Source organism: Aporhodopirellula aestuarii (genome assembly GCF_023701485.1).
Classification (GTDB): Bacteria; Planctomycetota; Planctomycetia; order Pirellulales; family Pirellulaceae; genus Rhodopirellula; species Rhodopirellula aestuarii.
Genome location: NZ_JAMQBK010000032.1, coordinates 1 through 57,671 on the forward strand (window position 1 = coordinate 1; position 57,671 = coordinate 57,671).

At 55.5% G+C, this 57,671-nt stretch carries 51 protein-coding genes and 1 tRNA gene (1 of these 52 running past the window's edge); 26 read left to right on the plus strand and 26 right to left on the minus strand.

Annotated elements, in window-relative coordinates; genetic code table 11:
• Positions 1-28 precede the first annotated feature (28 nt).
• The 4 genes from NB063_RS12940 to NB063_RS12955 all read right to left on the minus strand — a co-directional run bounded on the left by NB063_RS12940 (position 29) and on the right by NB063_RS12955 (position 4,377).
• Positions 29-1,108, minus strand: coding sequence for a glycosyltransferase family 4 protein (locus NB063_RS12940; protein WP_250929152.1), 1,080 nt, complete (start codon positions 1,106-1,108; stop codon positions 29-31).
• The gene (locus NB063_RS12945; protein WP_250929153.1) at positions 1,096-1,998 is read right to left on the minus strand and encodes a class I SAM-dependent methyltransferase; all 903 of its coding nucleotides are present in this window, start codon (positions 1,996-1,998) and stop codon (positions 1,096-1,098) included. Before NB063_RS12945 ends, NB063_RS12940 begins: the two co-directional genes overlap by 13 nt.
• Before the next feature lie 87 nt (positions 1,999-2,085).
• A complete protein-coding gene (locus NB063_RS12950) occupies positions 2,086-3,357 on the minus strand; it encodes an ABC transporter ATP-binding protein (RefSeq protein WP_250929154.1) in 1,272 nt (423 codons plus the stop codon).
• A gap of 147 nt (positions 3,358-3,504) precedes the next feature.
• Complete coding sequence (locus NB063_RS12955; protein ID WP_250929155.1) at positions 3,505-4,377, minus strand: ABC transporter permease; 873 nt, start codon at positions 4,375-4,377, stop codon at positions 3,505-3,507.
• Between the two features lie 677 nt (positions 4,378-5,054).
• Here NB063_RS12955 and NB063_RS12960 point away from each other — a divergent pair.
• Positions 5,055-6,710 (plus strand): hypothetical protein, encoded by a 1,656-nt coding sequence (locus tag NB063_RS12960; RefSeq protein ID WP_250929156.1) that lies wholly within the window; start codon positions 5,055-5,057, stop codon positions 6,708-6,710.
• A 534-nt stretch (positions 6,711-7,244) separates the two neighbouring features.
• A complete protein-coding gene (locus NB063_RS12965) occupies positions 7,245-9,032 on the plus strand; it encodes a hypothetical protein (RefSeq protein ID WP_250929157.1) in 1,788 nt (595 codons plus the stop codon).
• Positions 9,033-9,081: 49 nt separating this feature from the next.
• Here the strand turns inward: NB063_RS12965 and NB063_RS12970 are convergent, their stop codons facing one another.
• The 3 genes from NB063_RS12970 to NB063_RS12980 all read right to left on the minus strand — a co-directional run bounded on the left by NB063_RS12970 (position 9,082) and on the right by NB063_RS12980 (position 12,801).
• Positions 9,082-10,020, minus strand: coding sequence for an ABC transporter ATP-binding protein (locus NB063_RS12970; RefSeq protein ID WP_250929158.1), 939 nt, complete (start codon positions 10,018-10,020; stop codon positions 9,082-9,084).
• 106 nt (positions 10,021-10,126) lie between these two features.
• Positions 10,127-12,484, minus strand: a complete 2,358-nt coding sequence (locus NB063_RS12975; protein ID WP_250929159.1) for a hypothetical protein — start codon at positions 12,482-12,484, stop codon at positions 10,127-10,129.
• Positions 12,481-12,801, minus strand: coding sequence for a MazG nucleotide pyrophosphohydrolase domain-containing protein (locus tag NB063_RS12980; RefSeq protein WP_250929160.1), 321 nt, complete (start codon positions 12,799-12,801; stop codon positions 12,481-12,483). Before NB063_RS12980 ends, NB063_RS12975 begins: the two co-directional genes overlap by 4 nt.
• 268 nt (positions 12,802-13,069) lie before the next feature.
• Here NB063_RS12980 and NB063_RS12985 point away from each other — a divergent pair, with 268 nt between their 5' ends.
• The 3 genes from NB063_RS12985 to NB063_RS12995 all read left to right on the plus strand — a co-directional run bounded on the left by NB063_RS12985 (position 13,070) and on the right by NB063_RS12995 (position 16,671).
• Complete coding sequence (locus tag NB063_RS12985) at positions 13,070-14,194, plus strand: sulfotransferase family protein (protein WP_250929161.1); 1,125 nt, start codon at positions 13,070-13,072, stop codon at positions 14,192-14,194.
• Between the two features lie 106 nt (positions 14,195-14,300).
• Positions 14,301-15,629: a 3-keto-disaccharide hydrolase gene (locus tag NB063_RS12990; protein ID WP_250929162.1), complete on the plus strand. Its 1,329-nt coding sequence runs from the start codon at positions 14,301-14,303 to the stop codon at positions 15,627-15,629.
• A gap of 4 nt (positions 15,630-15,633) precedes the next feature.
• Positions 15,634-16,671, plus strand: coding sequence for a sugar phosphate isomerase/epimerase family protein (locus NB063_RS12995; protein ID WP_250929163.1), 1,038 nt, complete (start codon positions 15,634-15,636; stop codon positions 16,669-16,671).
• Here the strand turns inward: NB063_RS12995 and NB063_RS13000 are convergent.
• Complete coding sequence (locus NB063_RS13000) at positions 16,643-17,914, minus strand: hypothetical protein (RefSeq protein ID WP_250929164.1); 1,272 nt, start codon at positions 17,912-17,914, stop codon at positions 16,643-16,645. The genes NB063_RS12995 and NB063_RS13000 overlap by 29 nt on opposite strands.
• A 262-nt stretch (positions 17,915-18,176) precedes the next feature.
• On the opposite strand from NB063_RS13000, the gene NB063_RS13005 reads away from it, so the two are divergent.
• The 12 genes from NB063_RS13005 (at position 18,177) to NB063_RS13060 (ending at position 26,876) form a co-directional block, all read left to right on the plus strand.
• Positions 18,177-19,250 (plus strand): D-2-hydroxyacid dehydrogenase, encoded by a 1,074-nt coding sequence (locus tag NB063_RS13005; protein ID WP_250929165.1) that lies wholly within the window; start codon positions 18,177-18,179, stop codon positions 19,248-19,250.
• Positions 19,251-19,312: 62 nt separating this feature from the next.
• Positions 19,313-19,570 (plus strand): hypothetical protein, encoded by a 258-nt coding sequence (locus NB063_RS13010; protein ID WP_250929166.1) that lies wholly within the window; start codon positions 19,313-19,315, stop codon positions 19,568-19,570.
• A 73-nt stretch (positions 19,571-19,643) separates the two neighbouring features.
• Positions 19,644-20,009, plus strand: coding sequence for a DUF3127 domain-containing protein (locus NB063_RS13015; RefSeq protein ID WP_250929167.1), 366 nt, complete (start codon positions 19,644-19,646; stop codon positions 20,007-20,009).
• 110 nt (positions 20,010-20,119) lie between these two features.
• Entirely contained in the window at positions 20,120-20,722 is a 603-nt protein-coding gene (locus tag NB063_RS13020) for an RNA polymerase sigma factor (protein WP_250929168.1), read from the plus strand.
• Complete coding sequence (locus NB063_RS13025) at positions 20,715-21,236, plus strand: PTS sugar transporter subunit IIC (RefSeq protein ID WP_250929169.1); 522 nt, start codon at positions 20,715-20,717, stop codon at positions 21,234-21,236. Before NB063_RS13020 ends, NB063_RS13025 begins: the two co-directional genes overlap by 8 nt.
• A complete protein-coding gene (locus NB063_RS13030; RefSeq protein ID WP_250929170.1) occupies positions 21,233-22,204 on the plus strand; it encodes a hypothetical protein in 972 nt (323 codons plus the stop codon). Before NB063_RS13025 ends, NB063_RS13030 begins: the two co-directional genes overlap by 4 nt.
• On the plus strand, positions 22,195-23,424 hold the full coding sequence (locus NB063_RS13035) for a type II secretion system F family protein (RefSeq protein WP_407652622.1): 1,230 nt from the start codon (positions 22,195-22,197) through the stop codon (positions 23,422-23,424). Before NB063_RS13030 ends, NB063_RS13035 begins: the two co-directional genes overlap by 10 nt.
• Positions 23,421-24,464, plus strand: coding sequence for a type II secretion system F family protein (locus NB063_RS13040; RefSeq protein WP_250929172.1), 1,044 nt, complete (start codon positions 23,421-23,423; stop codon positions 24,462-24,464). The genes NB063_RS13035 and NB063_RS13040 overlap by 4 nt, the downstream gene beginning before the upstream one ends.
• An 8-nt stretch (positions 24,465-24,472) precedes the next feature.
• A complete protein-coding gene (locus NB063_RS13045; RefSeq protein WP_250929173.1) occupies positions 24,473-24,880 on the plus strand; it encodes a type IV pilus modification PilV family protein in 408 nt (135 codons plus the stop codon).
• Positions 24,877-25,470 carry a hypothetical protein gene (locus tag NB063_RS13050; RefSeq protein ID WP_250929174.1) on the plus strand — a complete coding sequence of 198 codons (594 nt, stop codon included), beginning with the start codon at positions 24,877-24,879 and terminating at the stop codon, positions 25,468-25,470. Before NB063_RS13045 ends, NB063_RS13050 begins: the two co-directional genes overlap by 4 nt.
• Positions 25,467-25,961, plus strand: coding sequence for a hypothetical protein (locus tag NB063_RS13055; protein WP_250929175.1), 495 nt, complete (start codon positions 25,467-25,469; stop codon positions 25,959-25,961). The genes NB063_RS13050 and NB063_RS13055 overlap by 4 nt, the downstream gene beginning before the upstream one ends.
• A gap of 9 nt (positions 25,962-25,970) precedes the next feature.
• Complete coding sequence (locus NB063_RS13060) at positions 25,971-26,876, plus strand: DUF1559 domain-containing protein (RefSeq protein WP_250929176.1); 906 nt, start codon at positions 25,971-25,973, stop codon at positions 26,874-26,876.
• Between the two features lie 64 nt (positions 26,877-26,940).
• Here the strand turns inward: NB063_RS13060 and NB063_RS13065 are convergent, their stop codons facing one another.
• The 3 genes from NB063_RS13065 to NB063_RS13075 all read right to left on the minus strand — a co-directional run bounded on the left by NB063_RS13065 (position 26,941) and on the right by NB063_RS13075 (position 31,225).
• Positions 26,941-28,221, minus strand: coding sequence for a MauE/DoxX family redox-associated membrane protein (locus tag NB063_RS13065; protein ID WP_250929177.1), 1,281 nt, complete (start codon positions 28,219-28,221; stop codon positions 26,941-26,943).
• A complete protein-coding gene (locus NB063_RS13070; protein WP_250929178.1) occupies positions 28,221-28,862 on the minus strand; it encodes a DNA-3-methyladenine glycosylase family protein in 642 nt (213 codons plus the stop codon). The genes NB063_RS13065 and NB063_RS13070 overlap by 1 nt, the downstream gene beginning before the upstream one ends.
• Before the next feature lie 143 nt (positions 28,863-29,005).
• A complete protein-coding gene (locus tag NB063_RS13075; protein WP_250929179.1) occupies positions 29,006-31,225 on the minus strand; it encodes an NADP-dependent isocitrate dehydrogenase in 2,220 nt (739 codons plus the stop codon).
• A 288-nt stretch (positions 31,226-31,513) separates the two neighbouring features.
• Between NB063_RS13075 and NB063_RS13080 the strand changes: the two genes are divergently transcribed.
• From NB063_RS13080 to NB063_RS13105, 6 genes are all read left to right on the plus strand, one after another.
• Positions 31,514-32,140: a 50S ribosomal protein L25 gene (locus NB063_RS13080; RefSeq protein WP_250929180.1), complete on the plus strand. Its 627-nt coding sequence runs from the start codon at positions 31,514-31,516 to the stop codon at positions 32,138-32,140.
• Positions 32,137-32,706: an aminoacyl-tRNA hydrolase gene (gene pth, locus NB063_RS13085; RefSeq protein ID WP_250929181.1), complete on the plus strand. Its 570-nt coding sequence runs from the start codon at positions 32,137-32,139 to the stop codon at positions 32,704-32,706. The genes NB063_RS13080 and pth overlap by 4 nt, the downstream gene beginning before the upstream one ends.
• A 113-nt stretch (positions 32,707-32,819) precedes the next feature.
• Positions 32,820-33,236, plus strand: coding sequence for a 30S ribosomal protein S6 (rpsF, locus tag NB063_RS13090; RefSeq protein ID WP_250929182.1), 417 nt, complete (start codon positions 32,820-32,822; stop codon positions 33,234-33,236).
• Positions 33,237-33,290: 54 nt separating this feature from the next.
• The gene (gene ssb / locus NB063_RS13095; RefSeq protein ID WP_250929183.1) at positions 33,291-33,782 is read left to right on the plus strand and encodes a single-stranded DNA-binding protein; all 492 of its coding nucleotides are present in this window, start codon (positions 33,291-33,293) and stop codon (positions 33,780-33,782) included.
• Positions 33,783-33,923: 141 nt separating this feature from the next.
• The gene (gene rplI, locus NB063_RS13100) at positions 33,924-34,466 is read left to right on the plus strand and encodes a 50S ribosomal protein L9 (protein WP_250929184.1); all 543 of its coding nucleotides are present in this window, start codon (positions 33,924-33,926) and stop codon (positions 34,464-34,466) included.
• A gap of 114 nt (positions 34,467-34,580) precedes the next feature.
• Positions 34,581-34,664: transfer RNA gene (locus NB063_RS13105), tRNA-Leu, on the plus strand.
• Between the two features lie 53 nt (positions 34,665-34,717).
• Here NB063_RS13105 and NB063_RS13110 read toward each other — a convergent pair.
• The 7 genes from NB063_RS13110 to NB063_RS13140 form a co-directional block, all read right to left on the minus strand.
• Positions 34,718-34,945, minus strand: a complete 228-nt coding sequence (locus NB063_RS13110; RefSeq protein ID WP_250929185.1) for a hypothetical protein — start codon at positions 34,943-34,945, stop codon at positions 34,718-34,720.
• Between the two features lie 213 nt (positions 34,946-35,158).
• Complete coding sequence (gene ribA, locus NB063_RS13115) at positions 35,159-36,394, minus strand: GTP cyclohydrolase II (RefSeq protein WP_250929186.1); 1,236 nt, start codon at positions 36,392-36,394, stop codon at positions 35,159-35,161.
• 132 nt (positions 36,395-36,526) lie between these two features.
• The gene (locus NB063_RS13120) at positions 36,527-37,975 is read right to left on the minus strand and encodes a bifunctional lysylphosphatidylglycerol flippase/synthetase MprF (protein WP_250929187.1); all 1,449 of its coding nucleotides are present in this window, start codon (positions 37,973-37,975) and stop codon (positions 36,527-36,529) included.
• 34 nt (positions 37,976-38,009) lie between these two features.
• Positions 38,010-39,419 carry an NAD(P)/FAD-dependent oxidoreductase gene (locus NB063_RS13125; protein ID WP_250929188.1) on the minus strand — a complete coding sequence of 470 codons (1,410 nt, stop codon included), beginning with the start codon at positions 39,417-39,419 and terminating at the stop codon, positions 38,010-38,012.
• Positions 39,420-39,454: 35 nt separating this feature from the next.
• Positions 39,455-39,910 (minus strand): SRPBCC family protein, encoded by a 456-nt coding sequence (locus tag NB063_RS13130; protein WP_250929189.1) that lies wholly within the window; start codon positions 39,908-39,910, stop codon positions 39,455-39,457.
• Between the two features lie 72 nt (positions 39,911-39,982).
• Positions 39,983-41,908, minus strand: coding sequence for a patatin-like phospholipase family protein (locus NB063_RS13135; protein ID WP_250929190.1), 1,926 nt, complete (start codon positions 41,906-41,908; stop codon positions 39,983-39,985).
• 79 nt (positions 41,909-41,987) lie between these two features.
• On the minus strand, positions 41,988-44,729 hold the full coding sequence (locus NB063_RS13140; RefSeq protein WP_250929191.1) for an aminotransferase class III-fold pyridoxal phosphate-dependent enzyme: 2,742 nt from the start codon (positions 44,727-44,729) through the stop codon (positions 41,988-41,990).
• A gap of 167 nt (positions 44,730-44,896) precedes the next feature.
• On the opposite strand from NB063_RS13140, the gene NB063_RS13145 reads away from it, so the two are divergent.
• Positions 44,897-45,115 carry a hypothetical protein gene (locus NB063_RS13145; protein ID WP_250929192.1) on the plus strand — a complete coding sequence of 73 codons (219 nt, stop codon included), beginning with the start codon at positions 44,897-44,899 and terminating at the stop codon, positions 45,113-45,115.
• An 840-nt stretch (positions 45,116-45,955) separates the two neighbouring features.
• Here the strand turns inward: NB063_RS13145 and NB063_RS13150 are convergent.
• The 6 genes from NB063_RS13150 to NB063_RS13175 all read right to left on the minus strand — a co-directional run bounded on the left by NB063_RS13150 (position 45,956) and on the right by NB063_RS13175 (position 53,873).
• Positions 45,956-48,295 carry an efflux RND transporter permease subunit gene (locus NB063_RS13150; protein ID WP_250929193.1) on the minus strand — a complete coding sequence of 780 codons (2,340 nt, stop codon included), beginning with the start codon at positions 48,293-48,295 and terminating at the stop codon, positions 45,956-45,958.
• A 47-nt stretch (positions 48,296-48,342) separates the two neighbouring features.
• On the minus strand, positions 48,343-49,125 hold the full coding sequence (locus NB063_RS13155; RefSeq protein WP_250929194.1) for an outer membrane lipoprotein-sorting protein: 783 nt from the start codon (positions 49,123-49,125) through the stop codon (positions 48,343-48,345).
• Between the two features lie 643 nt (positions 49,126-49,768).
• Positions 49,769-50,152, minus strand: coding sequence for a hypothetical protein (locus tag NB063_RS13160; protein ID WP_250929195.1), 384 nt, complete (start codon positions 50,150-50,152; stop codon positions 49,769-49,771).
• A gap of 284 nt (positions 50,153-50,436) precedes the next feature.
• A complete protein-coding gene (locus NB063_RS13165; protein WP_250929196.1) occupies positions 50,437-51,354 on the minus strand; it encodes a fatty acid desaturase family protein in 918 nt (305 codons plus the stop codon).
• A 13-nt stretch (positions 51,355-51,367) separates the two neighbouring features.
• Positions 51,368-52,702, minus strand: coding sequence for an NAD(P)/FAD-dependent oxidoreductase (locus tag NB063_RS13170; protein ID WP_250929197.1), 1,335 nt, complete (start codon positions 52,700-52,702; stop codon positions 51,368-51,370).
• A gap of 187 nt (positions 52,703-52,889) precedes the next feature.
• Positions 52,890-53,873: an acyl-CoA dehydrogenase family protein gene (locus NB063_RS13175; RefSeq protein WP_250929198.1), complete on the minus strand. Its 984-nt coding sequence runs from the start codon at positions 53,871-53,873 to the stop codon at positions 52,890-52,892.
• A gap of 442 nt (positions 53,874-54,315) precedes the next feature.
• Here NB063_RS13175 and NB063_RS13180 point away from each other — a divergent pair, with 442 nt between their 5' ends.
• A complete protein-coding gene (locus tag NB063_RS13180) occupies positions 54,316-54,471 on the plus strand; it encodes a hypothetical protein (protein WP_250929199.1) in 156 nt (51 codons plus the stop codon).
• An 8-nt stretch (positions 54,472-54,479) separates the two neighbouring features.
• Here NB063_RS13180 and NB063_RS13185 read toward each other — a convergent pair whose 3' ends face one another.
• Positions 54,480-56,048 carry a YhjD/YihY/BrkB family envelope integrity protein gene (locus NB063_RS13185; RefSeq protein WP_250929200.1) on the minus strand — a complete coding sequence of 523 codons (1,569 nt, stop codon included), beginning with the start codon at positions 56,046-56,048 and terminating at the stop codon, positions 54,480-54,482.
• Positions 56,041-57,024, minus strand: coding sequence for a 2-hydroxyacid dehydrogenase (locus NB063_RS13190; RefSeq protein WP_250929201.1), 984 nt, complete (start codon positions 57,022-57,024; stop codon positions 56,041-56,043). Before NB063_RS13190 ends, NB063_RS13185 begins: the two co-directional genes overlap by 8 nt.
• Before the next feature lie 225 nt (positions 57,025-57,249).
• Between NB063_RS13190 and NB063_RS13195 the strand changes: the two genes are divergently transcribed.
• A protein-coding gene (locus tag NB063_RS13195; protein ID WP_250929202.1) for a tetratricopeptide repeat protein crosses the window boundary here: on the plus strand, positions 57,250-57,671 show its 5' end (the start). The gene runs 1,390 nt beyond the window's last position; only the first 422 of its 1,812 coding nucleotides appear in the window; its start codon is at positions 57,250-57,252; its stop codon lies off the right edge, out of view.

Genomic DNA, 57,671 nt, shown 5'->3' on the forward strand with positions numbered 1-57,671 from the left:
TGTTGAAAATCAACAGGCTGTTAGGGCGTTAGAGATCTTGATAGCAGCGAAGCGTTAACTCTGCCGTTCTATCCCATGTAAGCTCACGGGCATTCTTCACAGCATTCTCTCGAATCTTCAACGACAAGTCACTTGACAATGCCTTTGAAACAGCCGTCGCAATTGATCCCGATGAGCATGGATCAAAATAGATTGCGCTGTCTCCGGCCACCTCTCGAAAGACAGGCAGGTCACTTAGCACCGGAACCGTTCCGCAGTTCTGACTCTCTACAACAGGTAAACCGAAACCTTCGGAAAGACTTGGAAACACAAAACAAGCGGCGCGAGAATAAAGATTTCTCAGCGTGGAGTCATCGACGCGTCCCAAATTCTCTACACGTGACTCAAGTTGCTTGAAACGAAGCAGATTCAACTCATCATCACTAAATGGTGACCCAACAACCTTCAAAGGAAGGTTCCCCGGCCATGCCGTGTGCAACATCGCTTCGAGCAGCATCAGGAAGTTTTTGTACATCCCGCGATTCCCGACGAACAAACAGAATGACTCAGCTTCTTCTACAGAGCGTTCCACAGCCGGCCCAAGGTGCTCCGACCCAAGAGTTGCGACTGTTACGCGCCCCAACAGCCAAGGATAAAACAGACAGACGTCCTTCTTTGTAGACTCGGAGACCGCCAACACATGCTTGGCCTGAACAAAACACTTCACTTTCTCTGAAGTTTGCTCACAAAGAGATGGATCGAAATAGAAGTATTTTTCTGACGTGCAATCGTGCGCCGTTACTACGGATTTTGAATTCCTACGTGGATCAGGTGTATAAAACGTCGAATGCCAGATCGCACCGGCGTAAGCTTTTTCGAGGTGTCGAATTGATCTGCCTCGGGCAATGCGTCGCAAAACAAACTTTCGCGAATTCGAATTTTGCCGATGAAAGCTGCGCCTTACTTCCACGTTTGGAGGAAGTTCTTTGACCGCATCGTTTTCCAGAAGTACGACGTAATTCACGTCTTGAGAATTGCGGCGCATGACTTCATAGAAGACTCTCCAAACCCCATTCTGGTGAGGATTCTCAAATGCAACGCCGTCTACAAGGACAGTTATTTTTGACATGCCGAACTTCCGCCTGGACGATCGGGCTGTTGTGCCTTCGTATTTTTCAACTGCTCAACTGCATTTGCAAAATCAGCAGGTAGAAGACTTTCGCGGCGGTTTGACTGAGTCCGCATACGCTTCCCGCGACGCCAAACTGGTTCAGCTAACAAGCGAAACAAGCTAGATGACGACCGCTCAGCTGGAAACGGATCTATTTCCAGCTTTCTAGCTGACAGGATGTGATTCGCTGTGTTATCAGAGTAAAGGAAGAGATTGAACTCCTCCGCCAACGAGTGCAGTGCTTTCCGGCTATAGAAACTGACGTGCTGGCCTGTTTCAGGCGTAAAATACCACCAGTCACTCTCAGCGTTCAAGGGTTGCTCCGGAACAAGTTCAGTGGAAAAGAGAATGGTGCCCGACACAGAGAGAAGTTGGCGAATTAATTCCCGGGGATTGGGTGCATGCTCAAACACTTCCCACGCAGTCACCAGATCGAACTTCGACAACCCGACGGGCTCCAACGCGTCCAGCTCAAATCCTTTCGCAAAAATGTTCTGGCAGTAGATATCGTAGTGCCGGAAATCAAATCCTTTGTCTCGCATTAATCTCGTGAACAGACCGTATCCCCCGCCAAAATCTAGAAACGTTTTGGCGTCTGGCAGGGCCCGATCGATTAGCCGTTCAGCTGCTTCCGCCTTGTTCACATTGCGACCCGCCAGCCCAAGGTCGAGATCCGTGATTGCAGTGGAATAGGCCTCATCGAGCCAATAAGGTTCATCAGTTTGAATGAACATTGTCTCAAGACACTGCCAATAGGTCACACAATATTTCCCGAGCACTTTCGCATCGAATATCGGCTTAACTGGCCCACCAGTTATTTTGCTTTTGACCGTTTGAGTGCTATCCATCTGAAATCGTCATGTAAAGTTAAGCTGCAGTGTACGTCTATGCGGTCGCTACTCCCGCGATCTTAGCAACACAAATTGGCTCCCTCGCTAAGAAACTTGGCCTGCTTGTTCATGCCAATCACATCGAACATAGACACAACCCACGTCGACATCTTTATAGCGGGAGAAATGATAGCCATCATCGACAATTTCGAAACGAAACACCTCTTTCAAAATCTGCACAATTCGAGAGTTGGGCACACTTGCGGCTAGTTCGACAGTGTAGTGGCCCGGAACAAGCGTCTCAGCTGGGATTGACACTGTCGCTTCGGACAAACCAACTGAAACGGGATGATCGAAACACATGGATCTTTCCGAAGTAAACACCCGATTCCCATTGACACCATATATCGCGACAGCAAGCTCCAAACCGACTATCTCAACTTCCAAAAAATACTCGAACTTGAGATTTACCTTGGATCGAAAACCAATTTTGTCGACGCTGCCATCCGACGAGTCGAGGGAAACAGATCGAAACTTGAGTTCGCTGTCTAACTGCAAGGCGATTAAATCTTTTGGGGATTGATACAACGGAGAACTGTCGTGGTAAAACCTAATTGCATTCTGCGGTGACTCGACAATTGCGAGCGCACCTTGATCGAGGACTACGGCGCGGGTGCAAAGATTTGCCATCGCTCCCATGTTATGACTCACAAACAGCACGGTTTTCCCCGCCCCACTCGAGACACTCTGCATTTTTGCAATGCAACGCTTCTGAAATTCGGCGTCGCCAACAGCGAGCACTTCATCGACAACTAAGATTTCACATTCAAGATGAGCGGCTACCGCAAACCCAAGTCGGACCATCATCCCGCTGCTGTATCGTTTAACCGGGGTATCGATGTATTTTGCACAGCCGCTAAAGTCAATGATTGCGTCAAGCTGCCTCGCTATCTCCGGTCGCTGCATACCCAAAATTGCGCCGTTGAGGTAAATGTTTTCGCGTCCAGTGAGCTCAGGATGAAAACCGGTCCCAACTTCCAACAGACTTGCGATGCGTCCCCTGGCTCTTATCCGCCCAGCGGTCGGCGCAGTGACCCGGGATAGCAATTTTAACAGTGTGCTTTTACCGGCACCGTTGCGACCGATAACCCCCAGTATTTCCCCTTGCTTGACATCAAACGAAATATCCTTGAGCGCCCAGACGTATTCGCCGCCTTTTTGCGCACGGTCGTTGACCGAGCCCACTAACGCAAAAGGGTCAGGCTTGCCACGAAGCTTCGCCCACGCCCGATGCAAGTCGTGCGATAGCGTTCCCGTTCCGACTTCACCGAGTCGGTACTGTTTGGAAACGTTTTCAAAGCGGATGGCAGCTGTCACAATCTGATCAGTACGGATTTAGGTTAGTTGGAGGTGGCAAGCCATTCTGCGGTTCTTCCCGAACTTGGTGAGGGGAGCACGTTTGCTAATCTTACGCTGGGCTATCAGATTCACTGCAATCGCAACGGCGTTTCTTCTCGTCCCAACTCACACTGTGTCCATAAACGTTCGCTCCACCCGATTAAAGATGAGCGTCGAGATCAAAAAAACGCCGATCGAGAAGAGCACGGAATACGCAATGCCCATCGGACTCACACTACCCGATCCCAAAAATCCGTGCCGCGCCGCTTCGAATACCGGGATCAGAGGGTTCCATGCAAACAATGGCTGTAGCTTCTCGGGAATTTGCGAAAAGGGGTAGATCACAGGACTCGCATACATCAAAAGCTGAACACCAAACTGCAGCAAGAATGCCATGTCGCGATACTTGGTCGTCATCGCCGAGAACAACATACCAAGCCCTAAACCGAGTACTGCCATGATCGCAACGAGCAGAGGAAACAGCAAAACGGTCAACTGAAGATGAACCTCGCCACGCCAGTAGTAATAGCCAGCAATGAGCAAGAAGAGGACAAACTGAATTGCGAACCGAAACAGATTGGACAGGACGATCGAAAGCGGGGTAATGATTCTCGGAAAGTAGACTTTGCCGAACAGGCTTGCATTGTCACGAAACACGGTGGCCGTTTTGGTGAAACACTCCGAAAAGTAATTCCAAAAAGCGATGCCGCAGAGGTAGAACAACACCTGCGGTAAGCCATCGGTCGAAAGCCCAGCAATTTGGCCAAACACGAGAACGTAGATGGACGTCGTCAGCAGCGGCTGAATGAAGAACCAAAGCGGCCCCAAAATGGTTTGCTTGTAGAACGAAACAATGTCTCGTCGCACAAAGAGATATAGCAAATCGCGATAACGCCAGACTTCGCCAAGCCGAAGAGACAACAGCGACGCGTGGGGCTCGATATCGAGATCCCATGCTTCATCTTCTTCCGTATCGCTGGGAGCGCAAATGCTATTCATCGCCCGTGATCAACCTGAATATCATCTGCAAGAACATTGGATGTGGTTTTGTCCGTGGCGAAGTAGTTATCGGTGGCGAGAAACAGCAGCACATGCGACTCGGAAAGAGAAGACTGCGCGGACTTCGTCTCCTCGGGTGACACCAACTACGGACTCAAAACGAGCCCCGTCCAAGTTTAGCGAAACCGAGTCCATTCAGGGAAACGACGTCCAAAACATGAACTTTCAGGGCATCACCGACGCATATCAAGCAAACGACGCACTGAAACGGTCAAGCACCTTGCCGCGAAACACGCAAAACATCAGTGCCCGGCTACGAAGTAACGGACGCATCGGTTCATCCATTTCGCTAAGTCGCAACAGCGAGACTCGAGTACGCAAGCGAAAAAAGAACCTCTTTGGGGGGACCGATCGCTTCAAATGAGCCCAGCAGAGCGTATGATAAGGCAGTGGAGCCCGAAGTATTCCCACGTTAACCGCGACGATCATCATTGCACGAGTTTTTTATGGCTACGACAGGGACAACAACCCATCCGATTGTGATGCGTGGATTCGAATGTTCAATCAGCTCTCGCATGCAAACTAGCAAAAACACGGGTCTAGACCGCGGCGTCCCGGGAAAGAGTTTGAAACCGTCTGCCAGCCTGAAAAACAGCTGGAAACTGCGATCTTTTCCCGTGGGGCACATTTCCATTGCCGCCTTGCTGCTCACATCATTCATCGCGAATTCCGCCTACGGGTACACATCGAATGACCCGGTGGTGAAATCGATGATCGACCAGGGAATCAAACGGCTTGAAAAGGACCTCAAAACGGCGACCCACTACCCTGTAGGGGTATTCCATTCTGGTGGTACCGGTGAGCATTCATTAGCTGGCTATGCAATGATGAAACTGACTCACGACCCAGCCAATCCGGTTGTCCAACGCGGCATCCAATCATCACTCCTGTTTGTCCGCAGTATGTCTGGGAGAGATCCAGGCGGTGCAAACAGCAAAACAGTTTACTCCGCTGCGGTAGCAACACTTCTGTTGGCAGAAGTGGACAAAATGAAATACCGCAAAGAACTCAACTCACTCGAATCCTATTTCCGTCGAGTTCAATTCCGAAACGGCGGCTATGGATATGCTGGGACGCAAAAAGGCGACGTGTCTCAAACCCAGTACGCGATTCTGGCGCTCTGGACACTCGACAATGCCGGAATCGTGATCGATTACGACGGCATTGCAAAAACGATGCAGTGGCTGCTGCGAGTTCAGGACATCAGTGGCGCTTGGCCATACCAAGGGATTGACCCGCCCGGTGACGCGAGAATCAGGCAGACAATCGAGGTGGGGTTATCAATGGCGTATGCGGGCGGAAGCGCTTTGTTAATCGCTGCAGACATTCTGCAACTTTGGGATGCCGAATCCGAGGCGTCACTTCTCAAAGGGATGCCTCGTTCTGTTCGCCTGTACGAAGAAGGCATGGAAAACCTCGCCGTCAGACGACCAAAATTCCCAGTTGATAAGGTCCGTGCCTCGATCAAAGACTGCGACGCATATATAGCGAAGCATGGCGACGGTCACGTCGCGTGGCCGTACTACTGTATCTACACAACTGAGAGATACGAAAGCTTTCGCGAGATCGCATTCAATCTTCCCAAAAACGCGCCCGCGAAATGGTACGACGAGGGCGTCGATTTTCTAAAGGGAAAGCAAGCGAATGGAGGTGGTTGGACGGGCACGTCTCAATTCGTCACCGCGAGCACGGCAAGTTCATTTGCGGTCTTGTTTTTGAGTCGCAGCACCCAGCACGCGATTGAGCAGGCTGCCGAAGGCTACTTGACGGGAGGACAAGGACTTCCGGGCGACACTACAAAAATCCGAGTCGAGGGATCGCAGATCAAAGGCGAACCGGTTGCCGAAGCGGTGACGGATCTGCTCGACATGCTCGAAGGGGACGACGCCAACTCGCTGGAAGACAAGTCGTTGCCAGAGAACATGAAACTGGCGACGGACCCGAAGGCTCGACGCGCTCAACTTGATCGGCTCGAAAGGCTGGTTCGAGGTTCATCGTCGTGGCAGGCCCGCCGGGTGGCCGCTCGCCTGCTGGGGCAAAGCGATGAAATTCGCGTCGTCCCTTCTTTGATCTTTGCTTTGGACGACCAGGATACCACCGTTCGGACCTTTGCTCGCGACGGCCTGCGATTCATCAGCCGTAAATTCGAAGGCTTTGGGATGAAAATTGAACCTGGCGAAAAGCAAGACTACGGTGAGGTCCGCCGCGCTCAACGACTGTGGCGTGAGTGGTACCTAACCATGGACCCTGGGTACATTTTCTTGGCTGAGTAGCGAACCCTTCTTGCGAATACCAGCGCACCGATTGGCTCACGATCAATTTGTCGACGGATAGCCGTCGGAAAACGCCACCGAAAGCTGCTGGCTTTGCCCGTCACGGCGGTAAACGCCGGAAGGTCGTCTAGGACAAACGCGCGGACATGCTCGTTCTATCACAGAATAGTTTTCGAACGCTCCCCGCAAGACGCCGTGCTCACTACCCTCGACGCCACCCCCTCGCACGGCCAAACACGCATCCCCCGTCATCAATCCGATGAGCCCGACTTCTTAGATCCTGAAGCCGCAAAATCCCCGCGATTCACAACGCCCCTGCCCTCGGCAGCTACTGAACTAATTTACAATCAATAGCTGGACGGCGCCCACGACGAACCGGTGCTTTCCCGGCGCATGAGCGAGGCAACATCGTTTTTTCCTTCAGGCGTTGGGTTGGTCGAGGAGCGTGACCTAACGGCTTACTAGTAAGTCACGCCTTTTGAACAGATGTTGACGTTGTCCGGTTATCCACATTTTCTTGTTTGGAGTTCCTCAATGCGCACTGATTCCCCCCAGCGCCGACGACACAACGTTCACATTTTCTTCGCCGCGTTTGCGGTCTTTGTTTTCTGCTTGGGATCGGTAGCGACTGCCAATCCGTCGGACCGCAAACCAGTTGCGGCCTTGGATGTACACGGAACGATTCCGCAAGCAAACGCCTTAGCGGAAAGGCTGTACTCCCTCTTCAATGCTGCCGAGCCACTTCGGCTAGAAGGACATGCGTCGGGAGGCGACTACTCCAAATTACCAATTGGCGAGTTGATGCGTGGGACGGGTGAAATATGGAAAGCGCACCGCGATGCCGTTCACTTGAAACTAATGGGTGAACCCGCAGGATATGAAATTGAGCAACGACTGGCTGACCAAAGAAAGGACTATCCCGGTTTTGCATGGCGTTATGGCCAAACGCCTGATGGCCAGAAGATCAAAGCCAAAATGGAGATTAAGCTCCAGAGGGCAATGCCCAAAATTCAAAAATTGGCTGAACGAGCCGCACAGACACTGGCAGCCGGTAATCTCGATGCGTTTGAGTCAATGATGGAAAAAGAGGGAATTCAACTTAAACAGGACCTGTCTATTTTCCATCCAAACGACGCCCCAAAATTCGACTTCTTCTTTAACCTACTTGCTGAGGGAGACGCTCAGATCGCAAGGGCTCGGAGTACGGAGTATGCATTGATCGCCGAGAAAGCAGTAGCCAAGAACCTAGGAACTGCAAATGCGTTCGACGCGTTTGCCTCTGACGTCGTATCGCAGCTTTCGCAATCAGGAACATTCAGGTCGACGGACGGCAAAACCGCAGATGCCGTCGCTGCAATTTCGAAAATAATCCGTGGATGGGAAAATGCGTGCGCGGCATTACTAAGAGCCAATGCCATTCGCGTCGCGTTTGGCATTAGCGCAGATCAAAGCGGCGACGCCGAGATCATTGCACGAATGCAATCGCTCAACGATCGCGCGATCACCACGATTGCGTCCAGCATTGCCGAGGCGTCAAAACACGTCTCCGGCGACCAAGTGCCAACACTGTACCGCGGATTGCTTGCCCCCCTCAGCATTGCACTCAGAAGATCGGGGCCCGGTGCGGTTAAACTCTCGAACGCCTGTGCAGAACCCCTCAGCAATCTGGCAGCTAGAAATCCGGTGTTTGCCAAACAGCTCGACTCGTACCGGATGGCTACACAAGAAACGCTCCGCTGGCGTGAGAGCTTTGCCACAAAGCACGCAAAGCACATTTCAAGCGGCTACCCTTCTTCGGCGACTTTCTTGACAAACTCAAAGGTTCCTTCAGTACTCAACCCCTGGATTAATCGATACATGCCAACCACTGCTTCACAGCTGTTGTTGAAAAAAGTTTCTGATCAAGCCGTGACGCCACTTTCGGCAGGAGGACGTTTGGGTGTCGTTGCGTTCCAGGATCAGCACTACTCACTGATCGCTCTACCACTTCCTGTTGACGAGCAGATCGACGCTTTGAAGGTTTCGCTCCTGGTCAAGGACGAAAGTCCTCCACTAACCTTAGAAGCCGTCGACGCAATCACCTCTGGCAATCGACAAGAATTTCTCTCAGTCGGTGGAGTGATCCGCAACGTGTCTCTCGAACCACTGCTGGTTCGATTCGCAGCCCTTCCGAACAGCGCAAGTATGGTCGTGCCATTAGGCACCATCCCAAGCCTCGGCGACGATAGGCGGCCACCGCTAAAGGCTGCGTGTTGGCGGCTAGATATCCAACCGCACTGGGCACAACACCGGTACTTTGTGGCAAAGGCATCCGCCAACTGACGGCCTAAGCATCTACTGACGTCCTTGCCTCGTATAAACCGCGTTAAGGCTACATCCGGGTGCTGGTGCCTTGGGTGAGGGCCATGAAGGCGGATTCTAGGTCGAGCTCTTCTTCGGCGAAACGGCGGAGGCCGATGCCGTTTTCGATGAGGAGTTTGGGCAGTTCGCTGTAGTCGTCGGTGTCGCTGTTGAGGATCACTCGAACGGCGTCGTCGCCGGGTTGCGTGGACTGGACGAGAGGATGACCGCTGAAAAGGTCGGCGACCTTTTGCATCTGGTCACGTTGACTCGGTTGGATGATCAACACGGTGTGCTCGCGGACCATGCGGATGACCTCGGTAACCTTGGCATTCTGCTTCAGCTCGCCACGGTCGATGATACCCACTTTGTTACATACGTCGGCAAGCTCGGGCAAAATGTGACTGCTGACGATGACGGTTTTTCCCATTTCGCCAAGACGACGCAGCAGGTTTCTCATCTCGATCCGTGCACGCGGGTCGAGTCCCGACAACGGTTCGTCAAGCAACAAGACTTGCGGATCATGCAACAGAGTCCGGGCCAGTCCGAGACGCTGTGTTTGTCCCCGAGACAGCGTATTGGCAAACGCATCCCGCTTGAAATCGAGATCGACGATGTCGAGCATTTCGTTAACGCGTTTGCGCCGGTCGGCACCACCGATCCGATACGCGGCGGCAAAGAATTCGAGATACTCGACGACGGTCATGTCGTCGTACACGCCAAAAAAGTCGGGCATGTAACCGACTAACCGACGGATTTCTTTGGGTTGCGTGTGAACACTGTGGTTGCACACGTAAGCTTCCCCCCAACTCGGTTCCAGCAACGTCGCGATGATCCGCATCGTCGTCGTTTTCCCCGCCCCGTTGGGGCCGATGAACCCAAATAGATCACCCGCATCGAGGTTCAAGTCGATCGATTTGATGGCGAACGCATCGCCATACTTCTTGGTCAAGTCAACGGTTTTGATCACGACGATTACAGAAAAAAGGAAGCCGAAGAAACAAAAGGGGACACCAAAATCACAAACCATCCAAACCGCGAGCGACAACCGCAATCAATCCGCACAACGTGACCGCTCAACGTCGCACCTCTTTGACTGGCAGAATGACGCGAACCCATGATTGAGATTCACCTTGAGGGGTAATAAACGAATCCGTCGACGCCGCCCCCTCCGTACGCGCTGAGTTTTCGCGTCTTGTCACGCTCACATCCATCGTCAACCAAGGCTCTGCACACCGACCGACCAAAATACATTGTTCCTTGGTCAGCAGGTCGGTTAGATCCAGATCACCGAGAATTTCGTTTTGCAAACCGGTGTAGTCGACCCCACCGACGACTTCGTGAAACATCAACATTTCGGCGAGTCGCTCGGGCTGGTCACTGCGAGTCACGTCCCAGGCTTCGGTTTGAGAAGAGCTTTCGAGTGCCCGCTGCCGCGACAATTGCCAACGGAAATTCTTTTGCCGCAGCTGATCGACCTCTTTGACCGTTGCCTCGGCGGGGAATCGGGTCGGCAACAGATAAACAATGTTTTGGTAGATCAACATCGCATCGAGCAGATCCACGTCGAGCGGATTGACGAGGCTGCCTTGCAACGAATCTGAGTTGCGCCGCCGATTCAATGGCAAGGCATCGACCGCGGATTGGAATTGCATCCTGGCGGCGATCGACTTGCTGCTGCGTGGGGCCAATTCGAGAAACTCGATGCGGCTGGTCAAAGGCACCCCACCCGTATCCGACGCGTCCTGCGAATTTGAAGTCAAACGAGAAACCGGGACGCGTAGTGGATCGCTCCATCCGTCGATTTGAATGCCCCCCATGGAGCGACCGGGGGCACCGAAAGGGCTGAGCACCTGATATTCGACATCACGGGAAATCGCACGCAGCGCCGGACTCGGACTCGCCTGCACATTGACGGTTTGCGCGGGATGCGAATACAAATATGACCAACGAAACAATCGCCCCGACTGCGTGTTGCTGTCGATATCAAGCAACTCAATTGCGTTGGCTCGCAACAAACTGTCCTTGCCGGTCGGATTCGATGTCGAAGCCCCGGCCTCTGATTTGGCGGTGGTGCTCGAAAGTGACCGCGGATTCGCTGCGATCACCAGGGCCACCGACAGCACAACAGCGACCACCGGAAACGTCGCCCAACCGAGCAACGGATTGCCCAAGTAACGCCGAACGAATAGGTAATCCAGCGGTGCCACCAGGGCAATCAGTGTGGCAATGATCAATGCGATGATCGAGAAACTCACGTTTCGCTTCGTTGAAAAACGATCCAACGTCCGGCGGACTTGGCCCGACAGGTCGGAGTACCCACCTAAGCGAAAACTGCTGCCGACTTCCGCTCGCTCTTGAGTCAACAGCTCACCCGTCAACTTGGTGACCAAGTCAAGACGCTCGGGCCATTGGATGAAAGGGGCGGAATCGAGGTCCGCCGAAACGATCGTGATTCTGCCCATGCCAGCGGTGTAGCGAACGGCCAACGGAAGCCCGATCCGACGCGATGTCCGCCCCGCGATCAATGCTTCGCCGACACTCGATAACGTCACGCCACCGGCTCCGATCGTTTTGGGTAATTGCCAACCATCAAACGCGCTCAACCGCGTTTGACTATTGGCAAACGTTTCCAAACCGGAGGGATCCATTCGGGTCACGGATGAAGACCCCACGCCTGGGGGCAACAATTCGACCAACCACTGCGACGCATCGAGCGTCCTGGGAGCGTTCCCGCCCAGGGTGACAAACAGCTCACCGCCGCTGCGAACCCAATCCGCGATCGCCGCACCTTGGGCGGTGCTTAGTTGCTCCAACACGTCCCCGCCGGAACCTGTGATCATGATCATGTCGACGCCGGAGAGCCCAAGCACATGATCGGGAACACTCTCGGCCGCAGTCACGCGCGTGACGGCAACGGACGCATCCCGGTCGAGCAGCTCGTTAGCACCAATCTTTTCGATCCCCAACGGATCGCCGAAGACCACGATCCAGGGCATCTCTACCGGGATCATCGCGGGACCTTCGGCAGGCGTACCGATCTCGGGGAACCGGGTCTTCAACGCCGCGCCGCCTGCCGCGCCATCAGCTTGGTTAGCTGGTGCCTTCGAGGCGCTGCGAATGATCAGCGGTGCCGCTTCCGTGCCGGGGATGCAGTAACCAAAAACGGTATTCTTGCCGCTTGCGGTGGTGCTTTCCTTCGATGCGTCCTTCAGAAAATCCTGTTCGTAGAAAACCGGAACGCCATCCCCATCGGTTGTTTCGAGTACGGCGTCGGGGACCATTTCAAAACGAACGGCAGTCCATTGTCCCGCACGGTAGTGGCCCTTGATGCCGACAAAATCAACGGCTGGCATCGACGCGGGGGCGTCTTGAGCGGTAGCGGTGCCGATCAGCGAACAGAACGCTGCAACGAAGAGAAGCACAACAATCATGGTTTTTCATCCAAACTGCATTCGCACTCGAAGCGGTGGCAACCAGGACATCCCTGGCCATATTTGGCAGACAGGGCTTCGGCCAAATTCACGTCGGCGACGTTCGCGATGGTGAACAACCATGCGATCACGTCGGCAAACTCTTCTTTGAGATTCTCGCGATCATTGCCACGCAAAGCCGAGGCTAACTCCCCGACCTCCTCCATCAACCACATAAACGTACCGTCGACCCCGCGTGCGACGTCTTTGTCGTAATACATCCGACGAATGTGTTGTTGCAGATCTTCAATGGAAAGATCACTGGCGGGAGTGGGCATGATAAAATCGGTGAAAAAGACGATGTGTCGGAGCGGCTGAGGCCCCACCTGAGTCGGAAAATTGCATAAAATCCCGGCCTCGGCACTGACAGCTGATGGGCCTCGGCGGGATCACGCTTTATCCTTCACGGCGGAACGCGTGCCAGAACAGTCTAACGTCGTATTTCGTTGGAGGGAGACGGCACCTGGCGAACGGCCAGTCGCCAGACGTTCACTCGAGCTCTTTTGTTCGCCCGAATCGGCCTTTTGCCTTGGACTTTCCTCATTCATGCCCGAGTCTTCACTGAATCGCTACCCGTTTTATTGCCCAAGGTTTTGGCATGGGATGCGACCGTCGGCGTGGTGGCGTTTGTTGCGTGGCGGCGGGTTTGCGATTAGCCCGTCGAGGCTGCCGCTGGCCGTGTCGGTTTCGATCGCAACGCCCTTCAATACGCTCTTGATGGGCCTGCAAAACGTCCTCTATCGCCGCCGGATTCGCGAGGCCGAACTACACGGCCCCCCCGTTTTCATCATCGGACACTGGCGGAGCGGCACGACGCTGCTGCACGAATTGATGGTTCGCGACGAACGGTTCAGCAGCCCGTCGACGTTCCAGTGTTTCGCGCCGTCACATTTCTTGCTAACGGAATGGTTCTTTCGCCGGTTCGCCAAATGGCTGCTGCCGGGCAAGCGACCGATGGACAACATGGACACCGGATGGGACCGCCCACAAGAAGACGAGTTTGCGCTCGTCAATCTCGGTTTGCCCTCACCTTATCGCCGCATTGCATTCCCACGAGGCGGCCCGGTCGACATGGAATACCTCGATTTCGAAGGTGTGGACAAACCGGCACGCGAGCATTGGATTGCCACGATGCAGGCTTTTCTGCATCGGGTCAGCGCCTCGACCACGCGTCCGCTCGTGATCAAGAGCCCCACGCACACGGGACGAATCGGACACCTCGCGGCCGCGTTCCCTCAAGCAAGATTCATTCATATCACCCGAGACCCGCGAGCCGTGTTCCCCAGCACTTGCCGGTTGTGGCGAAGCCTCGACGAAGTGCAAGGCCTGCAAGCCCCGAAATCGGACACATCGGATGACGGCATCGAAGAATACGTGCTCGATTGTTTCGAACGAATGTATCAAGCGTTTCATCAACAACGCAAACAGATCGACCAGCATCACCTGATTGATATCCGGTACGAAGATCTGATCGCGGATCCTGTCGGAACGCTGCAAAAAATCTACGATTCTCTGCGGCTCGCCGATTTCGAAACGGTTCGCGAAGACATCCAAACGTGGACTGAAACGGAACACCAAAGCTATCAAACCAATGCCCACCAATTATCCTCGTCTCAAGAGCAACGGCTTCGGGAACGATGGGGCGATTATTTTGAGCGGTACGGTTACTAAACCGCCCCCACGATATCCGCGCAGCCCGCTCGCAGCGATTTAAGCCCCACTCCCATTCCCGCCTTCGATGTGTGCCATGTCCTCTCGCGATACCCACTCATCCCAAATGATCTCTCGCCCCGCACTCTTGATTGCGTTGATGATTGTCATTGTCGGATGTTCGTCAAAATCGACCTCGCCCAAAACAGACGCCAAAGCGGACGCCAGTCCCTCCGATTCGATCGCCACAAACGACACGGAAACGAAAGCCGAAGCCGAGACGCCGTTCGTATTTGAGGCGCAAGCGTACGAAGCGAGCGCCGAACAATTACTCGCCGCCCGATTACCGATCGAACAAACCACTCAAGGATGGGTTCGGCTGTTCGACGGACACACGATGTTTGGATGGATCATCGCGGGCGAAGCGAACTGGCGTATCGAGGACGGCGCCCTGGTCGCCGATCGCGGAAAAGAATGCCTGCTAACCACGTCCACACGATGGTCGGACTACGAACTCGAACTCGAATTTCAAAGCGAAGCCGCCACTAACTCGGGCATCTTCCTCCGCACGAGCATCGACCCGAAAGATCCCGCGACCGATTGCATTGAGGTCAACATCGCTCCAGATGACAATCCGTTCCCGACCGGCGGGATCGTCAAGCGAAAGAAGGGCGAAGCGTTCACCGGCGATCCCAACGAATGGCACACCATCAACATGGTTTGTGATCACGAAACCGTGCGAGTAAAAATTGACGATGACTTGATGTGCGAAATCAACGATGCCAAGTCGCCACGGATCGGATACATCGGCCTGCAATTCCGTTCCGGAAAAGTGAGTTTTCGCAACATTCGCGTCCGCCCGCTTGAACTCGAGGACATGGTCGACACGGAACTCACCCGGTGGACGCGATACGATGACATGCCAGGCGAAATTAATATCAACGACGAGAACCACCTCGTCGTTGACGGCGGGAAACAACAGCTCGAATCGAAAGAAACGTTCGGTGACTTCACGCTGCTGGCCGACTACAAGATGGACGATCCCAAATCCAACTCAGGCATCTTTTTCCGCTCGATTCCCGGCGACGTGATGATGGGATACGAGTGCCAAGTCAACAACGAAATCGTGAACGACAATCCGTTGCAGCCTGCCGATTGCGGGGCGGGCGGAATTTTCAAACGGCAAGACGCTCGCATCGTGGCGGGTGAACCTGGACGCTGGAACTCGATCCTGCTATCGGCCGACGGATCGCACTTCGCCACATGGGTAAACGGGCTCCAAGTGACCGACGTTTATGACGATCGGAAAGTGGACGAGAACCCTCGCCGAGGACTGCGTCTCGATCCCGGAACGCTGATCATCCAAGGCCACGACGAAACCACCAAAGCAACCTACCGCAAGATCGCGATCAAACCGTTATTCGATCCTGCGGACAGCGTACAAGAAACCGAGTAAAGCCATGACGCAAGGTCCTTCTCGCCGTCAGATTCTCGGCGCCGCCACTGCCACCGGTTTGCTCAGCGGCATGCATCACGGCCGATCGGCTTTTGCAGCCGAGACACACGCCGGCAGATCGTCTGCCGAATCGAGCAACGATCCCACGTCTCGTGCATCGATATCAATGCCGAAAATTTCGCTCAACACGAGTACCATCCGGGGACATCAATTATCTGTTCCCGAACAAATTCGGGTCACCGCCGACGCGGGTTACGACGCGATCGAACCGTGGATCAAAGACCTTCGCGGCTTTGTCGATAGCGGTGGAAAACTCTCGGATCTAAAAAGGCAGCTCGATGATTCCGGTATCGGAATCGCCGGCGCGATCGGGTTCGCCAAATGGATCGTCAACGATGCCCAGGAACGTCAAGCGGGACTCGATGAAGCCCGGCGGGACATGGAGATGGTCCGCGAACTCGGCGGGGTAGTTATGGCGGCGCCACCGATCGGCGCCCACAACGAAACCGCCCTGCGGGACTCGGGACCGATTGAATTGGAAGTGATTGCCGAACGCTACCGAGCATTGCTCGAAATCGGGGATGAAGTGGGTGTCACACCGCTGCTCGAGTTATGGGGTTTCTCCCCCACGCTCAGCCGACTCGGCGAGTTGGCCTATGTGTCGACGGCGGCAGCACACCCCAGCGCCGCGGTATTGCCTGATTTTTATCACATCTATAAAGGCGGCAACTCGATGACATCGCTCGCGATGATCGAAGCGTCGCGGATGCCTCTCTTTCACATCAACGACTATCCGGACCAACCGCCGCCGGCCACGATCGCCGATAAAGATCGGGTATTCCCAGGCGACGGAGTCTGCCCGCTCGTCGATACGATCACGATGCTATTGAACAACGGATTTGCGGGAACCTTTTCGCTCGAATTATTCAACCCCGAATATTGGAAGCGGCCAGTCGGCGAAGTCACCCAAGAAGGTTTTACAAAATCAAAAGCCGTGATCGAACAGGCCGTCGTCAAGGCAACCGCAAACTCGCGATCGTAAACGGTATCTGTTGTTGCTCGGTCTGGTAATGCGACCGGACAATATCCATGTCGATTTCGGCTCGCCAGCGAGCCTCCTCGATGGTCAGCGAGCGGAGTTCCTTGAGTGGCCTCTTATACAAATCGACTGCACCGGTTTTTTGACCACACTCGACGCCGAGATCAAACGCAGACTGTAGAAATCCTGGAATGCGATAGGGTTCCGGATAAACGTGTGCCATTAAAAACTTGAACACATGGTACTGGATCCGACTGATTTTTTTCGCCGTTCCCATCGCGAACCCGAGCACGAAGGCTTCGTCCTGGTCTTGCAAGCCGCGTCCCAACAGCACATGCAGCACATCATGATCGTGCAAATCGATGGCGCCCCGAAATCGGATCGGACTGGTGGGATTTTCGAACAACCGGACGATCCAAGGGATTGCGGTCGCGGGCGCCGCGGGCATCGAACGGATCACTTCATCGACGGTCCGCTGATCGTCATCCACGCCGGGATACCACGCCAACCACAGGTCGGTATCAGTGTAAGAATCACGTGAGCGGCCGTGCTCGTCGAACAGCCATGCACTGGTATCGAATAGGCTCAAAATCGATTCGGGACGAGGATGATTCGTTGCCGTGATCACGGCCGCTGAGGCAACCCGATTGAGACAATCCAACACGATGCCTTCGGCATCGAGAGTTAACGCAGGATCGGAATCAACCGGCGTCTGGTAACGGGCGAACGCGTCGGTGATTTCCTGAACGGCTTCACGTGACCACTGCCGCAGCGTTTTCTGGTTGTTCGCTCGATAGTCCGATTTGAGCAAGCCGGCATGGTTGGCGGCGCGAATAATAGCGAGCGTCCACGCGACCTCGGCCCGCTCCGCCGTCGCCCGTCCGGAACCTCCCCGAGGCGAGTCAGATCCCTCAACCGGTTCACCAGAAACGGCAATCACACACTGCCATGCGTCATTCACGTTTTCGATCTGTTGCGAAATCACATGCAACGGTTTGCGACAAATCTGCGAGATGACAGCAACGATTGCCGCGACCTCGGTTTCGCCGCTGGCGACGAGCAACGTGCCGCCGCACGAATCCGGTTCGACGTCGCGATCGGTTTCGATTGATTGGGAACTGAGTTTTTTAATTCGCAAACTGCACTGGACGGGCCCGGGCGGTGATTTCGCGATCGTCACGTCGCGTACCTCCACCATCGCGACACGCAGGGGCAGAGCTCGTGCTTGCAGAGGATCGACGGACATGGATTACCTCGGGGACGAATTCGATCAGCCGATTCACACCATCGATGTTGCCTGCTGCATCGATACAGCAACCACATCGAGACCGGGAGAACGTCTTCCGCCATTATACGCTCCCCACGAAACGGCCATTGAGCGAAATGCCCATTGGGAATCGAGACGAGCGGGCAATCCGTGGGAGTCCGCCTCCTGCATTGGCTGGAACTTTGATACGATCGCCGCGTCCGCCGAATATTGTTTTCCCGTCCAGACGCGTTGACTCCTCATGACCAAGCCAAAATCGTTTGAATCAATCCGCCGGATCGTTTTGTGCTACCCGGTGGAGCCGCATCACATCGTGCAGATCAAACAGACCCTGACTGACTGTCTGAATGACGACGCGATTCCACTGGATCATGAAGTTGAAGTCGTCGATGCGGGCCAGGAACGCATCGATCAACTGTTGCCGACCGCCGACATTTTCATTGGCCATGCGAAAGTTCCGGTCGATTGGGACCGCGCCCTCGCGGCAAAGCGTCTGCAGTGGATTCAGTCGTCGGCGGCGGGTCTCGATCATTGCCTTGTGCCTGGCGTCATCGCCGAACCTCGGATCGTGGTCAGCAGCGCGTCGGGACTATTCGCTCCCCAGGTCGCCGAGCAAACCTTTGGGCTGCTGTTCGGACTGCTGCGACGGATCGGATTATTCGAACGGGCCCGGCAAATCCCTGAATTCATTCGTCGCCCTACCGACGACTTACGTGGCAAAACCGTCGGAATTGTCGGACTGGGCGGCAACGGACGCGAAATCGCCAAGATGCTGCGGCCTTGGGAAGTTCGAATTTTGGCGACCGATTTCTACCCTGAGAACCAACCCGACGAAGTCGACGCACTGTGGTCAGCAGATCGGACGGACGAATTGTTCGCCGCTTCGGATATCGTAATCCTGACGCTGCCGCTGAATCAGTCGACCCATCACTGTGTTTCGGAAACGCAGCTTTCTGCGATGAAACCGGGCGGCTATTTGGTCAACGTGGCACGGGGTGCGGTCGTCGACGAAGCCGCCCTGGTCGCGGCTCTCGCGAGCGGGCATTTGGCGGGGGCGGGGGTCGATGTGACCGGGTTCGAACCGTTGCCGCCGTCGAGCCCGTTGTGGACCGATCCGAACGTCTTGATCACGCCCCACGTGGGCGCTCAATCGTTTCGCCGGGTCGACGACACGACTGATCTGGTTTGTATCAACCTCCGACGCTACTTTGCAGGTCTACCGCTGTACAACCGCGTTGACAAAACCCTCGGTTTTCCCCACCCGAGCGTTTCGTATCGGGTTGCCGGCGCCGAATCGGATGATTCGCAAAAATAACGTTTTCGGGCCTGACGATTCGATTTCACCCACTTTCATCCAATCAACCGACGAGTTCGACGATGAGCAGTAACCGCCAGCCGATGCCGTCCCACGCGATCGTGACCCACAGTGGTCGCCCGGTCGGCCCCATGATGCTGCCGGCAAACAATGGGGATTCTTTCGTTGAGGAATTCAACCGCACCTACCGCTCAATCGGGCTGACGGTGACCCTCAACGAACACGGCCGCCCTTTAGTCTCACAGGTGAAAGGTTTACACTCTCCCATGGAGTGCTGTTCTCCCGGACGCGCCGATGCGATTGCGTCGGGAACCGTTTGATCGGGCACGAAACACGGCAGCACCGAGCTGGCGTGATATTGATTTTGACCGGGCGAATTTGATCGAGAATACAATGAGTGATGCAAAAGTACGTGGCGTAGTCCATTTGATCGAGGAAACCAAAACCTACGGACAAAAGGGATTTCGCAAGCGGATGGTGGTGTTGGAACAGGACAAAGGCAGTTTCACCAACTACGTTCCTGTCGAATTCACACGTGACGCTTGCGATAGCGTCGACGAAATGAAAAAAGGCGACGAAGTCGAAATCGCCTATCGCCTCAACGGACGCCGTTGGCAAAAGGACGCCAACAGCGAAGTCAAATTCTTCGTCAACGTCGAGGCTCTTTCTTTCCAAGTCGTCGGCGATAGCCCGTCGTCGAGTGGATCGGCCAACGATGCGTTCGCGGAAGCTGGCGAAGAAGACGACGCCCCGTTCTAAAGCCGCTCGGTGCAGGCAAATCACGCGTTTGCGACAGCAATTTGAGATTTTCTCGAAAAACTCTCGCAAACATTAGACAAAAGACGCCCTAAGGCGCATCTTGTGGGGTGATGAGCCACTCTAACCCACCACCGCATGCCGCCGCATTTTCCGACCGGGTCCGCACCAGCGCCCGGCAACTCGCCGAACTCGGCGAGGATGCGATCAGCGGCCTGATCGACCTAACGTCGCTGCGGCTAGTCCGATTTGCGACCACGATCACCCGCAACCAGCACGATGCGGAAGACGCCGTGCAAGCGACCTTGGTCAAAATTGCGGCGCAGCCCGGACGGCTGCATCAATGCGCCGACCCGTGGGCATTCCTGTTGCAAATGGCCCGCAACGAATCCCTGCTGATTCTCCGGCGGCGACCGCGCTGGAATCTGATCGGCGACCTCTGCGATCTGCTGACACGTTGCCGTGTCGACGAATTAGAACGCGAAGAAAGCTACCGCGAGATCTGGCGGGCAATACGAACCCTGCCGACTCAGCAAAGCGAAGTTGTTGTCCTGAAGATTTGGGAATCGATGACCTTCGCTGAAATCGCGGGTGTGTTGGAGATCTCCCCATCGACCGCCGCGAGCCGGTATCGATACGCGATCGCGAAACTCAACAGTCAACTCCGCGGGAAAATCGAGTCATCGGCGAGCGAGGATCTGCAACATCATGTTTGATCCCTACCCAACCCATCGCACGGGCGACCACTCCAAGCCATTCAACGACGAGTTCGAGAATCTGTTCGGAGACGAATCACTCGGCCCCGATTCCATTAACATGTCACTGCACGGTGACTCCGACTTGGAAGATTTGATTCGTGGTGCCGGCAACTACGTGCGTCCCGGTGATCAACTGCGTGCTCGTATTCTCGAGTCGGTCGCTCACCGACGTGAGCGTCGGTACATGTGGCAGCGTTTCTTTGGCGGTTTCGCCTTGGCAACCACCGTCGTGCTGGCCTTAGTCATCATCGGCCAAATCGGCCTCGCGATCGCCCCACGTGGGCGAACGGCTAGTGACTTGCAACGTCAAGCCGCTCGTCGAGCAAACGCCGATGGGGTTGCTTGGGAGTGGGCGCTCACGGAAGTGGTTTATGATTGGCGTCGTTCCACGACGGGCCGTTTGGATAATCCATCCGTCCCCTCCAAACCGTTCACGCCGCTATCGACGCAAACCCAAGGCGACGCGCGATGACGGACCATCCTGAGGACACCAATGACTTGACCGAACGCCTGCGATCGTTTCACCAGTCGCTGCGAGCCGCTGTGATCGCGGGAACAAAACTGGACCTCGGAACACCTCGAGCCACCTCGGCGACAACAACCACGCACCCCGGGTCACCCGTTGCCCGCACACCGCTCGGTGGAATCGCAACACTCGCCAAGATCGACCAACTCGAGCCGCTGCTCGCGGAGCTTATTCAATCGGAACAAACTCAAACGGGTAAAGCCGCAACGCCCGAGGAGCAGGATGTGCCGCATACTCTGCCCACATCCTATGTTTCCGCCTTTCGCGTGTTTCAACAAACCCGCCGCATTGATCTAATCCTTGATTCGCTCACGCTGACGCGGACGATTGCGGACGACCTCGCCGGAGCGGTTCGACCGGTCTGGTTTTACCTTGCCATGATGCTGGTCGTCGCCACCGCGGGAGTTGCCATTTTTGCGAATTTCTCGTCTCCCAAAATAGCCGCGATTCGAGCGGATTTGGAGCTGACGCCCGCTGGCGAAACTAGCGAATCGTGGATAGCAGAACCCAACCTCAAGGGACTGTTGGTGGCGTTGCCACTGTTGGCTGCCGGCATGATCTTGCTGGGCGTGACGACAAAAGGATCCGCGGCAATCGTCACCGGTTTGGGCGGGCGTCGCTATCGCACAGACCGATCGCGTGCCGTCCTTGCGGAAATAGAAAGAGCACGCTGCGGAGACGACAGCACTTCGGATCCCTCCGCACGCCGCAACCGTTTATCGCTGATCTCGAGAAACGCCGGTTCCTTGGCCCAGCATCGGTTGACGCGGCTCAAGATCGGACTGCCTTCCCTGCTGATCGCTGTGCTCGGCGGCGGCGGTGCGCTGCTGTATTGTCTGACCCTGTTCGGCCCCTTGATTTGGCTGATCCACGACTTAGCCACCATCGCCACCGAGCATGGAGTATGGCCGTGACCGATGCACAGAACTCGCCGGAAACCGATACCCAGTGGATCAACGCCTGGCTCCCTTTCCAAGACAAGATCGTTTCCGCGATCACGCTGACCGCTGACGCTTTATCGGGAACGGCTCGCCGGAAACTCCATCGCCTGGCGGATGAAATCGCGTTCGTCCGTTCCGAAACCGATGTGCTGAAAAACCCGCTGGCGTTGGAAATCTTTCTCAATCTTGCGTCGATACCAAATGTCGCGGATGCATTGACCTCGTTTGTCAAAACAGCGCCATCGAGTGGTTTCCAGTCGGAAGCCGAACCATCGGACACTTCGACCGAATCCGATCGATCGACAAGAGATCTAGAAACGAAAATCGAATCCGCCGTCAACAGCGTCTTGTTGGCGCACCAACCGGTCCAAGCCAACCGTCAAAACATCATCACCGTCGTCGCCTACCCCGTCGTCGTACTGGGCATTTGCTGTCTCGTGCTGGGATTGATCAGCGTGATTGTGGTGCCGACATTCCAACAAATGTTCGACGAGTTCGGGCTACAACTCCCGATGTTCACCCGGATCCTTTTCGGCGTTTCCGATTTCATTCAGTCACCAATGACGTATGTCGGCTTGGCTTTGTTCTTGACCTGCTGTGGGCTATTCGCTTGGCTTCGATGGGGCGCGTCGTCCCCACTGCATGCCCGGGCTGCCAAAACAGCGGGCTCGGCGGTCAATCTGCATGGCTCAGGTTTACGTTCGACACGCGGTGCCTGGGCGGATTGGGCATGGCACGTGTCGTTACTGATGCGTGCGGGGCGGTGCAAAGCCGATGCGATTGAAATGGCCGGCGCGGCATCGAATCAATTGTGGCTGCGCCGTGGCAGCGGGTTCTGGGCCGATGCGATTCGCAGTGGAGAAAACCCTTTCCATGGAGTCACTCATTTTCGCAGCGTGCCGTGCCATTTGCTCGCTGACGCACTCGGTATCGATATCGCCCTGAGTCAACCGCCCCGCCCCCGCCCCGGCGTATCCCCCGCGACTCCGGCGAACGCCGATTCGCTGAAGCTCTATCAAGCGGGTGTGCTACGTGACATCGCCGAAATCTATTGGGATCGGGATCAACGCGGCAAGGTTTGGCAATTGGGTTGGTTGTCACCCCTGATCATTTTCGGCGTCGGCTTCATCATTTGGTTTGCCGTCATTGCGCTCTTCGCGCCACTGGTTGAGCTGATCACAGGGTTATCATGAGCAACGCGGAGCATTCCTTCTTTCAAGTCACCGCGCCGCATGAACGAGCGCTCGTGCGGGTGCTGGCGATCTCGCTGCGACGGCGTCTCAACACGGCGATGATGGTCGACCGACTAGCCCATGAGTTCACACGCGGACCTGGTCGGGCGTTACGGCAGGTGGCCCGCCTGCTTGCTGAAGGAACTCCCATTGTCGATTCGCTTGAACAGACGCCCCGCGCCCTCGACCCAACGGCGGTCTTGCTGCTGCGACTCGCGGCCGAAACCGGCACCTTGCCCGAAACACTGCAATCGCTCGTTACGACCAACGGGCCATCCGATCCCGTCAAAGACCTCCACAAGACTTCGGTTGAAAACCAGCTTTATCAGGTCGCGATCGGCTTCATGATGGCGTGGCTGATGATCACGTTCTTGCTGACATTCATCATCCCAACCTTCAAAAAGATGTTCGAGGAGTTTGGCGTCGAATTACCAGCGACAATGCTGTTGCTCATTGCGATCGGTGATTATTGGCTCTTGATGCTATTACTGTCTCTCATATTTTTCATGCTGCTCTTAACCGTGGGACCGTTCGCTTTTGGGAAATCGATGTGGCCGTTTGGCTTAGGTCGGCGGATTCCGCGAGCGGGGTCGGACCTGCTCGCTTTATTCGCGATCATCATTCAATCGGGCCGTCCGCTGGCGTCAGGCATCGACACGTTATCTCGAATACATCCGGTCGGTCGCCTCCGCAAACGTTTGGTCGTCGCGTCGACGTCGATTGACCAGGGTGAAGACGCTTGGCAAGCACTCGCGACTGAAAAAATTATCGGCCCTAAAACTTTGGCCGCTCTTCAACTCGCCGAAGATAAGACCGCACAAGCATGGTTGTTGCGTCGCGCGGCGCGACTGCGCAAGTCGTGGACAGATCTCTGGACCGCTTCCATTATCCGGTTCTTTTCCATGGCGTTACTGCTGATGTTGGCCGCAATCGTCATGCTGGCTGCGGTGGCAGTTTTCATGTCAGTGTATGGACTCGTTGATGCGTTGGCGGCGTTATAGGTGATTCGATGAAAAAGAACCAACCACAATTACCCCGACGTCGCGGAGTCACCATGATCGAATGTGTGGTCGCCGCCTCAATCCTGCTGGTGGCGATGAGCACCGTCACGACGATGGCTTTTCGCGTCAATCGCGTATGGATCGACGTTGCCGATCAGCGGATCGCCATGAATGAATTGGCCAATGCGATCGAATCGATTACCGCATTACCCGCCGAAACAATCGACGATGCCATCAAGGAACTGCAACCTTCCGCGACAGCCACGGCAAGCCTGGATCAACCACAACTATCAGGCATTCGCATGAATGATGAACTCGGTGACCGCGTGGTGCTGACGTTAACGTGGAGGTCAACGCATCCGCTTCACCCTGTCCAGCTGATCGGCTGGATCGATCCGCCGGAGGCGACACCGTGAACGGAACTCCCCAACATCGTACCGGGTCATCGCTGATCGAAATCATCGTACTCCTGTCGGTCTCGTCGACACTATTTGTAATCGCAATCGGTTGGATTCACCAATCGTTTCGCTTGGCATCGATCATGCGGGATCACGAGCGACATCACCAAAGTCTGCTTCGACTATCACGACAATTCCGCGACGACGCCCACCTCGCCACACAGGTGACCAGCGAAGGCGACACGATGATTTTCCAAGCCGATGAGTTTGAGATTCAGTATCGCCGCGATGGCAATACGGTCCGCCGCAGCCTTCGAAATTCATCCGATGATGCTGCGTCCGGCGAAGAAAGTTACCAACTTTCTGAACACACCGCGGTCCGCTTCGACATCGACGAAACTCCCGACTGGGTCGCCCTCACCGTCCACCGCGTTGATCCTGCTAGTAGGTCAAACGCAGAAAGCGGCGAGGAAACCGAAACCGAAATCGACGATTCGCCTCGCGATGTCGCAATCCGCGCCGCCGTCGGACGATGGCGTGGTGATCGCGACGAGCCGCTCGCCCCCGAATCCACGGACAGCCTTGAGTCCGAGGAGGCACAACCGTGACTCCGCCCCCATACCCACGCCACCGCTTAAACGCACTTCCACGTAGGCAACCCCATCGCGGAGCCATCTTGCTCGCGGTACTGGTTTGCTTGGTGGTCGCATCGGCAATTACCGGACTGGCGATGCAAACGAGCCTACGTGCCCGACACCAGATGAAGGTTCACTGGCAACTCGAACAAACTCGTATGTTGCTCGATGTTGGTATTCGTCGCACTCTGAAACTTGCTGCTGAAGACGTCGACTACGAAGGCGAGTCGTGGGTCCTCGACGATGCGTTTGAAACTTTTTCCCAAGCTCGAGTCGAAATCAAATCGCTTCCTCCGGACGAATCCAACGAACAAGCGTCAAGACGATTCGAAATCATCGCGACCATCCACAATCTCGATTCGGTACCGGTCCAAACCAAACGTTCGCGCATCATCCCGGTGCAAATCTCCTCATCTTCAAACGAATCCGACTCTGCCAATAACGGCCCGTCCGATAACTCTTAGGAGCTTCCCATGACTCGAAAATCACATCGCACATCGACTGCGTTTACATTGGTGGAACTGCTGGTCGTCATCGCAATCATCGGCGTGTTGGTCGGACTGCTGTTACCAGCCGTCCAAGCCGCCCGCGAGGCCGCCCGACGTTGCTCGTGCTCAAACAACTTGGCCCAACTCGGCCTTGCCACACACAACTTCGAATTCTCGAGAGAACACTTGCCCGCCGGTTCTATCAACCCGACCGGTCCAATCCTTAGCGAACCAGTAGGGCAACACGTCGGGTACCTCGTACAACTCTGCCCTTACATCGAACAACAAGCAATTGCGAATCAATTCGACATTGCCTTGGGAACATACGACCCCGCCAACGCACCGGCTCGCGCCCAAACGATCAGCACATACCTTTGTCCGTCGTTTCCCTATGGGCAGAACAACGACTTCTCGTCAGGGCTAACCAATTACGCAGGATGCCATCACCACACCGAAGCCCCGATCGACGCTGATAACACGGGCCTGCTGTTTCTCAATAGCCGCGTACGCTACGGCGACATTTCCGACGGAAGTTCGCACACGATCCTGATCGGCGAGATGACTCCCGAGCAATCGAGCCTGGGATGGGCATCGGGCACCCGCGCCTCCCTGCGGAACACGGGTTCCTTCGGCGGAAAATCGATGTCGCCGAACACAACCGATCAAGAGAACCTCGGCGACGGATTCGACATAACGGGCGACGGCGACTTGGGTGAAAGCAATGAAGCCGACAAGAAATATGTTGGTGGATTTGGCAGCAAACATGCAGGCGGTGCCCAGTTCTGCTTCGCCGACGGCTCAATTCGCTTTTTAACCCATTCCATCGACCCGGTTCTGTATCAGAACCTCGGACACCGAGCCGATGGCGCCATGATGGGCATCGAATATTAGTCACCCAGCGGCAGGCAAAACTGTTTTCCGTCGCAGCGTGCACAATCAATTTTGCGTGCCACGATCAAAACTGAACTGCCGCTTCTTGCATCGCGTCGAAGCGGTTCATCCATCGTTCGTCGCGAGTACCATCCCAACGATCCGAAGCGGAACGCAGCACACCCCGGATATCATGGGTCCATCCCTCTTGCTCGGCGATCGCAATCGCGAGCTTTAATTGGTAGCGAGCTTGCGGCAAAATCGGGACGCCGCGAGCCTTCAACGACAGTTGCCCCAAATCGAGCTCGTGCCAAGAATCGCCTTCGTTGTCCTCCGCGACAAACTCACGAAGACCAGGCGACAGATCGTCCAACGTGCTGCGATGAACCTCAACATGCACGCGACTGTTGTGCGGCGAATACAACGCCCACGACAACCAATGATCCCAATGCCAATCGCCACGATCATATCGCCCCCGTCGCTCCGTCATGGGGAGTGTCACTGCCGCCAACACGATCACGGACGCCAGTGACACACGAAGGGACCGACAGCAAATATCTTCGTTTTCCGGCAACCTTGGGTCCGAAGTCGCGTCTGAACGATGCCGTTGCGGATAGACAAACAACCAATACGCCTGCCCCGCCAAAACGGCGTTCCAACAGATCACTCCGGGACTGTGACCCATTCCCCATGGGGACAAAATCACAATCAATCCGAGATGCATCCCGATCGCCATCACACCGCCAATCAAGCGTGTCCGCGGAACGATCAGCAGCAGGGCCAGCGTTAACTCTGCCACCGGAAAAACACCTGCGGCGAACAATCGGCTGCGTTGGCCCCACTGTCCAACATCGATCCCAATCCAGCTTGTGACGGTACTCAAAAAATCTTGACCGACCGTGTGCAAAAACTGGAAATCGAATTTCCCGATCGAGCTGTAAAAGTAGATGCTAATCGTCAACACTCGGAAGGCGGTCGCCGTGAGACGAGAGGACAACAAGCAAAACAGACATGCGTAAAGAAATGACTGATACGCCCACGGTTGCAAACGGTGCTGATCAGCAACAAATCCAAACGCCAACGCAACGGCAATGACCAACCAGCCCATGCGCCGGAACAATGGCGTACGATCGGCGAAAAAGACAACGCCACAGGAACCGATCGTCAACGGAATCAAGGCCCAACTGACGCTTGAAATCAACCACCGCGGCACCGCGAAAAAGGGGACCGCCGGATAGAACGTTGTATACGTCCACTCGGGAGGCACCCACAGCCGAAACGACGCGGCGATCAAGAGTGCCAGTGACGCGGCCCAGTACCGCGACATCGGATCGTGACGATCGAGTTGCTTCGTCGAAAAATTCATCAGCTAACAATCGCCGTGGATCGGTTTCGGTTGAACAAGTACAGCGTCCAAATCATTTTGGTTGCCATGGAGCGGTATGGTCGCCAAACCTCGGCCCGCTCGCAAATCGCGTCGACGGATGGACCAACCGATGGATCGAGTTCTTGAATCCCTTTGACGAGTGCGAGGTCGCCGATGGGCAGGATATCATCCCGCCGCAATGCCATCAGCAAATAGATGTCGGCCGTCCAGTTTCCCAATCCCATTCTCTCCGTGATGGATTGACGAACCTCATGGTCGTCCATCGACGCGAGCGCGGCGATCGAAAACTTTCGCTGCCGCACATCGTTAGCGAGCAAGCTGACGTAACGTGCCTTCTGACGACTGAGCCCACATCGTCGCAGGTCCTCGTCGCTGAGCGTTAAAATCCGTTTGGCATTGATCACCCCGCCACACGCTGATCGCAACCGATCAAAGGTTACCTTGGCGGAGGCTAAGGACACCTGCTGCTCGAGGATGATTCGAGTGAATGTTGCGAACGTAGCAGGTCGCGTCCAGGCAAGCGGTTCGCCGACGCGTTCACGAACGAGTTTGAGCTGCCCGTCGCGACGACAAAGGTCGTCCAGCGGAGAGTGAACCGGGTGATTGCTTCGCAACGACAAAGACTCAATTCCAATCGGGCACCTGACGCAAACGCGGCGAGACATTCAATGCCTCGCCGCGTGCGATGTTTGTTAATGACGGAGTCGCGGTCATTGAGACGACCGCTCCGATGCCGACACGTGCGATCGGACCGGGCAGAGACCTATGCCAACGACTCGACAATCTGATTGAACGTGGGGCTCGGACGCATCGCCTCGAAAGCCGCTGCTTCGTCGGGGAAGTAATAACCTCCGATATCAACTGCTACGCCTTGGGCATCGTTGAGTTCACCGACAATTTTGTCTTCGTTCGCTGCCATTTTCTGAGCGATCGGGGTGAAACGTTCCTTCAACGTGGCGTCTTGATCCTGAGCCGCAAGTGCCTCCGCCCAGTACAAGGCGAGATAGAAATGGCTGCCCCGGTTGTCGAGTTCGTTGACTTTGCGGGACGGCGATTTGTCTTCATCCAGGAAACGTCCGGTCGCTTCGTTGAGCGTCGAGGCGAGCACGGCGAGTGATTGATCGCCAGACTTTTCAGCCAAATCCTCGATCGAGACCGCGATGGCCAAAAATTCTCCGAGCGAATCCCAACGCAGGTGATTCTCGGCGAGAAACTGCTGAACGTGCTTCGGAGCCGACCCACCGGCACCGGTTTCGAACATCCCGCCGCCTGCGAGCAGAGGCACGATCGAGAGCATCTTCGCACTCGTACCGAGCTCGAGAATCGGGAACAAATCGGTGAGGTAATCACGCAGCACGTTGCCGGTGACCGAAATCGAATCGAGCCCTTTCCGGCATCGGCCACACGCATGCAGCGTCGCTTCGACCGGCGAAAGAATCTGCAGATCGAGTCCCTCGGTATCGTGCTCCTTCAAATACGTTTCGACTTTCGCGATCAGGTTACGATCGTGGGCACGAGCCGAATCAAGCCAGAAGACTGTCGCCGCACCGGTCGCTCGGGCACGCGCGACCGCCAAGCGCACCCAATCCGCGATTGCAACGTCTTTGGTTTGGCAGGCTCGCCAAACGTCGCCGCTGTTCACCGTGTGCTTCAGCAGAACCTCACCGGCCGCGTTGACGACACGGACTTCTCCGGCGGCAGACATTTCGAAAGTCTTGTCGTGAGAGCCGTACTCTTCCGCCTTCTTCGCCATCAGGCCGACGTTTGCGACGCTGCCCATCGTGGACACATCGAATTTCCCATTGGCTTTGCAATCATCAATGACGGCTTGGTAAACGCCGGCGTAACAGCGATCGGGAATCATCGCGATCGTGTCATGCAGTTTGCCATCCTTGCCCCACATTTTGCCGCCCGCGCGAATTGCCGCTGGCATCGACGCGTCGATGATCACATCGCTCGGAACGTGCAGGTTCGTGATGCCTTTATCTGAATCCACCATTGCCAACGGCGGCAATTCCGATTCGATTTTGGCCATCGTCGCTTCGACGAGAGCCCGCTCGTCGGCGGGTAACGTTTGAATTTTGCCGAGGACCTGTCCGAGACCTTGGTTCGGATCGACACCCGCCCGGGCCAAAATTCCTGCGTACTCTTCGAACAATTCGGAGTACAGCACGCTGACGGCGTGACCGAACAGAATCGGATCGGACACCTTCATCATCGTGGCCTTCAGGTGCAAGGACAGCAAAACACCCTGTTCCTTGGCAGCCGCAGCGGTCTCGGCAATGAATTTTCGCAAATGCTCGCGGCTGAGCACGGAAGCATCGAATACTTCGCCTTCCTCAACCGAGATCGATTCACGCAGCACCGTCACCTTACCTGACTCGTCGACGTGCTCGACTCGCAAGGTATCGGCTGCTGGCATCACGACCGACAATTCGCTGCCGTAGAAATCCCCATCCGTCATGTGAGCAACCCGCGTTTTGGATTGCGAAGTCCATTCGCCCATCGAGTGTGGATTCTTCTGAGCGTATTTCTTGACAGGAGCGGCGACGCGGCGATCCGAGTTCCCCTCACGCAGGACCGGGTTAACGGCACTGCCGAGAACTTTTGCGTAAGCCGCACGAACCGACTTTTCCTCCTCCGTCTGCGGGTCGGCGGGGAAATCGGGCACATCGTACCCCTTGGCTTGCAACTCCGCGATCGTGGCGGTGAGTTGCGGGATCGACGCACTGATGTTCGGAAGCTTGATGATGTTCGCGTGGGGTTCCTTCACGAGCGCCCCCAACTCACCAAGGGCGTCCGCAACACGCTGGTCGTCCGACAAGCGATCCGGGAAGCTCGCAAGGACTCGCGCGGCGAGCGAAATATCTTTCGCCTCAAACTCCAGCCCCGAAGCCGCTGTGAAGGCACGCAAGATCGGAAGCAGCGAGCGGGTCGCTAGTGCGGGAGCTTCGTCGGTAATCGTGTATACAATCGTTGCCATGGAAAATCCCGACAGTAATGTGATGTGAATGGTGTTGAGGTCGGCCTTACGGTCGCCCCACGCTCGTCAGAGCATGGAATCCGGGATCGACGAGCCAAAAACCCGCGACGGGGGGTTCGACGTCGATCCACTACAAATCGCCCCAAAAGCCTGTAGAGACGGACTTCATCTGTCAATGCCGAGTCACCCCAGTTTGGGCTTGCAGTAGAGAGCAAAATCGCCATACTGCCGTGCTTCAAAAAAAATCCACCATCCCACACTTCTATTTTTGCCGAACCGGTTCCCGCCATGACGGACGTGATTCAAGCCACCAAACGAGACTCCACCGGAACCGCAGCGACCATCCGCTTGCGCCGAAACGGACTTGTTCCCGCAGTTCTTTACGGCCACGGTGAAGCCAACGAACACCTGGCGATCCCAGCGACCCAGGTCAAGAGCTTGCTGCGTCACCACTCGAAAATGATCAAACTCACCGGTGACGTCGATGAAAACGCGCTCGTCAGCGAAATGCAGTGGGACGCACTCGGTATCGAAGTGCTCCACCTCGACCTGATCCGCGTTAACCTCAAAGAAAAAGTCGAGGTGACCGTTGCCATCGAAACTCACGGCGAAGCTGCTGGAACCCGCGAAGGCGGTATCCTGATCGAGAACCTGCACGAAGTTGATATCCGCTGCTCAGCCGGAGCGATCCCTGAGAACCTGGTTGTCGACATCAACGATTTGCACCTCGGCCAAAATGTCACCGCGAGCGACCTTCAATTGCCTGAAGGCGTTGAGCTGATAACCCCCGGCGACACCGTGATCGCTCACGTCGAAACCCCACGTGAAGAAGTCGCCGAAGAGACTGAAGACGGCCTCGGTGCCGAACCGGAAGTCATCAGCAAGGGTGGTGGCGAAGAAGACGACGAGGCGTGAAGCTGATCGTCGGACTGGGGAACCCCGGTCGGAAGTATGACCAAACACGCCACAATGTCGGATTCATGGTCGCGGCTCAACTCTGCCGCGAGTATGCGGGGACGACCCCGAGTAAAAAATTTGACGGCGAAATTAGCGAAATCCGTATCGGTGCCGAAAAAGGGCTGGTACTTTGTCCCCACACTTACATGAACGCGAGCGGAAAAAGTGTCCGCAAAGCGTTCGACTTTTACAAACTCGACCTAGAGGACCTGATTTTAATTTGTGACGATCTGAATTTGGCCACCGGCCGAATCCGGATCCGCCGAGGCGGCTCGGCAGGCGGTCAAAAAGGACTCGCCGATACCATCGCTCACCTCGGTACCGACCAATACCCGAGGCTGCGAATCGGAATCGATCGCCCGCCCGCAAAATGGCAAGTCACTGATTATGTCCTTGGAAATTTTACCGAAGAGGAACGGACTGATATCGAATTGGCCATCATGCGATCCTGCGATGCGATCAAATGCTGGGCGACAGAAGGAATCGGTGAAGCAATGAGCCGATACAACGCAAACGCGACCTGAACAACCGATACCAACCGTTCACGAACGCAGCTCGCTGCGATTCAACTTCGAACAAAATCACCGTTACGTTTTTTCAATTTCAAACATCTTCCGATTTCCCCGCGATCTGACCCGTGGCTAACGTCAAAACCTACGAAACGCTTTTCATCCTCGATAGCAACCACTACGCCCGCGACCCTGGCGGAGTGGCCAAGCAGCTAGAGGACCTTATTGCCGAAGCTGGCGGCGAAGTGCTCGTCAGCCGGATGTGGATGGAGCAAAAGCTCGCCTATCCGATCGACAAGCACCAAAAAGGCACCTACTACCTCATCTACTTCAGCATGGATGGGCCACACCTGCCTAAGCTCGCTCGCTCATTCAAGCTGTGCGAACCGGTCGTTCGTGAATTGACCATTCGCCTCGACCCACGACTCGTTGAGCCGATTCTGGCTAACGCCCGTGGCGAATTGTTCAGCGGACCGAGCGGCGCCGAAGCGGGTGAAGCTCCTGAGGAAGTGGCGAACGAAGAGGAAGCCGTCGCGGACGCCTAAGTCGCTGCGACTTAAGCCCCCCATGCCGACGACCAAGCGGAGGAAACAGAATCCATGGCAAGTTATAATCGCGTAATGTTGATGGGCAATTTGACCCGAGACATCGAGCTGCGCTACTTGCCGAGCGGAATGGCAGTTTCGGAATTCGGCTTGGCAGTGAACGACAAACGCAAGAACAACGAAGGCCAATGGGTCGACGATGTCAACTTCTTTGACATCACCCTGTTCGGCAGAACTGCGGAAGTCGCGAGCGAGTATTTGTCGAAAGGCTCACCCATCTTCATCGAGGGTCGCCTCAAGCAAGACACGTGGGAAAAAGACGGCCAAAAACGCTCCAAGGTCAAAGTGATCGGCGAGCGGATGCAGATGATCGGTGGACGAAGCGAAGGCGGTGGAAACTCCGGTGGCGGATCTGTCCGTGAATCAGCACCCCCACAGCAACGCTACGTTAACTCGAACGATAGTGCTCCACCCTCGCAAGCACCCCGCGATGCCCAACCGACCGGTGGCGGGCCCGGATACGACGAACCTGAGATCCCGTTTTAATCGGCCTCACCTGTTACACGAAGCCTCGGCTTCCCCCAAGTAAATTGCTGGCGACACGGCTTCCACTTTCCCCGCGATCGCCTCCACCAACAAACCTAACCAACCCATTCGCAGTCACCTCTGTTTAATAGTCAATCCGCTATGTCCAAAGCTGCCACTCGCCGAGCCTCAAGCCACTTCAAACGCCTCCCCAAGGGAAGCAACGGCGGGATCCAACTGCTGTTGATCCACAATGTCGAGCACCTCGGAAAACAAGGTGACTTGGTCGAAGTCAAAGCAGGATTCGCGCTGAACTACCTGTTGCCCCAAGGCCTCGCCACTGTCGCAACCGACCACCACAAACGGATGGTCGAGAAGCACCGCGAGAAACTCCGCGAAATCGAAATCCAAAAGCTGCAAAGCTACCAGGACCAAGCCGACGAATTGGCCAAGCAATCGATCACGATCGAAGCCAACGCCAACGACGAAGGTCACCTGTACGGCAGCGTCGGACCTCACGAGATTGTCGATTCGCTCAAGAGCGTCGGCATCCACTTGGCCCAAGACCAAATCCGTCTCGACGGACCGCTCAAAGAACTCGGCCTCTACACCGTCAAAGTTCACCTGCACAGCGAAGTGCAAGCGAGCCTCAAGGTTTGGGTTGTGCCGACCGTTGCATCGGAAACCGGCGAACCAGGTGCCTAACTGGGCACTCGGCTGCGAACGACCTGTTGGCAGCCATTGCAAAAAGTCGATTCGAGCATCGCTCTAATCGCGTGAAAACGAATCAGCTACGACCAAAATGCGAGTAGCTTGCCCGGGGCTGTGGCGGAACTGGCAGACGCGCTGGATTTAGGATCCAGTTCCTTTACTGGAGTGCAGGTTCGATTCCTGTCAGCCCTATCTCATAAAACCCCGTCAATAACGTGGTTTGCAAAAAGCGGGTTACCTTCGGGTTACCCGCTTTTTTTTCGCCCCCTCACCATCACGCCAATCGACCAGATTGAAAACGCCAGCATCAACGCGCCGAGCCCATTGGCGAGCTCGCCGGATGCTATTTCCACGACACCGATGACAACGAACACACCGGCCACAATCGTTGTGGTGTACGGGCGGTTGCTAGGCGGATCTTGTCCGGCATTGTCGTCGTCGACTTCAGGCGGCGATTTGTACAAATTGCTCATGGTGTCTCTTCCTTGTCATCCATCGATAACCGGGCTTCCCTCTTGGTCCGTCGCCGGTCGTCGGGACGCTAAGCGGCGGCGCGAAAGAATTCTACCCATTCATCGCACCGAACACCCAGACGCCATGCACTCCAAAGTGGGCTAGCTGGTAACGCTTCAGCCCGCCCCACCTCAGCGGAAGATAAACAATCTCTCGCTAGAAATCGTCGCAATTCAATTGCGTTCCTGAATGGACTCCTGGGCGACGGTGGGAAGTTGATGTTCCATCTTGTCACGTTTGGTCGTCAAGTAACTGATGTTGTGCTTGTTGACTGGAGGCAAAATGGGCACTTGGTCGATCACGTCAATTGGAAACCCGTTGTGTTCGAATGCGTCTGTTTTCTTGGGGTTGTTGGTCAGCAACCGAACCCGCTCGATCCCCAAATCAGCCAGAATTTGGATACCAACCCCGTACTCTCGCTCGTCGGCGCGGAAACCGAGTGCAAGATTCGCTTCGACAGTATCCATGCCTTGCTCTTGGAGGGCGTAAGCTCGGATTTTGTCGACGAGTCCAATTCCGCGTCCCTCTTGGGGCAAGTAGACGATGGCCCCTCGACCGTCCCGAGCAATCATCTCAAGCGCCAATTGCAGTTGATCACCGCAGTCGCAGCGGAGCGAGCTCACCAGGTCGCCCGTGAAGCAGCTTGAATGCATCCGCACGAGAGGTGCCGCCGCGGAGGCGACATCCCCCATGACCAAGGCAACGGGCTGCTCCGTTTCATGGTCAACGTTGTAGGCAATGATTTTCATTGTGCCGTATTTGGTAGGAAGCGTCGCTTCGGCAGCCCGGTGAACCAGCTTTTCATGGCGACGACGATAACGGATCAATTGCTCGATTGAGACGATCAGCAAATTGTGCTTTTCGGCAAGTTCGAATAAGTATTCACGACTGGGCCGGTCTCCCTTTTCGTCCAAGACTTCACACAGCACGCCGACCGGAGCGAGGCCGGCCATCCTTGCCAGATCCATCGAAGCCTCGGTGTGACCGGCGCGGCGGAGAACGCCGCCCTGCTTGGCCAACAGTGGAAACACGTGACCGGGGCGAACAAAATCCGTGGTGGTGCAAGTCGCGTTTGCCAAGTGCCGAATCGTCGTGGCCCGTTCGTAGGCCGTGATCCCCGTTTTGCAACTTTGGTGATCGACCGGCGTGAGGAAGGCCGTCGACAACGGGGCATTGTTATTTTGAACGACCGGCTGCAGATCACAGCGAGTTGCAACGTCAGGCAAAACGGAAACGCACAATTGTCCGCGTCCGTTAAGAATGAAGTTGATGACTTCGGGAGTTACCGTTTCCGCGGCACAGACGAAGTCGCCTTCGTTCTCGCGATCTTCGGCATCGACCACGATAATGACCTCGCCACGCGCGATCGCTTGGACGGCTTCCGGAATGGTTGAGAACGAACCTGACATGGCGAATTTCCTTCAAAGCAAGCAGTTGGAAGTGGTGCTGGACGTTCCCCGAATACCGGCCCCGAACACTGGACTGGGCTTGGAACTCCTTTCCCAAGCGTCAGTCGCTTTCAAATGTTTCTGCAAACTCGGCTAAATCGTGTTGGTCAGTCGCATCAGGTCGAAAGCAGCCCGAAATGACACGGATCGCACCGCGATATATTCACGCTCAATCCAATCCGTGCCCCATTTCGTCTTGTAAGCGACCTGCGAATCAGTGGGATACCATCTCGCTCCGTTCTTGCGGAGCCAGTGGATGGCTCGGTGTAGCCAGCCACACGCCAACCCTTCCGCTTCATCGTCCACCACGAAGGGTGTGAAGCCGAAGTGCAGATAGCTCACGCCTTCCGCTTGGAATCGTTCGATCGCCGTTGCGTTGCACAATTCCATGGCTCCGACCGGAGCATCAGCGATTTTTCTCGTCAGGTCGTGCAAGTAGCCGGGCTGTTCCTTTCCACGGACAGGAACATAGGAGATGAATGCGACTGGACGTTCTTCGGCATCCATCACCAAAAAGATGCGTCGTTGGTCGAGCAGATCGCCCTCGAGGTCTCCCACCATAAAATCCAGTTCGGGTTTGCGTTTTTCGCTCAACCAACTTTGACTAATCGCATCGAGTTGTGCTCGCCAATCCTGGTCCGCCGGCACGTCCTTCCCGAGTTCGACGACTCGTAATCCGTCCTTCTTGGCACGATTGATCTTATTTCGAAGTTGCATCTTCTTCTTGCCGGAAAAACTATACGCTTCCAGCTTGACCGCGTAGGTGCTTCCCATTTGATTGACGGTGAAACCACGACTGGTAAAAAGTTCGACCTGCGATGCCCGCACTTGGACCGCAGCGACTCGTTTTCCCGACGCGGCTGCGAAGCTTGCGAATTGATCCAACAGCTTCGCCGCATCCTCCGCCGCCGCGTGGACACCACCAAACATCCACAAGTGCTTGCCTTGTTCGCGATAGGAGATGAATCCCGCCACCCCATCAACCGCAAACTTGCTGTTGCGTTTGGAGAGTGACAAATTTCCCGACGGATGTGCTAGCACCTCGTCCAACACCTCCGGGGACACCAACTCATCAATATCGTTGGTCGTGCGAATGTTGCTTGGCTTGCGACCGAGCGCCGATAGGATCTCTTCGTCGGTGTGTTCGCATACTTCAAAGGCAAGTTCTTTCGGCTTGAGAATATTGCCAAACACGCCACGGTCGATCGAAAGATGGAATGGCACCGCCAACATGGCCCACTCGAACCCTCCGAAGTACGCCCAGATTGCGACGGCAACCCCGGTGACTAAATACGTGTGTGCGAAGTTGTACGCGTGGTAGTACCAATGATCAATCTTCTTGTCGACTGACTTGCGAAACGCCATCGCTCCAGGAAGATATCCAACAACGTCAATGATTGCGAACGCAAAGATGGCTCGCAGCCAGTTGATGTTTCCAGCGTTCCATAGAATCAACCCTCCCGAAACTGCAAGCACGAGCAAGTGCTCGCCTCGTATAATGCGGTAGGTCGTCTTTGAATGAATCAGGTTACGGGCGTCCACGTTACTTTCCTATTTTGATGGTTGTTGAAAGGGGTTAAACGAAACGATCGATCATCTGGGTTGACCATGCCCCAAGTTTGATCCCACACCAGCGTGCAATTTCAGTGGGAACACGAGGTGCTTGGTTGCGAAACCAAGGCTGTGCCAATTCGGCGGCGGAGTGGTCGGAGCGGAGGCCTTGCGGAGCATCGGAAGTTCCGACAATTAGGTCGCTGACCCATCTCCCCGCGTACACGCTGAGCGCGATCCCATGGCCACACCAACCTCCGACATGCAGGACATTGGGAAATCGTGTGGGGCTACCAATCACGGGAAGTGTGTCGATCGAGTAGGCGATCACTCCCGTCCATGTGCGTTCGATTTCGACACCGGACAATTGCGGAAAAAGCTGCCTCAGGTCTGCGGTAAGGCTGGCCACGTCCGGGCCCGTTGACGCGAGATCTTGCACGCCGCCTTGCCAACGGTACCGAGGTACTCCTCCGCCTAAGATCAGTCGATGGTCATCCGTCAAACGGAAGTAGTTAAATACGCGGCGTGAATCGATCACTCCTTCACGCTGATGCCACGCCAAGGCGCTGCGTTCACTCTCGGTGAGCGGCCGCGTCGCAATCATCCGCAGGTGCATGGGTATCAGTCGCCCCCGCTGCATGCCGAGCGAAAGATCATAGGCGTTGGTGGCCAGGACGACCTTTTTTGCGCGAATTGCCAAGCCGCCGGCCAAGTCGACACCGGAGGACGAGACATGCTCCACTTTTGTGTTTTCGACGATCCTGCCGCCGAGACGCAGCACCGCCGCCGCGAGTCCGCGCACCAATCGGGTTGGATCCAGCACGCCAGCGACTGACAACTGCAAAGCGGCTGGGCCCTTGCCGGGAGCATCCAGACTGATCGAGACGCGGCCGGCTAAACCCACATCGTCCAATTCCCTACAGGGCAGGTTGAGCTGCCCCATCAACGCGGCTTGTCGAGCGAGACGCTGTCGTCCGGCGTGTCCACGCGCGACGATGAGCTGTCCCGTCCATCGCAAACCAAAATCCATTTGCTCGCGATGAGACAACTCCGCGAGATATTCCACCGCCGCTAGCGACGTGCGGTACATCATGCGAGCTTGCTCCGCACCGTACTTTTTGACCAGTGCTGCTAGGTTTTGGCCAATGCCTGGTGTCAGCATTCCGGAGCTTCGTGTCGAGGCCCCGTAGCCGATCGTTTGTGCTTCCAAGACGACAACTCGCAGCCCCGGCTGAGCACGCAGCAAGTGGTATGCTGCGGATAAGCCAGCCAATCCCCCGCCCACAACGACCACATCGAACGTCTCCCGATGGAGGCAGTCGCTGACATCCGGCTCCTGACGGAAATCATTTTCGATACCGTCAGGAACCGTCAATGGTGACGCAGACGTGCACCAAACGGATTGCGATGGTAGAGGAGAGAGTTCAGTTGACATGGAATTTCTTGGTGCAGTTGTTGGTTGTTAAGCGTCTACGCTGACAAACGAACTTGAGAACGCTGCACAAAGTGCTGCAGCCCCGTTCGTAGCTCTCGCGTGACGAGTGGTTTGACGAGCATCATCATCAACGGCGTGATCGGCAGGTCTGGCTCGACGGTTTCTCGGTAGTGAATCTCACTGCCGCCGTCTGGGAGAGTTGCGATTCGGATCTCTCCGTCGTTTCTCAAGTTTCCTTCAATGAATTCCCACGCAACGCGTTGCCCGTCTTCACAGGTGTATTGCACGGTGTAGTCGGGTTGAAAGCGAATGCCTTGATCGGATTGTTCTTCCAGCAACCAACGCACGCGGTCCTCTTCCATCACTTCACAGCGTAAAACGCCTTCCATTGCTTCACGAAATAGATGTGGTTTTGAAAAGAATTCGTAGGCGGACGACGCATCCGCGGTGACATGAAACGTGCATTCTTCGGTAACAGCGACTTTGGCCATGGGTCTATCTCCAAGACTGAAATGGGAACTGACAAAAACAAGTTGAGATGTGTGGTTTGGAAAGCCGATCACTCAACCAACTTTGAGTGCTCGTGCGAAGCGTTCGTCTATCATCTGTCGAATCCGCGGCATCACTTCGCAGGCAGCTTGGTAGCCGGTTTCGGCGAGTTGATGTGCTTTGGAAAAGTCTTCGAATTCGAAACGGGACGTATCGATCCAAATCATCTGATCCGCGTCACGATGATCGGTTCGACTCACGTGATAGGTACGGATCTCGTTGAGACGAAGAGCCGTTTCCAACATGGATGGCTGTCGCACAGAGTCTTCGTCCTGTTTGTAGGACTTGCGTCCAAACCCACGCGGAAGGTGGCTGCAGACATCCACACCAATCACGGTTGTCGCGCCGCGCGGTCGCAGCAGATTAATAGGCACGTTGTTTAGGATGCCGCCGTCTACCAACACGCATCCATCCCGAAGAATGGGTTTGGAGATGTATGGAAGATTGATACTCTCGAGGATCGCGGCGACGCTATCGCCCGATTCGCGAATGATTTGACCGCCACGCAGGAGGTCAGCGGACACGGTACAGAGTGGAATCTGCAATTGATCAAAAGTCGCGTGCTCGAAGAATTTTCTTAAACTCGATTCCCAGCGTCGCAGGCGAAACTTCAATAACATGAACCACGTTTTGCCGCGGGGAAGCACGCGGAAAAAGCGACTCGGAGTCAATTCGTCACGAAAATTGGCTTCAGCCTCCGCTGGACTCCATCCGGCTGTGTAGCTAAGGCCGACCAGCGCCCCCATGCTGGTTCCCGAAACCAAATCAATTCCAATGTCCTGTTCTTCGAAGGCTCGCAGCACACCGAGGTGCGCCAGACCGCGAGCGCCGCCACCGCCTAGAGCAATCCCCACGTTTTGATCAAAGAGTGACCGGACAATACGGCGTAGGCCGCGTCGCGTGGCGGAATCGCCGCTCGGGTTCCAATGTCCGGACAGCGGAACCTTAAAGTCACGCCCCATGCTGGCGATCAGCGGCCGTACCGGTTCAGCAAACCTGACTCCTTCAGGAATCAAACGGACGCAGTGAATACGTGGTGCCAATTTAGGATTGGTTGCCACTAGCCTCTCAATGGTTTGTAGGCTCACGCTATTGTTCACGGATTCGACGAAACACAAGACGCGGTCGCAACCCATGATCGTGTCCAAGTTGCGTTCGACATCTTCGTAGCTCGTCGACAACAGCACGCGGTCATATTGCTCACCGAGATGGAGCAACTCCGTTTCAGACGGAAAGACTGACTGGGCACGCGTATTGGTTGAGCATCGTGACCTCGAGTGACTGGATTCCCTGGCGGTTCTCAAAACCTTGACGCTAGCACCCATCGCAGACATTTCGTCGCACAAGCGTTCACTTAGCTGCTCGGCACAGTCGGAGCCCCACAAAATTCCAATGTTTCGATTGGTGGTCTCCGTGGCCGAACCGGGTGCGGAACAGGCCAGTCGAACAGCCAGTGTTTCTGAGATCAGTGCAGCAAACGCGGGCTCATTCTTGCACAACGCGTTAAAATCACTGCTTTCAATTTGCAACAACTGGGTGTTGGTAACCGCGAACACGTTGGCGGTACGTCGACTGCCGGTGAGCACCGACATTTCTCCGAAATGCTCATCGCGATCCAAATACCTCAGAACACGTTCGCCTTGGTCGGAATCACAAGTCACTTTGACGCGTCCATGGAAGACGATGAACATGCTGTTGCCGTCTTCGTTCTGCTTGCAAATCAATTGTCCGGCTTTGTAACTCACTAATTTCAACGAATGCGAGAGTGCCAACAGGCCCTCGGCAGACAGTTTTGAAAAGAGCCCTAACGTTCGCAGTTCCTGACAACTCAGACTCGAACTTGGACCGTTTCGCTTCTTCGAACCGCGAGAGTCGCTGGAGACACTCCAGAAATCCGGTAGATCCTCTGGGAATGCTGGGATAACAGATTGGGTGATCATGGCAAGTTCCAAGTTTGAAGCGTCAATGACGAGGTGTAAGGACCGAGAGAACCAATAACGGTTGGCGCGAACGGCTCGGCTAAGCAGCCATCCGGATACCGCGTGCAGCGAGCAAGCGATTCCAATCGTTCTGATCGAGAGGCACTCCAAAGCGACGAAGCCCACCGACGCGGAACCCGTGCTCGGCAGCCAAGCGACGCAGTTCTCGCAGTGTTTCCGGATCGAGATCGGTCCCCAGGCTCGTGTCTTCGAAATGCCCAGCCAAGGTCAACAGCATGGTTTCCGCCATACATGAAAACGCATGGCCTGTACCGATGCCGAATCGCCCAAGCTCGGGAAGTCCCGGCACGCGGATCACTCCGCCGTCGATCACGAGCACGTCAGGTCGCAACTCCGCAACATCACGACTGACGTTAAACGGACGCGACAGGTCGCACACGATCGCACCGTGTTTGAGATCACGTGGACCAAGCAGCGAGTTGGTTGCACTCGTCGCTGTCACCAGAATGTCAGCGTCTGGCAACACGCCGAGGTCTTGAGTCAACACGATGTAGCCTTCCAACTCCAATTGCTCGATGAGGGTGTTGTAGAAATCGGCATCGAGTTTTTCAGAATTCTGCGCGGCATGAAGCACGCGGCTACCCAAACTGAGCGGCTCAAACGCACAGCCTTCCGCTGCACTCGTAACTAACTGCTCGCAGACCGTGGTCGCAACATGATGCAGTCGCGTACGGACGTGTTCTGGAACGCTGTCTGGATTTCCGAGCAGAACGAGACGGCCAACGTTTTCGGCGAGCAGCACCGCCATCGAGCGACCGATCGCACCGGTCGCACCAACGATCGCCGCACAGTGTTTGGCACTCAGTCGATCGCCTAGCTGATTGAGCGCCATCGCAATTCCTTCCGCACACGCGACGGCGGTGTAGGAGTTGCCCGTGGTCAACGGAACGGTTCCCGAAAGAGCTTTACCGCCGCGGGTGACAACGGACGTGAAAGCTCCCAGCCCCACGATTTGGGCTCCGCGATCGCGACCAATTTCAACGCCTTCACGTACGATCGCCATGGCGTCTTCCCGTGGCATGTCAGCCAATTGTTCAGCAGTCCGTGGAATCACGATGAACTCGCCATAAATGCTTTCCCCGGCCTCCGATTGAATCCGTGCATGGCTCAAGACGAATGGGTCCACCAAGTCGGTTAGACGCTGTGCGATGTCCTCCAACTCAGGTTTCGGAAGCCAGGCCAGTGTTGGATCAAAGTCACCAGCACTCATCAATTCCAACGGGTGCACCAAGAACGCAAAACGCCGCTCGCCGATTTGTGGCTCGCACGCAAGAGGATCCGCCTGCATTTCGGTCTCAGCAAGTTGTGGGGCCGACACCTCCATCTCATTCAGGATCGCGCTGATAATCTGCCCGATGTTGCCCTTGTCAAATACTTCGAGGGTTCGTTGGAAGGCAGCGAGCAACTCCTCGCACTCACACCACTTCATGCTCAGTGGCGGCTCAATACGAATCACCGCTTTTCCATTAAGAGTGGGGGCAACTCGCACGCCTTCGACATTTAAGAGGTACGATGCAAACAGCGGTGACAACAATGACTGCTCGGCCGCGACGCCCAGCAAGCTACCACGCCATGTATGGCGGTCAGCACCTAACTTGATGCCCAGCAAATAGCCTCGACCACGGACTTCGGCGATCAATCGTGGATACTTTGCACGAAGTTCTTCGAGGCGAAGTTTCAGCAGGCGGCCGTTGCGGTGGACGTTATCGATCAGCAGCCCGTCGTCTTGCGTTAAGACATCGAGCATCGCCAATCCGGCACGCGCAGCGAGCGTGTTTCCAGCGAATGTGGAGGAGTGTTTGAGGGCAAAGTGCTTGGAAAAAGCACGTTCGTTCGAGAGCACCGCACCGATCGGCATGAGCCCCCCGCCGAGTGCTTTGGCAAGTGTCATTACGTCAGGAGCGACACCGTCCGCTTCGCAAGCGAACATCGTTCCGGTACGACCAAGACCGGTTTGGATCTCGTCGAAAATCAAAAGTACTTTGTTCTCATCGCACAATTTGCGAACGGCAAGCAGATATTCCGGCTGAGGTTCAACAATCCCACCTTCACCTTGAATCGGTTCGACCAAAACAGCCGCGATCTGATCCGCACGCTCTTCGAGCACGATGCGTAGCGCGTCGATGTCTCCAAAGGGAACATGAGTGATCTGTTCAGTCGGTGCGGCGAAGCGATCTTGATAGTCTGGGTTGCCGGTCGCCGCGAGCGCACCCAGAGTTTTTCCGTGAAAGCTATTGTGGGTCGCAACAATCCCCGATCGCCCGGTAGCCGCACGACACATTTTGATTGCGGCCTCGACGGCTTCGGCACCACTGTTGGCAAAGGTGACGTATTTGAGATCACCAGGAGCCAGTTCGATCAGCCGAGCGGCGAGTTGACCGGCCGCGTCCAAGCACGATGGTTGCACCAAGCTGGGTTCGCCCGTCGAATGCACGTTAAGCAGCGCACGCCAGATCGGCTCAGGATTGCTGCCCAGCGGAAGGGCACCGTACGCAGCAATGCAATCCAAATACTCCCGACCACGAGCGTCGCTCAAACGGCATCCATGTCCCGAAACAAAACACTTGTCCAAGTTAAGAGCGTTTAACAACTCCGCCAGATACGGATTGACGAATTCCGCATAAGGGTGACAAGTCGCAGGTGCGTCTTCATGCATCGGTTCGGATACTACCGTGCCAATGCGTTCTGTTTGAGGGACGACAGCAACCTCCGGTAGAGCCGCTGCCATACAAAGGTTTTCGAAGTTGTAATCAGTATGCATGACAGGGGTCCTAAAGATTGCCAGTAAGCCGAGTGTTTGGAATCGACATCGTTTGTCGAACGGGACGTGCGCCACGTCATCGATGCGTTGGCGTTCATCCATTCGCTACATCAGCAAGCGTGAACCAATGCCCTGCGTTACAAGCTGCAAGTGTTTCTTTGAAATAGATGCGACTTAAATTTGTCGCCCTCGAGGCGGCGCAGGTGCGTGCTAGCCTTGATCGCAATCCAAAAAACGAGTGGGCAGTGAGCGATAAGGCACTTGCCCGTAGGAGGCTGGGCGGTGTGTTCCGGCTGGCCGCCTACACGACGCTGCTCACCAAAAAGAAAGCGATCGAGCCGCGGGGTGCATCATCAAAGACTGAGTGTCTCTTGGTCACCGTCTGAGATACGAAAGCTGTGTCCGAACACTTTTTTTAGTAAGCAGCGATGCGTGAGCCATTGAGCAGATAGGCAGGAATCATTGGGGACAATCCTGTTGGCCGTTTGGGAGTTGGCCTGGGTTGTTCGCTGGACAACGACAGTTGCTTGTAGACGTATTGCCGTTTTCGCCTCTCACGAGCTGGATCTCTCCGAGGCTCATAAAGCGGGCAACTCCCGCAATTCTCGGTCTCGGGGACGTCGATTGTATTACTGAAGGATTGCAAAAGCAGCGGAACGGCGCGAGCCGTCCGGTGACTCGGGACCGGACGGCTTGCGCCGTTCCGCTAAAAAGAGCACTCATTCACTCGACGTCCCGAGACACCGAGATACGTGAAGAGTGGTGCGAACCAGTAGTGGTGACTTTCAGCCGCCAGCGGTCGTGCGTTGGCGGCTGGAAGCCACCACTACTTGAAAGATGCAAGTGATCTAGCTGGACAGCGTCACTTGCTAGCAGACGTATTGCCGTTTTCTCATCTCACGTTGCTGAGGCTCTCCGAGGCTCAGTCATCAGGTAACTCCTGCGATTCTCGGTCTCGGAGAGCGTCGAACTAATCACTGCGGAATTTAAAAAGCAGCGGAACGGCGCGAGTCGTCCGGTGACTCAGGACCGGACGGCTTGCGCCGTTCCGCTAAAAATGGCACTAAAGCAATCAACGTCCCGAGAGACCGAGCCACGTGAAAGCAAACGCTGAATCCAATTGAGACACGGGGAATGGTCGCACGCTCAACCGGTTTCCCCGACGCGCATCTGCCGATGCGTTGGTAACAAATCTCTGTACGGATCACTCACAAAGCATGAACCGATCAAACCGTACTTCTGCCGAACGCAAGTTTTGCAACGACGCTGGCGACACGACGCGACCGCGGCAAGCTCAAGACAGGCATCTTCGCCGTCAGCAGCACCGGTAGAAAAACCAGGTCGCAGAGTAGGCAAACCACCATCGTGACCGCTACCAACAATCCCAGACTGATGACGGGCAAAAAGTTGGAGAGCATCAGCACGCTAAAACCGCAACAAAGAATCACTGACGTCGTCATCATCGGTCGCCCCACCGCGTTGAGCGTCGCGTGGATTGCGGCCTGCACATCATTCAACTCGGTGAGTTTCTTTCGGTAGGTCACCATGAAATGGATGGTATCGTCCACCGCAATGCCAATCGCGATACATCCCGTAATACTCGTCGCCGCGTTGAGCGAAATGTCAACGAGTCCGAGCATCGCATAGTTTACCGCGACGGGAATCATATTGGGAATCATCGCCAAAAGCCCCAGTTTGACCGAACGGAACAGCAGCATCATCACGAGGCAGATAGCTCCCATCCCAACTGCCAGGCTACTCGCCAAACCGCTGGTGAACTGGATGTTCGTGAGGTAAGTCAGGTGTGCGTTCCCGGTGATCTTCTTGATTTTCAGATCGGAGAAATGTTGAGCAAGATATTCGTCGACTCGCTGCGCAAACTCTACCCCCGCTTCGGATCCCAGCAGTGATGACCGAGCCAGAATATTGGCGGCACGGCCATCGTCAGTAATCAACGTGTCCAGCCCTTCGATATTTTCGCTACGTGCCAACATCATGACCTGCGCAACGCCCGCACGGTCATCGGGAATCCGATACCAGGATGCGTCACCACCAAGTGCCCGAAACAGCACTTTGTTCACGTCCGCGATGGAGTAAGTTGTGTCCACGTCCGCTTGAGACTCAAGCCAGCGTTGTAGTCCGGCGATCCGCGTTAACATCTCGGGGTCTTGAAATGTCCCTGCTTTGTCCGACTCCAACAAAATGTTGTAGGGGGTGATCCCAGCCATGTGCTGATTGGCATAGTCCACCGCCAGTCGCGTTTCGGAAGTGCGCGGGAACCAGCCTACCGGCGCCGTATCGACTCGAATTCGCATGATGGCGAAACCGCTGACGACGACGACTAGGATCGTACCAGCCCAAATGATTCGTCGGTTCGCCAGAACACGATCTAAAAAACGATCCCAAGAGGCAACACGAGGATTTGCAGAAGGCGTTCTGGGCCGGATCGGAACGAAAAGAGCTAAACAGGGCATGAATACCAGAGCCATTAATATGCTGACCATCACACCCCAGACTGCGATCGTACCGAACTCGTCGATCACCTCCAGGTGATTCATCTTCAAAGCAGCAAATCCGACCATGGTCGTGAACCCGGATAGAACGACGCTCAGTCCAGTTTTCTGGAGTGCGAGGCGGATCGCGGTTGGCCGGTCTTTTCCCGCGTCGATCCCTTGGAAAATTGCCGAGGCGACGAAGATACAATACGTGGTACCGATCGCGATGATGATGATTGGCAAGCTATTGGTGACGATGGTCATCGCGTGACCAGTGACAACCATGCCACCAATGGTCCAAATCTGCGCCGTCCCGATGGCCGCGAGTGGCAGGACCACGCCGGCGATCCGCCGAAAACTTAACATCAGCAGCACCGATATCACCACTGCCATGACCGGCAATAGGACACGCAGGTCACGTTCCATGTAGTTAGTAAGATCGGCTTTAATCACTGGCCATCCTGCCAAGTGAAATCGTTCGCTACCAGATATCTGCTGCAGCGTATCGCGAACTTGCTGTACCAGTTCACGCTGCATGCCGAGTCTCGCCTCAGCCTGCGGTTGCAGGCGTAAGTTGATGGCGGCATTCAATCCGTCCTCGGAAACTAAATTGTTACGGACAGCCGGATCGCTATCAGCGAGCGTACGAAGCTCATCGACCGAGGCGCCCTCGGCAAGTCGCTGCGAGATGCTAGACGTCGTCAGCATCCCATATTGACTGTCGACGAGGCGATAGTTGGTGAGACCAAAGACGTCGACAACGCCTTCCAACTCCGCGAGCGTTTCACTCAACTGCTCGAGCTGTCGTAGTTTTCCTGGCTCCCAAACGGTGTCATCAGAATTGATCACGATCGAGATGACTTCGTCGGTTCCAAACAGCTCCTTAGCATGTTCATGGAATACATTTTCAGGACCATCCTTGAGCATGATTCGCTCAATCGAACCGTCGATAACGAGCTGCGGGAGGCTAAATAGCAGACAGCCACTTACCACCGCGATCGACAGTAGCCAAACCGTCTTCCTGCGTAAGACGAAGTCGACACACTTGGTAATAACTGATTCCGAGAACATGATATTTTCCGATTTCCTACATGTAGTTGATTGATACCGTCAAAAGCCTACTTTTGCTCTCGCATGAACTCGGCGGTGAAAGTGCGTGCGGGAAGGTCTGCATCGGCTACGTTGGTTTGAAAGTTCGTAACCTCAAGCACGGTTCGAGATCCGCTCGTCAGATCTTTCATCTCGATTTGAGTCGCTAGCCGCGTGTCGGCGACCGTATCGAACGAACGCACTAACAGATCTTTGATCATCTTGTGTCCGGCTTGATAGAAACAAACCCGCAGGACAGTGAAGTCCTTCTTGTCGATGGTGAAGAGAATCCACTCGTACATGCTGGGAGATGATGGCCGAGCCGCCACGACCCAATGCCGATCCGTTTCTTCAACGATTTTGCGTTGCCCCAAATCGGAAGGCCGGATCTGCAGATCGGCGATCGAAAAATCGGAGTTAAGAAACTTCTTCTCTCGAGCCGCTGCGGGAATCTGCCGGACTTGTTTCGTTGCGGGGATGTACAGCAAGAGGCGATCATCCGAGGCTGACATGCGATTGCGGACAAACTGCATGCCCTTCAACGACGCCGGCTCCATCACCCCGATCCAACTCTGAACGACTTCACCGTCGCGACGAAGTCGAAACTCCACACGGTTCTCTCGGGGCGTTCCCGAAGATGGAGAAATAGTCAATTTGGTTTTTAGAATGACGTTGCCCAATGAGTCCTGTGCATGGCTGGCTCGATCGACAATTTGATCCAGGTTTTCAGCCGGTAGGGGTTTGGGTGTCGCAAGGAGGAGACCGAATGCAATGCCCAGCAAAACGGGCGAACGCGAAACGAGGAGGTTCATGGGAGATCCTTGAAAGGGGATGGTGTAGCTAGCACTGCCTAGCGGACGACTCCGAGAACTGTTTCACCGCCGCGTCGTATTTTCTCGAAGAGAAGCTGGCCGTTTATCGCGAATCCCCCCTTCGCAGCAGCGTTTTTCCAGAGCCGCAGTCTCTTGCTGAAACCTGGCTTCGCCGAAGGTCGACCGGAAACGAAGAGCACGGTCCAGAGCAACTTCAGCATCTCAAGCTGTGAGAATGAGATACTTCCCACCGGTGACGCATCGGGAAGGTAGATGGCATTGGTTCGAGTGAGCCGCGTCGCGCAAGCAGTTGGGAAACTCCCAACATCCGGTCCTCACAGCCCATGGCTCACAAGGGCGTTTGAAATTTTCTATCGACAATTCGAACCCGGGCCGGCGTTCGGGACTAATCGCCTGCCGTCGCTATCACGATAAAAAATGGCGTGCGGTGTGACTTTCCGAAAGCGAATTTCGAATCGTTAAAATGCAATCGCGGGACTGAACATGATAACGATGGCGCATGACGCTCTGTCCGATCGTTTTCACGCCGATGATCCTGTGGATCGCATCAGCACTGAGAATGGAACTCACGGTTGCCTCAAGCCCATTCCCATGTACAAAAACTGTTTTTCACACCGCGGTGTCATTTAACGACCGCAATCGGATCTGCCGCGTCGGCTCGTAATGCGTGAAGGGTCCATAGCCCGGTGAAGACATCGAGGATGCCGCAGCTCAGTACCAAAGGACTTTCCAGGCCTTGAATCACGAATAGGGATAGGAAAAGGATCGGAATCATGCGAGCGCGAGCACCCCAGAGCATGAACTGCCGGTTATCGGCGCGGGCGGCTTCCAGAAAAAAGTACCCCATCGTCCCCAACAACATTCCGCTGAGCCGCAACCACATGCCGTTTCCCGGGTCATGCAACCCTACCCAGGTAAATAATGATGTGGGGGCAATGAGTATCATTGCTCCCGCTGATAGCAAGTAGGCCGACCAAACATACGTGGAAAACTGAGCGCGATTCATCGTAAATCTCCTTTAGGAAACGATCTGAGGGTACTTCGACTTTGACGAGTGGGACTGATGCTTTATCAGCATTAAAAATGGGTGAGACCGGACGGCTCGCACCGTTTCGCTACGCTTTTTCAGCGACAGGCGACGAGCTGACTGGACAACGCCACTATGTGGCAGACGTATTGGAGTTTTCGCCTCGCACGTATGCTGAGTCGCTTCGAGGTTCCGAATGCGGGTAACGCCCGCAATTCTCGGTGTCGGAGAGAACGAGCGACGTGAAAAGTGGCGTTGTCTGCCTAATCCGACTGTGTTTGACTCTTCGATCTCTCGCCAAAATTCAGCCAGTGGGCACCTTTGACGATGCAACGCTCTTCCGCTGGCGGCAGCATCGGCGTGACCTCAGCAACCCGTGTCCAATGGACCTGCGGGCGGAAATGATGCTCTTGGTGGAAACCGTTGTTAAACCAAATCCAGTTGTAAAAACGGCTGTAACAACTGACCGCGTTGTGTTCCCGATCCCCGGGCGTTCCGCCATGATGCTCAAGGTAGTTTTGGGCCTGAGACCCGATCGTGCCCAACAGCCAGACTGGCAGGTAGAAAACGAAAAATCCCATCGGATTGAACACCCCGAACGTAACCAGCATCACCAGGATGGACAGCGTCTCAGCAATGAGAAGTTTGTGATGCCGTTTCTTGAAGGCGGTTCGCACCAGGAAGGGAATATCGTTTCGGAAATAGCTCAAGATGGCGTAACGCAACAGCGGCTCTTCCATTCCGGTCGAATTGCCAAAGCGATACGTTGAACCGATGTCGCCGCGCAAGCCTGTTCGTGGGTCGGTAGCCGCGTTGTCGTATTTGTGGTGATTGAAATGGTAGATTCGGTGCAGCGTTTCCGGAGTCCCCAACAGCATGGAGTTGAAACAACTGAATACTGAATTGGCCAGTGCACTTTGGAAGAACGGATTGTGAACAAAGTTGTGGGCAACGGTAAAATAGTTGGTACATAGCAACGCTGCCGAGGTAATCGCCAACGGCAAACTAATGAACCAGGCAATTTTGCCGAACGAGAGCGTTCCAAAAACCAGAATGGCAAACTGAATCAGCGCGAGCAGGACGAGCCAGCCATCGAGTGGGCTATGGCGAAAGACTTTTTGAAGCCTCCCCGGTGCCACTGGATATTGCGGAGATCGTTCCGTAGGTTTCTTCTGAGTCATGAGTGCCAAACTCCTACGATAGAGTTGATAAGGTTGCTGGATTGTTGAGTGCCTGCTCAGGCGTCACCGCCACCTGAGGTGTGGACTTGTTAGCGGACAGCACCTCCATTTGTTTCAGGCCTAACCGATGTTTCAGATGAACGAGGCCGATTCGCCAAAGATTTGCCGCCGAAACCAATTTCAATGGGCTTGATTCGCGACGGATCATCGAGAAGGCGTTCTGCGCAACGCGTGAGTCATGCACCGCCGCGGAAAAGAGAAGACGTTCAAACCAACTCGAGGATTTCCTTCGTGAGAAACTCGCGATTTGCTGGTAGTGCATGAACGTGGCGCGGTTCTGGCGTCGCTGATACACGCCCAAGGCTTGATCGATACTCTTCTCGGTGCCGCTTGATTCGCTTCGTTGCGTCTGCGCGAGTGCCGTCACCAATCGATCGGCCGACGCCACCGCGAAGGACAGACCGGCTGCCCACATGGGGTCGATCGACATGACCGCATCGCCGACGAGAGCCAAGCCGGGCATGGCCGCAGGACGAAGCTGGTTTGGATAAGAAACGTAGCCACGCAGCGGAGCAATCGGTTCCGCCGACCCGATGGAAGGCGCGTTCGGCACGCTATCCCAAAACGACCGAAAGTTCGCTGCTGGATCGCTGCGGAAACTCGCAAGGTCCTCTGCCGGGAGAAAGATCCCCAAGAGTGACGTCCCATCCCCATTTTCGTATCCGAAGGCAAGTTTCGATTCCAGGTGCCAGAAATTGGCATTACCACCCGCCGTTAACAGTCCACCGTCATAGTAGGTGTAGTAGCTGAATCGCGTATTGTTGCTGCTCCGCACCGGAATATTGGCCAGCTTGGCGACGGTCGAATTGCGTCCATCTGCGGCGACAACCAATGGTGCATGGAATTGCCGCGTTGTTCCTTGAACTCGAGCCACGACACCTTGTACCCGCTTACTCGCATGGGTGACGAGTTTCTCGACATTCGCTCCCCTATGGAATTCGACGCCAGACTCGGACGCTGCGTAGGATCGGATCAATGGATCAAGCGTGCGGCGGGATAGGTTGATGCCACGTTGCCTGTAATCGGTTTCGGGTTCTTCAATCCATCCCCAAGGAGTACACAGTCGCATGTCCGTACGAACTCCGCCCGCCGCTTCCATGGCATCGGTGACCCCGAGCGCATTCAGAATTGGAATCGCGGAGGGTTGGATAAAATGCGTGCAGAGTTTTTTGTAGTTGTCTTGATTGGGACTCCGCTCCAACAACGCGACTTTCCAGCCACACCGCGCCAGCCGTATCGCTGTTGTGCATCCGGCAAGACTGGCACCGACTATCACAGCGTCATACATCGCAAACCTCCAAACCCTTAAGAATTGTCCCGAAATAAAATGCCTGGGCCTTCCAGCCGCGGACTGTTGCTGGAAGCCCCAGCCACGAGGAGAACGGGAAGTGATTTCGGGACAATCGCCTGGTGACCGACTTTCCGCGAGAACATGAGCGAACGAGCAAACCGTTGGGTTCGCGGCGCGGCACGACTTAGCTGACGTCGAGTTCTCCGCCTCGGGCGAATTCGTCGAGAGCGTCCAGGGCAAACATTCGTCCGGGCGGATGAAAGGCCATGGCGCGGCAAGCACACATGCGGTAGGTATGCTCCGGCGTCGACATGAACGACATGCCACCTAAGAGTTCCACACTTCGCATGGCCAAGTGTTCGATGACACTTTGCGCGGCATAACGGGTCGACAAGGCACGACTCAACAGTCGTTGATGATCCTCGCGAGCTTGCAGGGCATAAGCGAGACCATCCAGGGCGGTCGCTTGGTTTTCCCACTGAATGACTAATTGGGCACGTTCCTGTGCGTTCCCTTTTTCAGACTCCAAAACGCGTTCCACAAGTGCGCTGACCACGCCTAAGTAGGTGGATGAGAGCGCGAGTTGAAACCAGATGTATCCCGTGATTTCGACGGGATTGAGCGCATCGGTATCATCGACCACGAAAACAAAGTCGTCGGGTACGTGCGCGTCGGTGAGGATGACTTCATCGCTTTCCGCGCCCGCGAGAATTTCGGTTTTCCAAAACGGCCGGCGTTCGATTCCTTCGGCGTCCGCAGGTATCAACCCAACGGCGCGACGCCAAACACCCGGTTCGGTTTCCGCAATTAGGCCGCAAGATAGGAAATCCATCGAGTGAGTCAGTGTGCAGGGTTTCTTCTTGCCTGACACAAGCCAGCCTCCGCCCGGTGCCCGTCGTGCACGCATGGTCATGTCCAGCGGCCGCGCACCACTGCGTCCTTCCGCAAAGCCGGATGCCACGTACATGGCGTTTTCGGCCAGCCCCGAGAGCAATAGTTGTCCATATTCCTCGCCAAAGATCGCCCATTCCACCAGTGTTGAAACTGAAAAATTGTGCATCGTGCAAACAATTCCCAATGACGGGGCGCGAGAACTAATCGCCCGCAACATGCGTGAGGCTTCGACGGCACTTGCCCCCAATCCGCCGAATTCTTTGGGGATCAGCATGGCCGGACCCTTGCGACGCTTAAATAGCGAGATGCCCGGATTGGATGGACTCTCTAGGTCCGAAAATGGAATTGCTTGAAGTTCCTCGTCCAACTTTGGAAAATAGCCTTCAAGCGTTTCCCGCTCCAGGCTCAAAAAGTTTCGAGGTCGTGTGTTCGCATTTTCAGGAGTTGAGTTCGACGTCGGCACTCCTGAAACGAACGGAGAGACGCCATGAGAGGTGGTTTGGATCGCGGTCATCGGAAGCTTCCACATTCGGTAGGGGATTCATGGGAAAGCATCGCAAACGGGATGCGCCATGAGTTACCCAACCAAGCGAAGCGGAAACGAGAGTGTTACCAACTTTTTCGTGGTAACCTGTTTACGTCTATCGATGCTAATCCTAGGGAGCAATCGATACCGACAAGGCGGACTGCGTCGAATGACAAATGAGAACCGAATCATGCCCGCACAAGTGCCAAAACAGATCCGCCCTCAGCTTGGTGCAGCCAAGCCTTCGGTGGGTGCGGGCTGTTTTATAGGTGCCATTGTTTTGATCAATGTCATCGGAATCACCATGGCCAAGTTGCTACCCTGGCTCAACCAATACTTGCAATGACAACTCTTTTAGACAATCACATCGGCCAACGTTTGCTCGCCTGCGGCATTGCGTTCGGCAAGCTTGAGGCTGGCGAGCGTTTTCCAGGCCCGGTGATTGTTGGTCGGGCGCGCTTGATGGGCGAGCTCCAACACGTCTGAAATCAAAATTCGCTCGGCGGGTCGAGCCAATGTCAGTCGATCTTCTTCGCCCGCCGCCCCCGGGACTCGCCGCAGACAACCACCGTTAATCAAGTGATTCTCCATCTCGTGAACGACGCGGCTGCTGAGCCCTAATTCCTCAGCCAACTCTTGTCGCCCGATCGCTTTACCGTCGCGAAACGCACTGGCCACCTCGGTCATGATCGGCAGCATCCAATCCGGGTCACCTGCGGGCAACGCATCAGCATCCTCGAACTTGCGGCGTAATCGCCGACCTCGCATCGTCTGTGTCGTGTAGGTCAGAATCAGACCGAACAACACGATCAGCCATGTCACGTAGATCCAAAACAGGAACAGCGGGATTAAACCGAGCGAGCCATACAGGGCCGAATAGGGCACCGCCTTGCTCACGTAAATCTGAAACCCGTACTTCGCAAACTCCCACAACACCGCCCCCACAGCAGATCCGATCGCGGCGGCGCGCAGCGAGACGTGCGTGTTGGGCATCAATGCGTACAGCAAAAACAGCAGCACCCAACCGGCCAACAACGATAACGCGTGCTGCAACACCCACGTCGGCCGCGACCCCGCACCAATCGTGTTGAACCAGTCGACGACCTGCCCCGACATGTACAAACTCAGCGCCAACAGACCGCTGCCGAGCGTGATGATCGACCAATGAATTGCCAGCCGCAGATGAATCGGACGCTGACTCGGCGCGTCATAAATGATGTTAAACAAATGCTCAGTCGAATCTGCCAGCGCGACCGCGGCGTATAGAAACAAGAGCAACCCAAACACACCGATCGAGGCAAAATCGAGGGTCGCGATCTGCGACGTGACTTCGTGCAACGTCCTGCGGATACTTGCGCGGGCTTCCATCGCGGTCGCCGCTTCACCCGCCTTTTGCTCGACGGCATCCACCAATGCTTGGTCTACGTCGGCACCGGGCTCCTCACCATTAAGCTCATCGCCATCGGAAACGATCGAGCCTGCATTTCCGCTGGGTCCATTGAACTCCCCTGAAATCGAATCGGCATTTTCCCCACCCGCGAGCGTTTCTGCGATCCGCCGTTCCGATTCCTCTTTAGCCTGCTCGGATTCCTGTTCGATCTCTTCAGCCTGCTCGTGCAAATACTGGATCGGGATTTCCGGCACACCAAAAAACGAATAGAGCTGGTTCTCGACACGGGTTTGCACATCCTCGAGTCCGCCGACGACGCGGAACATGACCAGACCGAGCACGACGACCGGGATCAACGAAAAAATCGTGCGGTAGGTCAGCTCCGCCGCCATGCCTTCGGCGCGATGGCGTTCGAGTTGGCGACCGCAGTAGACCACGAGATCCCAGCCATAGCGAAGCTGATGCTGTCGCTTGGACAGCTCTTCCCGTGGACGCCGGATCGCATCAAATAGGTACGTCAGCCAATTAGGCAAGGGGCACCTCGCAGCGCAGCGGACTATCGCTCAACCCGGCTAAGACATTGTCCACCGCGATCTCGGACATGGCGTGGCGACTGGTATCCGTGGCGCTGCCGATATGGGGCAATATCAAAACATTGGGCAAGCCGACCAACGGATGCGTAGGCGGCAAAGGTTCTGGCGTTGTCACGTCCAACCCGGCTGCAAAAATTTGCTTGTTCCTGATCGCGTCGACCAGGGCCTCCTGATCGATGATCTCGCCGCGGGCGGTATTCACGATCACCGCGGTCGATTTCATTTTCGCAAACGCGTCCGCATCAATCAGGTGCCGAGTCTCGTCGTTGAGCGCCACGTGCAGGGAGATGAAATCACTCTCGCGGAGCAACTCGTCGATCTCCACGTGGCGACCACCGAGCGATTCGTCGACATCCTGTTTCGCCGCACGCGACGTGTACAAGAGCTTCATCCCCCATCCCCCGACCATCCGCTCGGCAAACGTTTTGCCGATCCGGCCCATTCCGATCACGCCCAGGGTTCGACCGGCCGGCTCAACGCCCAACAAAACGTCCGGCTCCCAAGCTCCCCAGCGACCTTCTCGGACTTGCGCCGAGGCCTCTGGAACGAGTCTAGCCGCCGCGAGAAGCAGCGTTACCGCGAGATCGGCGGTCGCGGCGCTAAGCACATCAGGCGTATTTCCCACGCGGATCCCACGCTCGCGAGCGGCCACCAAATCGATATTGTTGTATCCGACCGCATAATTGCTGACCACTTTCAATTGGGGCCCGGCCGCCTTCATCACGGATTCATCGATCCGATCGCTCAACATCGTCAACAAGCCGTCACAACCAGCCACTCTCTCGAGCAATTCGGTTGGCGTCGGCGGCACTCGATCTGGCCAAATGGACACGTCGTGCAGTTGACAAAGGCGGTCCAACGCCGCCCCCGGGATCTGGCGAGTGACGAAAATGCGGCGACGGGTGGGTTCAGTCATTTTTGCTCATTTGGTTGGTTTTCGATATTTCCACGATCCAAAACGCTCTCGCGAAACGCATCATCGCGACAAAGCACCAGATTTACCTAGGTTTGGTCTTCGCTGCAGTTGCCGGCCCCGCCATAATTACTAACTGAGGCTCTTATCGGACGAAAGATGATACGATGCGCCGATGCATCGTCCCATCCAGACGAAACACCACGAACCACAATGCGAGAATACAGGATGAATCGAAAAAACATCATAACGGAGTCCGCCCGCCCTCACGACCGAATCGTGGCCCCTCATCCAGGCTCGGTCGTATTAGAGCCCGTACGGTTGCGATGTATTCACGGATTTTTTCGTTTCTTTTTAGCCACCGCGATCTGCAGCCTGCTGGCCGCCGGCACCACGTCTGCCCAAGAAGAGGCCGTTCCGGAACCGCCACCGATTAACGCCCAAGTCGACCCGGGACAATCCGATCTCGACGAAGCGGTGCTCAAACGGATCGACGCCGAATCCAATCGCGATCTCGAAGCGGTCGCCGCGTTAATCGAATCGGCGCTCGCCAAAGGCCTCAGTGAAGAGAACGACTCCTTCGCCCGTAAAATGCTCGGCAGCGTGCAACTCCAACGCGGCCAAGGACTCGCCGCCGCGATCATCCGGCT

Coding starts and splice junctions, on each gene's coding strand:
- NB063_RS13005 (WP_250929165.1), top strand. CDS start 18,177: ATGACCAAGCCAAAATCGTTTGAATCAATCCGCCGGATCGTTTTGTGC.
- NB063_RS13165 (WP_250929196.1), bottom strand. CDS start 51,354: ATGACTCAGAAGAAACCTACGGAACGATCTCCGCAATATCCAGTGGCA.
- NB063_RS12995 (WP_250929163.1), top strand. CDS start 15,634: ATGACGCAAGGTCCTTCTCGCCGTCAGATTCTCGGCGCCGCCACTGCC.
- NB063_RS13130 (WP_250929189.1), bottom strand. CDS start 39,910: ATGGCCAAAGTCGCTGTTACCGAAGAATGCACGTTTCATGTCACCGCG.
- NB063_RS12965 (WP_250929157.1), top strand. CDS start 7,245: ATGCGCACTGATTCCCCCCAGCGCCGACGACACAACGTTCACATTTTC.
- NB063_RS13135 (WP_250929190.1), bottom strand. CDS start 41,908: ATGATCACCCAATCTGTTATCCCAGCATTCCCAGAGGATCTACCGGAT.
- NB063_RS12955 (WP_250929155.1), bottom strand. CDS start 4,377: ATGAATAGCATTTGCGCTCCCAGCGATACGGAAGAAGATGAAGCATGG.
- NB063_RS13015 (WP_250929167.1), top strand. CDS start 19,644: ATGAGTGATGCAAAAGTACGTGGCGTAGTCCATTTGATCGAGGAAACC.
- NB063_RS13155 (WP_250929194.1), bottom strand. CDS start 49,125: ATGAACCTCCTCGTTTCGCGTTCGCCCGTTTTGCTGGGCATTGCATTC.
- ssb (WP_250929183.1), top strand. CDS start 33,291: ATGGCAAGTTATAATCGCGTAATGTTGATGGGCAATTTGACCCGAGAC.
- NB063_RS13180 (WP_250929199.1), top strand. CDS start 54,316: ATGCCCGCACAAGTGCCAAAACAGATCCGCCCTCAGCTTGGTGCAGCC.
- NB063_RS13080 (WP_250929180.1), top strand. CDS start 31,514: ATGACGGACGTGATTCAAGCCACCAAACGAGACTCCACCGGAACCGCA.
- NB063_RS13110 (WP_250929185.1), bottom strand. CDS start 34,945: ATGAGCAATTTGTACAAATCGCCGCCTGAAGTCGACGACGACAATGCC.
- NB063_RS13175 (WP_250929198.1), bottom strand. CDS start 53,873: ATGCTGATCCCCAAAGAATTCGGCGGATTGGGGGCAAGTGCCGTCGAA.
- NB063_RS13125 (WP_250929188.1), bottom strand. CDS start 39,419: ATGTCAACTGAACTCTCTCCTCTACCATCGCAATCCGTTTGGTGCACG.
- NB063_RS12980 (WP_250929160.1), bottom strand. CDS start 12,801: ATGCCCACTCCCGCCAGTGATCTTTCCATTGAAGATCTGCAACAACAC.
- NB063_RS12945 (WP_250929153.1), bottom strand. CDS start 1,998: ATGGATAGCACTCAAACGGTCAAAAGCAAAATAACTGGTGGGCCAGTT.
- NB063_RS12990 (WP_250929162.1), top strand. CDS start 14,301: ATGATCTCTCGCCCCGCACTCTTGATTGCGTTGATGATTGTCATTGTC.
- NB063_RS13020 (WP_250929168.1), top strand. CDS start 20,120: ATGAGCCACTCTAACCCACCACCGCATGCCGCCGCATTTTCCGACCGG.
- NB063_RS13145 (WP_250929192.1), top strand. CDS start 44,897: ATGCGACTTAAATTTGTCGCCCTCGAGGCGGCGCAGGTGCGTGCTAGC.
- NB063_RS13035 (WP_407652622.1), top strand. CDS start 22,195: ATGGCCGTGACCGATGCACAGAACTCGCCGGAAACCGATACCCAGTGG.
- NB063_RS13010 (WP_250929166.1), top strand. CDS start 19,313: ATGAGCAGTAACCGCCAGCCGATGCCGTCCCACGCGATCGTGACCCAC.
- NB063_RS13065 (WP_250929177.1), bottom strand. CDS start 28,221: ATGAATTTTTCGACGAAGCAACTCGATCGTCACGATCCGATGTCGCGG.
- NB063_RS13160 (WP_250929195.1), bottom strand. CDS start 50,152: ATGAATCGCGCTCAGTTTTCCACGTATGTTTGGTCGGCCTACTTGCTA.
- NB063_RS13140 (WP_250929191.1), bottom strand. CDS start 44,729: ATGCATACTGATTACAACTTCGAAAACCTTTGTATGGCAGCGGCTCTA.
- NB063_RS13025 (WP_250929169.1), top strand. CDS start 20,715: ATGTTTGATCCCTACCCAACCCATCGCACGGGCGACCACTCCAAGCCA.
- NB063_RS13060 (WP_250929176.1), top strand. CDS start 25,971: ATGACTCGAAAATCACATCGCACATCGACTGCGTTTACATTGGTGGAA.
- NB063_RS13000 (WP_250929164.1), bottom strand. CDS start 17,914: ATGTCCGTCGATCCTCTGCAAGCACGAGCTCTGCCCCTGCGTGTCGCG.
- NB063_RS13190 (WP_250929201.1), bottom strand. CDS start 57,024: ATGACTGAACCCACCCGTCGCCGCATTTTCGTCACTCGCCAGATCCCG.
- NB063_RS12975 (WP_250929159.1), bottom strand. CDS start 12,484: ATGATTGTTGTGCTTCTCTTCGTTGCAGCGTTCTGTTCGCTGATCGGC.
- NB063_RS12940 (WP_250929152.1), bottom strand. CDS start 1,108: ATGTCAAAAATAACTGTCCTTGTAGACGGCGTTGCATTTGAGAATCCT.
- NB063_RS13150 (WP_250929193.1), bottom strand. CDS start 48,295: ATGTTCTCGGAATCAGTTATTACCAAGTGTGTCGACTTCGTCTTACGC.
- NB063_RS13075 (WP_250929179.1), bottom strand. CDS start 31,225: ATGGCAACGATTGTATACACGATTACCGACGAAGCTCCCGCACTAGCG.
- NB063_RS13170 (WP_250929197.1), bottom strand. CDS start 52,702: ATGTATGACGCTGTGATAGTCGGTGCCAGTCTTGCCGGATGCACAACA.
- NB063_RS12985 (WP_250929161.1), top strand. CDS start 13,070: ATGCCCGAGTCTTCACTGAATCGCTACCCGTTTTATTGCCCAAGGTTT.
- NB063_RS13045 (WP_250929173.1), top strand. CDS start 24,473: ATGAAAAAGAACCAACCACAATTACCCCGACGTCGCGGAGTCACCATG.
- ribA (WP_250929186.1), bottom strand. CDS start 36,394: ATGTCAGGTTCGTTCTCAACCATTCCGGAAGCCGTCCAAGCGATCGCG.
- NB063_RS13030 (WP_250929170.1), top strand. CDS start 21,233: ATGACGGACCATCCTGAGGACACCAATGACTTGACCGAACGCCTGCGA.
- NB063_RS13040 (WP_250929172.1), top strand. CDS start 23,421: ATGAGCAACGCGGAGCATTCCTTCTTTCAAGTCACCGCGCCGCATGAA.
- rplI (WP_250929184.1), top strand. CDS start 33,924: ATGTCCAAAGCTGCCACTCGCCGAGCCTCAAGCCACTTCAAACGCCTC.